This is a genomic window from Bacteroides sp. MSSM.1001136sp1_RTP21357st2_D2_RTP21359_211015 (assembly GCF_040913205.1).
GTDB classification, from domain to species: domain Bacteria; phylum Bacteroidota; class Bacteroidia; order Bacteroidales; family Bacteroidaceae; genus Bacteroides; species Bacteroides ovatus.
Window position 1 is genome coordinate 1 of record NZ_JBDFVF010000030.1, and the last position, 57671, is coordinate 57671.

Here is a 57671-nt window from a genome sequence, read left to right on the forward strand (position 1 = left end):
TTGCTTTCCTTTCAATATCAATTCAAAGATAAATATTTTGATGCTGCAAATCTAAGGTTGCCGCTAGGGCGATCCCCGAGCAAAGAGTTTTTGTTGTTTAATGAAAGTTTACAGCCCGAAGTCTTGCACTTATAAGAGAAGATACATAATTTTGCAACATATCTAAAATGACAACTTATACAGGAATTACAAAGGGACAAGTAAACTTATTTAGGTTTAAAAAAATATTGAGTAAACTAACTTAGGTATAACAAGCGAAGTTGTCAACTAAATCCAGTACAGTACAAGTCCAATAGTACGAATTTTAGTTTCATATAGTGAAACTAAAAGTTTCTCGGTGTGAAACCAATAGTTTCATATATTGAAACAAAGTGTTTTTTCAAGATGCGCAAATATAGTGCAAACCTATTAAAATTCAAATAGTTATAAAACTAATGTTTTAATCGGATGTGGTGAATAAAGCTAAATAGAGCATATTTGGGAGTGAGTTATGTTACTTATCTGTTACCTCTTCCAATTTGCCTACTAATCGGATATAAGGCATTAGTTTTCAATATATTGCATTATTCTTCATAACTTCAAATACCTCAACAGTAATTAAATTTGTAACTAAAAAAGTTGAGTTATGAGAAGTACATTCAGAGTGTTGTTTTACACTAAAAATCAATCGATTAAGAATGGTAAAGTACCTGTAATGGGACGTATTACCATCAACAAGACCACAGCTTGCTTTAGCTGTAAGAAGGAGGTGTCTATTTCTTTATGGGACGCCAAAGCTAATAGGGCTAAAGGGAAATCCGAAGAAGCTAGAATGTTAAACCAGGAACTTGATAATGCCAAAGCCCAAATTGCCAAGCATTACCAATACATATGCGATCATGACAGTTTTGTCACAGCCAAGAAAGTCTATAGCCGCTATGTCGGTTTTAAAGAAGATTCCCACACCCTTATGGAGCTTTTCAGGGAACAGCTTGAGTCATACAAGGAGAAAGTAGGCAAGGAAAAGGCAAAAAGCACCTATCTTGGTTTAGTAGCCGATTATAAGAGCGCATTGCTTTTTTTGAAAGACAAAAAGAATGTTGAGGACATTGCACTTGATGAACTTGACAAAGATTTTATTGAAGACTATTATAATTGGATGTTGGGCACATGCGGCTCGGCCAGTTCTACAGCATTCGGACGTGTTAATACCATGAAATGGCTAATGCATATCGCTCAAGAGAAAGGTTTAATAAAAGTTCATCCCTTCACGGGTTTTGGATGTAAGCCGGGATATAAAAGACGTTCATTTCTCTCTGAAGAAGAACTGCAGAGGCTTATACATGTAGAATTGAGGTATAAACGTCAGCAGGCTATGCGTGACATGCTACTTTTCATGTGCTTCACAGGCCTCGCCTTCGCAGATCTGAAAGCAATTACTTATAAGAATATCCATACAGATTCTGATGGTGGCACATGGCTCATGGGAAACCGTATAAAAACAGGCGTAGCATACGTCGTGAAATTATTACCTATAGCAATTGAACTTGTAGAAAAGTATAAGGGTGATAACAAAAAGAAAGATTCTCCTGATTGCGTTTTCCCCGTCGGTGATTATGAAACCATGAAAAGTAGTTTTAAGGTTTTAGGGAAAAAGTGTGATTGTAATGTAAATATCACCCCTCATATCGGGAGACATACCTTTGCAGTTTTGGCTATATTGAAAGGCATGCCGTTAGAAACTTTGCAAAAAGTATTAGGACACAAATCGATTCTTTCCACACAAGTCTATGCTGAACTGATCAATCCGAAGGTTGGGGAAGATACGGATAGGATGTGCGACAAGATTGGTTCCGTGTATCGCTTGGCCAATTAGAATAAGTATGAAAAAGGCACTATAAAATATTTTGTGTAAATGTAAAATACGGGATTCAGTATGGGTTCCGTATTTTTTATTTAATAGCTTTGCAAAATGAAGAAAATTATGAAAGAGAAGAATCATGTAGTGCCTGATGAGGTATTAAGTAAGGAGTTCCTTAGCCAGTTCAAGACAGAAGCTGATGTCAGCAAGTTTCTGAAGCAGTTACACGCGCAGGTATTGGAGAAAATGCTTGAAGGTGAGATGGATGCGCATCTGGGTTATGAGAAGAATTCGGTTTCCGGTCATAACAGCGGTAATTCCCGTAACGGCAGCTACCCCAAGAAAATCCAAACTGAACACGGTGAAGCGGTCATACCTATTCCCCGTGACCGTAACGGTGAATTCAATCCCATAGTTGTTCCCAAACACGAGAGTCGTGGGCTTTCCATAGAAAAACTTGTTATCTCCCTATATTCCAAAGGAATGAGCGTGTCCGACATTGAAGAGGAGATGCGTGAAATCTATGAAATAGAACTGTCCACATCAGCCATTTCCATCATTACGAACAAAGTCAACCAGGCTGCTCAGGAATGGCAGAACCGCCCTTTGGATCCTGTCTATCTCATCGTTTGGATGGACGGTATTGTATTCAAGGTTCGTGACAACGGAAAAATCATCAACAAGACTGTCTATCTCTGTGTCGGTCTGAAACAGAACGGCTTGAAAGAAGTCCTTGGCATGTGGGTGGGAAAATCAGAAAGTTCTTCATTCTGGATGGGTGTCCTGACAGATTTGAAGGCCCGCGGAGTACAGGACATACTGATTACCTGCACTGACAACCTGAACGGGTTTACCGACACCATACGTGCCGTATTTCCTCAGTCTTCCACGCAAATATGTGTTGTACATCAAATCAGGAACTCCTGTAAATATGTCGTTTACAAGGACAAGAAAGAGTTTACAGCCGATATGAAGAACATCTATAACGCGCCCAACAAGGAGGCTGCTGCCGTGGAACTGGATAATCTGGAAAAGAAATGGGGAGGGAAGTACCCTTATGCCATCCTCTCATGGAGGAATAACTGGGATGACCTGACTGTTTTCTTCCAGTTTCCATTGGAAATCAGGAAAATAATCTACACAACAAATTTCATTGAAAATCTGAATGGAAAAATCAGAAAGTACACTAAATCAAAGCTTTCATTCCCGTCGGATGATGCTGTGAAGAAAATGGTATACCTCGCTTTGATGGAGATTGAGAAGAAATGGACAATGCCGATTACTAACTGGGGATTGATTATGAACCAATTTATGCTTATTTTTGAAAACAGAATCCAGATATAAGAGAACTTATAACTGAATCCCGTTTCTATTTACACAAAATTATGGATACTGCCATGAAAAAACACCCTTCAGCAAATGTTGAAGGGTGTTTTTCGTATTCAGGCAGGTTGCTTATTTCAAGTAACGCCTGAAATCTTTATAGTTCTTTTTTAGTACCTCGTATAGCCCGCTTTCCGGATAGAGCAGTTTACCCCCGACAGAGGTAATTGAGGTATAAGGTATTGCCTTTTCATCCCGTAGTGTTTGTAATGTACGCTTGGAAACATGAAGCATCCGGCATACCTCATCTCCACTCAGATAATGTTCGTCTGCAATCGTCGGACGTATCCGTGCCGCAGCAGCCTCCAGATTTTTTCCTGTCCGTTTGATCCATCCGGTAAGTTCCTTGAACTCTTCCGAATCTTTAGTGATAATGTCTGCCATACTCTTTATTTTCTTTTTTTGATTAGTCCTTCCTCCAGAATTTGCTGGATGTCCACTTCTTTATAAAAGAATTTTCCACCGATATTAGAATAAGGAATCAGCCCGTTATCCCGGTAAGTCTGCAGTGCCCTTTTGGAAATATTGAGAGCCAGGCACACATCCTGCGCATCCAGTCACTTGTCCGGTGTTACGGGGGCTATTTTCTTTTGAAAGTCCATCATTTGCACGGACAGCATACTTAGTTGTTTCTTCAAGTCCTGATAAGCACTTGTTTCGATAATTGTCAGTTCCATGATTTATAAATTAAATTGTGAATAATGAAATTGGGTGCAAGATAAAGGGAATATTACTATAAATCAATCGTTTAGTTTCCAGTGTCGTTAATAGTCATTAATAGTCATTTTTTGTCAGCGTAGCTTTTCTTATACTTTTTATTTAACGGGGGAGTCGTGAAATCCGACATCCCTTATACAAATGGTAACTCTTTCATCTTTTTTCCTTTTTTGCCCTGCCACATTTCTTTATGATATGGATTTCTTCGGAGAAATCAGAAATATGAGTATCTTTGGAACGAAATATAGATTTAAATGGCAGGCAATAGCCTTCCAATTAGATATAGACATAACATTCGCAGAATGTCTCAAGACGGAAATCTGGTAAATTTCAATGAATAGAGGCTTTTTGTGTATTGCTTATGCTATGCTTTGTCATAGCGTGGCTTACACAGCTACTATTCATAGGTTTACCAGAACCTCCGTCTTGGAGTTGGGTAAGGCCACGCTTTCTCAAATACTTCTGCCGAATAATATTTATAGGTTAAATATTATACTTATGGCAAAACTCCAATTACTTGCAATCACTACTCTTGACGGATACCTCTTCGACAGGACTGTTTCTTCCCCTTTGTGGGATAATCCGAACAAATATGGCCTCACCAAAATACGGGAACGTGCTACACAGACTCTCGGGCCGGATGTATCTTTCATCTCATTGACACAATGGAAAAAGAAAAATGAAGGTATTTATTTCATAGAAGCGGCTCCGGATACAATTTCCGTTATAAGCAGCATGTTCAGATACTGGTTGGTGGATGAAATCATCCTTTTTGTCGCACCGTATATCCAAGGGGACGGCATACGTCTGTTTACAGAAATTCCCGGTCCTTCCTCATGGGAAATGACCGGGAACAAATGTTTCAGATCCGGTATTTGCAGGCTGGCCTACAAACGGATTGAATAACCTGCAATTATCTTCTTATCCTGACTGACTTGGTTTAGACAGGCATCTTATATTTCTCCCAATATTTTCTTGCCTTGTCCGGTCCTATCCAGTTCCGTTGGTCATCGATTCCCCTGTCCGAGAGTTGTTTCCTGACCAGCTTCTGGATATCAATCTCCCCTTTGGCTATCTTGATCAGCAGTTCGGAAGCAATCGTATTCAGCATTAAGTCCGGATTCAGTTCATCCGGTATCTCTTCCATTTCTTTTTTCATAAGTCGCTTCTTTATTTTTTAGGTTTATTATCCTTGAAAGTCATCTCAATCCTGTAATTGTCATCCAGCTCGAGTGATGCCTCATACTTCTTTCCTTTCTTGCTGGTAAACTTCAGATATCCGGTACGTTTCCCCGATAGCAGCAGGAGCATCTGATTATCCGTCAGTTCCCTGCCGTTGAACGTTCTAAATAACAGGAACCCACAATTGGGATCGCTGCATTTGGCGACCTTGTTAAAGACGATAATCGTTTCTGCTCCGCATTTGGGGCAGTTACAATGTGGCAAGTCCGGATGGTTAAGTTTCAGGGCAAGCAGTTCCGAGGTGATTTGTTGGGTATAGGAATTGATGCTCTGAGTAAATGTTTCCGTGGAAACTTTGCCGGTTTCGATTTCATGCAAGGCGCATTCCCACCCTCCGGTCATGCTCACGTTGGCGATCATCTTCTCTTTTACAATATCATATACTTCCAGTCCTTTGGGAGTGGGAATCAGTGACCGTCCGTTTCTTTCCACGTAGTGTCTGGCAATGAGCAGTTCGATGATTCCGGCACGTGTAGCCGGTGTACCCAAGCCGGAATCCTCCATTGCCTCTTTTTCCTTTTCATCGTCCAATGTTCTGCCACAACCTTCCATCGCAGCAAGCAGGCTTGCCTCAGTGAATATGGGCTGCGGTTTGGTTTTCTTGACCAATGTATCAATACCGAGCACGGGCAATATTTCGTCTTCCTGAAATTCGGGCAGAAGACTTCCTTCTTCTTTCTCACTGGGTTCGTTATAGATGCCTCTCCACCCCGGAACTTTGATTTGGCTTCCTTTTATCCCGAAAAGAACGCCGTTACAGTCCGCTTGTACGGATACCGTTTCTTTCAGGCATTTGCCGGAGAAAGCCTCCAACATGCGTCCCGCGATCATGGAATAGATATTCTGCTCGTCAAGGGAAAGCCTCTGGGGATAGTTCTCCGTAATGATTAACGCATGATGGTCCGTCATCTTGCTATCGTCCACACAGTGCCGGTTTAAAGGCTGGTTACAGAGGTTTTCCGCATGCCATGTGAAACGGGGATGTTGCTTAAGCAGGCCGATGAGGGAAGGGACTTGTTCGAAGATGTCTTCTGTGATATAGCTACATCCGGTACGGGGATACGAAATGTAGCCTCCTTCATATAATTTTTGAGCAATGTTCAGCGTCTGTTCTGCGGTCAGTCCGAGTTTGGTATTGGCACTTCGTTGCAGGGCGGTCAGGTCATAAAGTAGCGGAGCTTCTTCTGGAACCTCTTTCTTCTCCACTTGCACCACTTTGGCTGTCGTCTCTTCATACACTTTTTTACGGTCCACATCGAGTTTTTCCGGTGTATCATATTTCCCGGTACAGGTTAAGACGAGTTCTTTCCCTGCTTTCGTTGTCCGTAGCTGTAGCAGATAATAGGGTTTGGCTATAAAATCCCTGTTGTCCAGATATCGACGGCAAATCATGCCAAGTGCCGGTGTCTGTACTCTTCCCAGAGAATAGTTACTCTTGCCTGCAGCCATGCTCAAAGACAGGCTGGCATTCATACCGACGACCCAATCTGATTCTCTCCTGGCTTTAGCGGCACGGTACAGGTTGTCAAACTCCTTACTTGATTTGAGGCTATCAAATCCTTCCCGTATCGATTTTTCTGTCATGGAAGATATCCACAAGCGTTTGGTTTCCTTATGATATCCCAGATATTCAAGCACATATCTCATAATTAACTCTCCTTCCCGCCCTGCATCAGTACAGGATATCACTTGATCAGCCTGACCCAACAGTTTACGGATTACTTCCAATTGTTTCAGAGCCGTCGGATCAGCCTTGTATCCATCTTCGGTTTTAATCTGACGGACAACCAGTTTGAACGGGTCGGGAATAATAGGCAGCATCTCCTTTTCCACATGGACAATGCCGTAGTCTTGAGGCAGGGCCAATGCCAACAGATGGCCGTAAGTTCATGTGACGGCATATCCGTTCCCACTCAAGTATCCTTCCTGTTTCTCCGTTACGCCCAGGACCCGGGCAATGCTGCGTGCCACCGAGGGCTTCTCACAAATACAAATTGTTTTCATGTTACTTTCTTTTTTAATATGAATGACTATTTAATTTTTACACTCTTGACCTTTGATTTTTCTTTCCGTACCCTTTTCTTCGGTTCTTTGGGAATGGAGAGCTTCTCTTTCTTTTCCGATACTTGTATGCTTTCCGTCAGATTCGGCAGGGGTATTTCCTTTGCCGGAAAACGGCTGATTAAATCCATTGAGATTCCTGACATTCCCGCATTCAGTTTCACCTGATCTGCCGGTTGGAGGTATTTCTCCCCGTTCTTTCCGGTTGCCAGTTCGTACATGACTGTTTCACGGCCCTGGAGGATTCCTTCGTAATTTTGGTAAGGAAGGTTTGATTCAGACAGTCCGTTCTGCTGAAGCATCCCACAAATCTCATCGGGTGGCAATCCTCCGAACTTCCGGTCAAAAGGAGAAGAAAGAATGTACTTGTATGTTGCCAGAAGCTGCTTTTCATGGCTCATATCGGGACATCCTTCATATTCCTGCAGTTGTTTGATTTTCTTTTCAATGCTGTTCAGAGCTTTGAAAGTATGTCTGTCCTTATTCTGAATAGGCATACTACCCATTCGGACCAGTTCCATCTGGATACGGTTCAGGCTGGACGTTTCCCATTTATTCAACAGATTACTGCGATTGCTCCGGTAATCATCCCGGAGGATAGCGATTGGATTTTTGGTACGAAAGAATAATCCGATCCGTTTTCCCCATGAGGGTTCGTGGAGGTTGGACGCGCTCCAGCGGATCGTGTTGAAACGGTAAGTATCCATGAATCTCCTGAAATGATTCCGGCTGGTAAACAGGTTTCTGAAAGTTTGCAGGAATGCTTTCCTTCCGGCAGCCCTGCGGCTACGTGGTATCTCTTTTTCGGGAATGAATGTATTATTTATCAGTTCCATATGCATTATAATTTGGGCTTCGCCTGCTTTTTAACGGAAGCGGTTTTTGTCTTGACCTTTTTCTTTTCATTGCCACAGGACAGTCCGGGCTTGTCTTGCGGTTTTTCGGCTGTTTGAGCTTCTCCTTTCTTAGAAACAACAACAGGCGGGCTTACCCGATGATAGTTCTTCCGGACTCCATCCCTGTTTAACAGTGTTTGCGCCAATGACCTGGCAGCATTTTGTAATTCATCCATCTTCTGCCGGAAAGGATAATCCCGGTACAATTCCTTTTGCCGGGTAATCTCACGGATACCTTTCTCCACAAACAAGAAATCCTTTTTATAGGCAAACGATTCGTCTGCCGGTAAATGGGCGTATCCTCTGGCTGCTATGTCCTGAAGTGTCATAATGTTCCGGTTACGGATAGAGAGTTCCAATGCGCCGGCTGTGACAAACCGGTTGAGATTTTCTCCCGTAGGATGCATGTCGAAAGTGACGGACGGCTTGTAATTCGCCAGAATTTCCATCCCGGCCTGCGGCATGGTGGTCTGATTCCCGTTGGAGAGTTCCAGCATCCGGCGGGAGACGGTTTCTATCCGGTAAATATTCAATGACTCCACATCCTGCAAAGAGCTTGAGTAGAAATTGTCCGCTGTCGATTGCAGGTAATCCCGAAACTTTATAGTCCCGGAAAGTCCGTCATTGAATACGCGGACACCTTGTTCCGTTTCAGCTATGGTGTAGAACTGTTTGGCTTGCTTTCCTGCCGCAATCTTCTCCATCGCATCTTCGTGTGCAATAAAGCACTTATAAGCTGGTGAGTAGTCCAGATCCCGGATATTCTCTGCCGTCAGTTCCCTTTGGCATGCTCTCAAATAAGCCGCTTTCCGTAAAGGTACGGAGTTGTTTTCAGTGATGCCTCCGTAAGAGGCGATGAAACTGAGGGCTTTCTCACTGTCTTTCGCCGGTAGTTCGCTGGTGAAAGGAATATCTTTAGCAGGTATTCCCTCAAAATGCAGCAATAAGTTATCCGGTATGGTTTTCTGATCCATAGCAATCCGGGCGGTCAGATCCATAAATACCTGAAAAGAGTCCTTATCCGTCGGAACATACGACACGACCATGACAGTCGAGACTTGATTATCCGGCTGTAACACAATAAACAGGCTCTTTAAATCCGCTTTAGCGGTGAATGTATCTTTTATTTTTTCCATCCATGCAGGCATGATAATCAGTTTTAGATGCGGGGATTATGTGACTTGTTCTGACGGGAAGCCGTCTTTCTCTTTTCCGAAGCCGCCGGTCCGGTCAGTTGCAACGGAGGACAGGTCAGTCTGTATCTCAGGCCAAGTATCTTGTCCGCGAGTTGCTGCTGCCTGTTTTGAATATTGTAGAATGCCTTTTCACTATATCCCTTTTTGGATTGCAGTTCGGACATTTCTTGATCCAGCGGTTTAAAATTTCCTTTGTGGGTGAACTCCTTATAGCTTTCATTAGTATTGAAATCAGCCGGTAATCCGTATTCCCGTATAAAGAGCAGGGTGAATATCTCGGCATTCTCCGGCGTTACCGAAAGCCGGTAATCTTCCGTAAACTGTTTGAATGCATGGTATGTCGGCTCTATGGGATAGCCGCCTTTCTTCAACAGCTCGGATTGCTCTATCGGATACAATGGCATTTTCGCCAGCTGCCCGTAGAAAGGATTGGACCGGAAAAGGTCCAGATGCTTCTGCATGTAATGCTCCGTGCTATGGTTCGGGCAGGAAATATAGAATTCTCTGATTCGTCCCAGAGCCTGTACTTCCGGAGTGAAGAAACGGTCAGCCAGATATTGCAGGTAACACTGTTTATAGATGGCTCCTTCATCCGTGGCGGGCAGGTAGACGGCTCCTTTGGGAGTCTGGAGGGAAATGATGGGGTCTATCTCTTTGTTTTGCAGGCTGTCCGGGATAAGCCCGTAATCACGTTTCAGGATATAGGCCGCCTGATCCCGGATCTGTGATTTGACCTTCTCCTGTCCGCCTTTATTTTCAGCCGGAATATTCTGCAGCGCATTGAACTGGGAGTTGAAAGAATTCTTGTGTATGAACGGAATCCTTCTGGTTGTATAGTCTATCCCATAGATTCCTGCGGTTTCCTGTAAGGATAGTAACCGGAGTATCTGGGCATTGGCAATACTGGGGAGCACGTTATAGGAGGAAGCAAACTTGTCATAGGCATCGAATGTCGGTTCTATGCGGTGGCTCCTGTCCAGCCGGGCATTCCGCAGGATAGTCGCATCCAGATATTGTGCTTTCTCCGGCAGAAAAGAGTTTGTATATAAGGAGAAGGCATTGGGAGATGCTTGGAATGCCTTTACCACTTCTGCGTCCGGACGGGTCAGCTTGTACAGGTTGACAAACTCCGGTTTCTCTTCGTCCGTAATGAAGAAACGGTCGGCCAGATGTTGCATATAGGCATGGCAGCATGTCTTTCCAAAGCCGGAATATTCGAACAGAAGCACTCCTTTGGCGGTTTCCACGGCGGTCAGGGTTTCCGACGGATCGTCGTGGAGAGTATCCTGTGCCAGCGCGAACCGTTTGGCTTCCGGCTGTACAAGCAGGTGGTCGGCAAGTCCGCTGGCTACCAGCATGGGCAGGCTTTTTTCTTCATCGTGAGAATGCAGGTATTCCAGTCCGCGCAATGAGACATTGCCCTGCATGCTTCCTCCGTTCCGGGTGATGAATTTTTGTACCAAGCTGTTATCCTTGTCAAAGAGCCGGATATCCGGGTAGCTTACTCCTGCCGGAAACTGGTAGCGGCACAGATAAAGATCCGGCAAGTGGCTTTGGACAAGGGACGGCTTGTACATTTCCCTTTGCCGCTGGAGGTATTCGGTGAATCGTTGATTCATCATCGATACTTCTTTCTCCGGCATCAGGTGCATCTCCAGTTGTCGGGGTTGCCCTTCCAAGTCCTGGGTAACAAAGAAAATCATAATGTTTGAAATCTCTTGCTTTTGCATACGATTGAAATTTAAAATAGTTACATGGTGATACTTCTACTCTTTTTCTTTTCCTGTTTGGGCGGTTCATAGCCCCGTACCGCATAGTCCGTCTGTAGGATTCTCTTTGCCGTATCCTTGATGGTCCGTTCAAGTGCATTTTTCAGCAGTGTGCCATCCTGCTTCCCCACATAAGACAGCCTGATCCGTTCATCCAGGGAGACAAAGCTGTTTTGATGGTTGAACCGGCTGTCTTTTTCCAAATTCCCGATTTGCCCGGTCTTGCAGATCCGGTCGAGTACGCCTATGTTATAATTCTTCTGGCTCTTGCCCAGATTCAACTTTTCGGCCAGTTGGTTATAACATTCCAAAGAGGGAGCCATGCTGCATTCTACCGCCGGGGTATAGTTGGCTATCATATTTGAATCCAGGAAATGAGCCTTTTGGGGAAGGTATATCTTTTTTAAGCCATGTTCAAACATGTTCGAACACTTTGACGCCTCTTTGATCAGATTGATATTGGAAGTGCTGAAATAATATATTTGCAGTTTATCCGCATCCCTGTAAACCGGCGAGAAGAAATTATCGCCAATATGCTGCAGGTATTTCTGCGCACACTGTATCCCCCTGCCGGTATCATTGAACATCAGGACTCCCTGGTTCGTATTTATTGCAGTAATCACCCTGTTGTAGATATCTTTTTCCTTTTCTTGATGGAATGCGCGGTAAGCGTTCAGTTGTTTTTTCAGCAGGGGATTGTCTTTGGCCTTTTGAAGCATTCTCTGGATGCTATCCACATTATGGATGCCATAAGGAGATGTATTCTCGTAAACGAAGGCGATATCCCGCAATGGGAAATGAGTTGCACAAGACAGTCCTCCGTTATGGGTCATGTCCTTGATGAACCTTTCAATGTTCCCCGGTTGTACAGCACCCTGATATGGTATTAAATAGACTTCTTCCTTAGGAATGTAGGAGCCTTTCAAGGCCAGTTCTGCCTGCCCGAAAAGAAATTTGCCGCCATCTGAATTGATGCCATAACGATTCTCTATGGTCTGGAAATGTTCAATCTGCCTGTTGCTGTTCAAATTGAAACCAATGTATGTACTCATATTATTTTATGGTTTAGATGAATGGTTGATTAAGATAGTCTATGCCGTTTCGACGGGTCGGGAACTTTTTTATTCTTCATTTTCTGCTCCATTTTCTGTTTTTCTTCCAGGTCTATAGTCCATGGAAAACAGGTCATGATCTTGTCCGGGCAGCAAAGGGAGATTCTTTTTTGTTTCATGGACTCATCATCCAGCCGGATATAGACAAAGTAATCCAGTTCCCCTTTTCCGGTTTCTTCAATGGCTGTTACTGTTCCTTTATAGGGAACAACGGGAGTTTCCTCTTCCGGATCGTTCTCTACAATCCGCGCTCCGAGGTACATCTGACTTTTAGGTATCATATCGCTTTATTTTAAACGGTTATTGTTATGTCTGTTCTTATTCTCAGTCTTTTTAACGGTATTCTTCTCTTCCGGCAGCGGACAGAGCAGTCCGTCCTTTATCACGTATGTCCTGACGCCGAAGGGCTTGGAGGAACCCTCAATTCTGCCCTGCTCAAAGTCGGCCTTGCAAAAAAGGAGATGCCTTGTCGCCTCCTTGTTGTTTTCCGGGAGATACAGTGCGTATCCCGAAGCCAGTGCCGTCTTTTGAACTTCATTCAGTTTTCGGCTTCCGACGGTGAAGGTAACGGTGGAGTCATTCAACATATTCTCAAGGGAACGGTGCCCTCTCACATCGAAATCCCTTTTCAAAATTCCATCGGCAGCCTTCCGGATTTCCGTAGACAACCGCTTGAACTTTCCCGTATCGAATTCGCCGGCAGATTTAACCTGCGTGACTTTTTCAAATTCCTTGGCATACGGCAGCAGTTCATTGAAATAGGTAAACGGTTGTTCATGAATATTCATATAACCGTTACGCATGACGGTCAGCAGCCGGTAAATGTCATGGTTCTCCCGGCTGATGGAAACCTGCGTATCCTTATTGAAATGCCAGTCGGTGGCGAATTTTATAAAATCCCCGGCTGTCGCTTCCATCGAATGGTAGCATACCGGTTTTAAACTGTCGATGAATTCTTTGGGCAGTTCGTCAAGACCGATATAGGATGCCGGATAAAAATCGAAGGAATAATCCAGTTCCATCGGTTTGCACGGCTTGTAAGCGGCATCTATGAGAGGAACCAGGTTCTTGTCCATGAACGTACTGTCGTAGACGGCCAGATGGCCGGTATCGTAGTGCGGGTCGAAGTAATGGTCCGTGATGTACCGGATGCACTCCCTGAATCCGTTCCTGCCGATCTCGTTACCGGAAAAGATAAGGTATCCGAAGTCATTCTCCACCACTTTTAAGGGGAATGTGTACCGCGGCTGGCACCGGTACAATGTCCTTTTTTCCTGTTGCTGTAATCGAAACTCCAAGTATGCGGGTTCCTGCATGAGATACTTCTTCAATATGCCGCCGTCCGGTTCATTCTTGTATTTATAGGTATAGACCGCATCACGCAGGGAAATGCGTTTGGCAGGGGGAATGCAGTGTTCTTGAAAATACGGCAGCAGTTCCTTGCTGATATATTCCTCGAAAGGGGTATGGGTATCTACCGGTGGAACCTGCCTCATGTTCGCCAGGTCAAACCGGAGCAGTTCCGTATCCGGAATATAGGGGCAGCACTCCGCTTCCTTGATATTGTCAATCAGGAATTTGCGGAACAGGCTGTCCGCATCTCCTTTCTGAATGAATGTGAGGGCATTTCGGGGCTGGTGGGGAGAGTACTGATGGTAACGGTCCATACCGACAAAAATACTTCCCGGCTTGTCGGGATCGAAAAAAGGATTTTCCATTTGGTTTCTCTTGTCCATATTTCTACAATTTAGGGTGGGTATTTCTTTTCTTTTTCACGTCCTGCTTTTTATTCAAAGCCTTTTCGATGACTGTTTTCACTTTGAACACCTGTTTGTTCGCAGGAGGATCCTTAGAAAATACGATCCGGGTGAAATCCCCGTTTATCCATGCATAGGCATGGGACGGGTTGCTTTTTGCCTCTCCCGGCAGGAAGAGTCCGTGCCCTGCCGCCAATACTTGCCGGTGAGGGGTAAAGAGCCGGACACCGTCTACGGTGACACATTCCATCGGGTCGCGGAGGATGTTCCCAACAGTCCGGTGTCCACGCACATCGTAATACTGCTTGAGGAGTTTGTCCAGCAAGGCTTTATCCTGGCCGGTTTCTTCTATCTGCTGCCGGATATCCGATGCTGTACCTTGTTTGGAAAGCTCCAGTAATTTACGGTCCTTGCTTTCTATTTCCTCCAAAATATCAGCGATATTACGGTTGCGATGGCTGCTGGTACAATGCATATTGTGGCAGAAACTACCGAAATCCTCCCAGGTCGGCTTCATCTCATTCCGGTAGACCAGCTCCATTTCCGGTGTCTTATCCATCTGCAGGTAAGCATATTCCGGGTACAGGCCTTCACCCGGATTGACATAGGATCCATCCTTTAGGACTCCTTCTGCCCGGTAAACATTTACCGGACCAAGATTGAAATGGGGATCGAAGTAATGGTCTGCCATAAATTGCAGAAAGTCCTGCCTGTTTTTCTGTCCTTCCGTCGTATCAGTAAAGAACACAAAGCCATGGGCTGTCTCTATGGCTGTATAGGATTGTTCAGGTTGCTTCATATCATTACATTTTGAGGGAATTGTTCCTTTTCGTTTTCGATACCTTTTTCAAAGCCGGTACATATGGAATGATTTTGCCGTTTTTCTCCTGATACACGGTCTTGTTTACGGGAGATTTGGTATATGCCATTACCCGGTTGCATGTCTTTTCGGCATGGAGGAAATGTAAATCTGGCATTGACTTGGATATTTGGGGACAGTAGATCCACTTTCCTTCCAGCAAGGCTTGCCTCATGGCTTCGCCGGCATCGGTTCCATTGATGAGAAACGGGACGCTCCTGTCATTCAGTGTCCTTTCCAATGTACGGTGTCCACGGACATCGAAATCCGTCAGAAGGATATTCTTCGCTTTCCAACGCATGTCATCCAGCACATCTGACAAATCTGGCCCCGAGGACTGTCCGTTGATACAGTCGTCTATCCGGGTGACATACTCCTGAAAGACATTCCGGTATCCGAAATCGGGATCATTTATTATATCCCGCTTGAATCCGTTCTCCATCAGATACAACAGTTTGCTGATATCCGCATTGTTACGGCTCGCAGGACATCCGGCAAATTCATTCAGGCGGAGAAATTCAGAAGCGCTCGGCTCCATGTCCGTTTCAAACGCCAGTTTCCACTGTTTCCTGTCACGGAAAGCCTCTTTTGAGAATACAGCATTATCAAAATCATATTCCCCTTTTCCGCTTTGGGGATTCTTCCGGTAGCAGGCATCCACCAAAGGACAGATATCGTCGGACAGGCAGTTGACGTTGTATTGCCTGACAGGACCGGGTTCGCCATGAACCCAGAAATAATTGCCGGATAACTGTTGGTAAAAGCTCTTCAATCCCTCCCGTCCCATTTTGGTATCACTGAAAAACAAGATTCCTTTGGACGTTTCCACAGCATGCAGCGGTAATTTGTAAACCGGATTATAATCATACCTGGCAGCCAGCTCATCCTGCTTCTGATGAAAATGGACCAGCTCGTCCAACTGCTGTGTGGTCAGTTTCGGAAGTTCTCCCGATATCATGAGGATATCGCTGCGTGACTGCGCAAACAGGACATTTCTCAGATTGGTACTTATTAGAGGAGCCAGTCCCTTTTCCCGGATATAGGGTAGTAATACCTGATTGATATATTCCTTTTTGGAAATATCTCCGGAGATAGCCGGTACATCCGTCATCTTCGGGAATGAATAGATTTCCAGACGGGTATTCGGTACGAAGGCGGAGTATTTGGCTTTTATCGATTGTTGGCTGAACAAGGCCATAAACGTATAGACAGGGTCTTGCCTGTCGGGATTGGCAGGATAAAGCATATAGGAGGATTCTGCATGGGGTTTCTCCTTGCCGGTTTCATAACCGACAAGGAGCTGGCCTTCACCGTCTTTCCTGAAAAGCTCGTCCAATAGTTTGGGATCATCAGAAATATAGGTTGCCATTTTTCTTACATTTTAGGTGTGATGGACGGTTTACGGGTACGCGGTTTCTTTTCCGCTTGCTGTGAGGCTTCCTCTTTTTTCCGGGGTTTTCCGGCTACTTGTACCGGTGCATGGGGCTGCTGCTGGCTTCCGTCTTGTTCCTGACCTTGTTTCTGTGCCTCTTCCAACTTCTTGGTGCTTCTTTCCCAGAGGAATTCCACCCCTCGCTCGGCGGCACTCATCTGGATGGAGGTGGCATAAAATTTTCCATTATCAGACTTGAAACGGATCGGTACTTCCTCACCGCGCACGGCAGCATCGTATTCTTTCGGAGAAAGCGTATAATCTTTCACCTTACGCGGAATGCGTGCCTGCTCTACGGGCATATGGAACAATTCATTGGTCACCGGGTCTTTGGAAAGGTAGCAGGATTTGGTTTCTTTGGTACGGTAGTCAATGACTACATCCACCGCCTTGCCGAGATTGCCGGTCTGGTTCAGGGCCTTGAGGTCTTCTTCCGTCAGGACATGTCCCCTGTAGTCTTCCCCGATCTTGGGAGCCTGACGGATGTAGTGGATGTCGAACTTGACAGCTCCGTTCTCGTCGCGGAACAGGGAGAGTTTGGCATCCCCGTTTTCACGCCCCAGCTCGGAATTTTTTGCCACACGGAAAGCGATAGCGGAAGTCTTTCCCTGCAACATTCTTTCGAGGCTGTCCTTTGCGTTCTTCAGTCCGTCCGGGGTAATGCCGTATTTGGCGGCCTGTTCCCAATTCACTTCCCGCTCGTTGAAGCGATGGTTATTATACACCCTGGTCGAAGCCAGTTCCCTTCTGACTGCTTCGTTCTGTGGTTCCTGCGCCGCTTCGATCTTTTCTTTGGCCTGCTCTACGAGCGTTTCCTTCGGCATGTTGTAGAGGGAGTAACGACCGGGATTATTGTACTGGTAGAGAAAATTCTTCCCGAAGTTGGTGAAGAAGTTTCCACGTTGGTCCACTTTGATAAACTGGTCCCTATTCGCCTCGTTAGCTTCGAGCGTTTCCAGCTCTCCGTTCGCTGCGATTCCTTTTACACCTTTGGCTTTCTGCTCTTTCTTGTCATACGCCATCAAATACCCGTGTTCCGGGGTTGCTTCCTTGTTTTCAGGAGCTAAATTCACATCGTTCATATACGTTAATTTTAAAGATTAATGAATCATTTACGAGGGTAAAATTACTATCTTTGTCATTAAATAGTTTGATTATGAGGAAGTTGTCATTAATTGTCATGTTCTGTCACTTATTGTCATGTCCGGCTTTTGCACAGTCCCCGTCAAAGGGATATAAAGCCGGACTCAGTGCTGTCATCTACCGTATCCACTCTGCCCGACAGTGAAAGTCTTTCATATGAGACAGCCGGTTGCCGGTTACCGTACTGGCCGATTATCCTATTCTGTATCCATTGAATGAAAGTCGGAGGAGGTATGCCGTTTCTTCCGGTTTCGGTATAAGGATGCATCCGGTGAAAAAGAAAAGGATACTCCATGCCGGAGTGGATCTTGCCGCACCCTATGGCACGCCGGTCTATGCTTCAGGAAGCGGGAAAGTCGTTGAAGCCAGGTATAGCAGCAGTTACGGCTGGTACATCGAAATCCGGCACGCGGGCGGCTTTTCCACGTTGTATGCACACTTGAGCAAATTGCATGTGAGGAAAGGGAGCGATGTACGCATAGGTCGGCATATCGGCAATGTCGGTCATACCGGCATAGCGACCGGCAACCATCTGCATTTTGAACTGAGAAAAAACGGGAAGCCGCAGAATCCGTTGCAGTGGGTGATACTAAAGGATTCCCGTTCTAAAAAGAGTCATTAATTTAATCCGTTACACAATGAACATTGAAGAAGCCAAGAGCATTCAGTTGGAGGATTATCTCCGGCGTATGGGGTTCAACCCGGTAAAACAACAAGGGGACAGTATCTGGTATTGTTCCCCTTTCCGTGAGGAGAAGACACCTTCTTTCAAGGTGAGCGCATCCCGCAACCTATGATACGATTTCGGCATCGGACAGGGAGGGGACATCATCACCCTGGCGATGGAGCTTCAAAAGACGAAGGATATCTCTTATGCGCTTAAAACGATAGAGGGACATTTTCCGGCTGCTTTCCGTCCGGTAGCAGCCTCTCCCCGGCAGGCGGAACCGCAGGCTACCGGCTACCGGCAGGTACGCATTGATCCGCTGACGAACCCGGTCTTGCTGGGATATCTCAAAGAAAGAGGCATCTTGCCTGAAATCGCAAGGGAAGCATGCAAGGAAGTGCATTTTCAGAACAAGGGAAAATGGTATTTTGCCGTAGGCTTTGCCAACCGGAGCGGCGGGTACGAGATCCGTAACAAATACCTAAAAGGCAGCATATCGCCCAAAGAGATTACCCATATCAAAAATGGCAGCGACCGTTGCATAGTGGTTGAAGGCTTTATGGATTATCTCTCATACCTCACGCTCAAGGCTACGCATCCCGGTAACGGACAGCCTAAAGGAAACGGTCCGGACTATATCGTTTTAAATTCGGTCAGCAATGTAGGCAAGGCTATCCCTGTCTTGAAAGAGTATAAGAGTGCCCTCTGCCTACTGGATAACGATTCCGCCGGAAGGCAGGCTTTTCAGCAGATGGCGCAAGCCGGATGCCCGGTCAGGGACAAGTCCGACTGCTACCGGGAGTATAACGATTTGAACGATTACCTGTTGGGCAGGAAGATGGCGCAGGAGAACAAGACGGATCATCAGCACGAAACAGCCCCGAAGCTGATTGAAAAGCCTGCAAAGAAACAGTCCGGTTGAAAATTATAAAATACTGGTCCTTGTCTGATGCATGAAAGGCAGGCAATAAAAAAGAGAGTCAAATCCCTGCTGGAGGGAATTTGGCTCTCTTTTTATTGCTACCCGGCTACCACCGGATATTTATTCTTAATAATTTCTGATCAGCAATTCATTGACCGCTTCTCTTTTCTCGGCTATGGAACAGATGGAACGGAAGATGCTGATTCGCTGGATATGGAAACCGGCATAGAGGTCGTCGAAGAAGGTGTTCTCAGGGTTCTTTTGCCGGGGATCGGAGTTGGAAAGCATTCATTTGGCACCGGTTTCACCTATTCCCTTGCAGAAATTTGCCAGGTTGATCTGCTCTTCATCTCCGAAGTCCTGTGGCATGTAGGAGGTGCAGGAGTTACCCTCATTGACCGGCTTATAAGGCGGGTCAAAATAAAATAGGGAGTTGGCTCCGGTGTATTCTGCGGTCTGCCGGTAGTCACCGTCCAGAATCACAACATCTTGCAGCAGCTTGTGGTTAAAGCGGATCAGTTCCTCTTCCAACAGTTTTACCCGTCCCCCGGCACCAAAAGTGACGGACAGCTTTCCGCTATGGTTCACGGAGTAGATGCCGTTATAACAGGTACGCATGAAGAAGATAAACAGGGCGGCACGGGTGATGTTATTCGGGTTTCCTTCATTGTAGTAGGTACGTTTCTCCATGAAGTAGACCCTTCTTCGGGTATGTTCCTCCAGCGCGATGTATTCGTCCTGTATCCGGGCAAGCACTTTAATAAGCTGCTCCGGGGATTCCTTGATGACGCGGTAGACATTGATCAGAGCCTCGTTGGAGTCGTTGATGACGCAACGGATTTCCGGATAGGCTTGTCTTATTCAGAAGAAGAGGGCGCCGCCACCGACAAACGGTTCTACATAGGTATCCATCTGTCCGAAGTCTTTCGGAAGGGATTCGATAAGTACGGGAAGCAGTCTTCTTTTACCTCCCACCCAGGGGAAGCAGGGTTTTCCCGGCAGGTTGGCCGGAGAACTTTTCTTTTTTTCCATGTTTACAACATTTAAATGATTAATAAATTAAATAGGGATTATTCATCGTCTGCCGTTTCCAGCAGGTGTTTCAAGTTGGGATCATTTTGGATGCGAAGCAGCTCTTTTTCGATGATTTGCGTCACGTCTTCCTTGATTTGATAGTAGTTCCTTTCGATTTCCTCTTGCATGTGGTCCTTACCATCCGCACCGGTAAAGTCGGTTATGACGGGGATAGGCTTGTAGGCTTTTGTTTCGGCGGCTACCCGTTCATTGTCCACCACGATCTCGCAATGGAATATCTTCTGTTCTATCTTCTCCCCGAAGTTGTCGCAGACACTGCCGACAAACTCTCCTTGCGAGAGGTTGGAGATTTTGGAGGCAGGTATCAGCGAGTCGAGCTGGGTACTGATATTGGTTGAGGTGTCTTCACGGGTCATATTAATGGATTTGCGCTGTTGGAGCACTTTCCCAAACCTTTCAGAAAGGTTTTTCGCTGTTTCTCCGACCACTTGCCCGGAAAAGATATTTCCAATTGTGTTCTGGATCACCCGCGCCTCCTTATCACCGTAGTCACGTATTAACTGGCTGAAATCCTGTGCTCCCAGACATACTGCCACTTTGTTGCTACGGGCGGTAGCGATCAGGGTGTCAAGTCCTTTAAAGTAAAGTGTGGGAACCTCATCCACTAGAATAGAGCATTTGAGCCTGCCTTTTCGGTTGACCATTTTAACGATACGGGCATTATACAATCCTAACGCACATGAGTAAATATTCTGTCTGTCAGGGTTATTGCCGACGCACAAAACTTTGGGTTCCTCCGGATTATTGATATCCAGCGTGAAGTCATCTCCGGTCATAATCCAATATAAGGCAGGTGAGATCAGCCTTGATAGCGGAATTTTGGCGGAAGCTATCTGCCCTTGGAGCTGCTCCATCGCACCACCTTTCCATGCATCCATAAAAGGTGACAGGTAATTCTCCAGCTCCCGGTAAGAGGTCAGTATGGTGAACAGGTCGGAATACGGTTTATTCAATAGCTCTATGGCATGTGGGAAGGTGCAGAATTTCCCGTTTTCATAGATTTTAAGATACCAGATCACCACCGCAAATAGCACAATCGGGCTTTCTACAAAGAAATCTCCCTGCTTTTGAATCCAACTCTTGTTCAAATTTAACATGATTACATACGCTGATTCGTATGCATCCGCGATATCGGATAGAAACGAAGGATTGAGGGGATTGCACCGGTGGCTGTATCTGGGATCATCGAAATTAATCACATAAAATCCGACCGGCTTGGCATACTTATCCTTGTTTTTAAGCAGCTGGTTATAAGCAATTATGCTTAAATCCGGATACTTAAAATCATAGATATAGGCGGCGAATCCTTTCTCTATCTGCTGGCGGATATAGTTATTGATGATGGCATAACTCTTTCCTGATCCCGGCGTGCCTAATATCAATGAGGCGCGGAAGGGATTAATCACGTTTATCCAGCCTGAATAGGTCTTTCGTTGGTAACGGAAACGGGTGGGCAGGTTTACCGAGTATTCATTGGCAATCAACCTGCGCTCCTGCATGAAGCTCTCGTTCTCGTCGTTAAAGACGTCATCCATGAGTTGGTTCTTCAACAGGCGGCTGATCCAGGTTCCGGCGGTAAGCAGGCTGATATATCCGGCAGCTACGGTAGCTACATATAATAAGGTTAGAAGCGCGACGGGGAAGCGTGCCGTCAGTAAGAGCTCGCTACCAAAAAAGAGCAGCATCCCGGCTATAAGGTAACAGCCGATACTCCTTCATGACATCTCCACGTCCTTCCGTCCTTTCGCTCCCATGCATGAGAAGAAAAGGAAGAGCAGACTGAAGGACTTGCTCACCAGCGAATGGGAAAACAGCCCGGTATCCCGCTGGAAATTGAGCAGTATCTTGTCCACGACACCGATGTTCAGGTTCATGGAAAGAAAATAGGGATAGCAGAAATAATAGACATTCATCACTAAAAATAGGATGCTGATGGCCCTCATGAAGTCAAGGTTCTTATTGAGCCCTCTGGTTTCGTCTTGTGACATAAGCGGTATGATAATTAATGGTGATACATTTTATTAGCCCAGATGCGGACCTCTGCGTTTTCTCTTTTTCTTTTTCCCGTAAGGGCTTTGCGTCAGGTCGTCTGCCGGATACGGATAGGATTCCAAAGAGAATATATCAAGCAGTCCTTCCACCAGCTCCGTCTCTTTCATTTCCGGTTCGGACGGATGGATAACAGGGGCTTCTTCAGTCTTTTCCGGTGGGATCGTGCCGTACTTCCGGTTTATAACCGATGCCGAATATTCTTTGCCCAGAAGCGAGCCCTTGAATACGGTCTTTGAGTTATGGTCGATGTAGGTCACGCCATAGATCACACCGGAATCGTTCTGCCAGAGTATGGCGGCAATGCCTTTTCCAGAAAGTTCCTGCAGGAATCCCTGACGGGTGGGCTGTCCTTGCAGGGCGGTAGCGATAGCTTCCTTCGTCTGTACGGGTACGGGATGTCGGGCAATTCATTGTTTGCTTTTCACAAATTTCTTTTGGAGTGCCTCGTAGCCTACGCTTTTACCGATCTTGCTGGATTTGATGGCTACGCCGGTCCGTTCTCCTTTTTCATCGGTAGCCGCATAGACCAGTCCATGATAGGTCTTTCCCTTTATCGTCTTGTGGGCCTCTTCCACCGTTACATGGAAAAGGCCAAGCAGGGCTTTAAACTCCTTGACGGATTGGAACTTGTATCCCTGCATGACGGGCTTGACCACATTGGCTATCTGATGCTTGATATCCCCCTTCCGGTAATCGACGGCAGTCAGCGGCAGGGATTCCCGTCGCTCCATCTTCTCGGCGGGTAACAGATGGTATTTCCTCTCCAGCTCCCGGCAAACAGCGGTCGAGCGTTGCCATTCTTTGTAATCTTTAATTTTCTTTCCCTGCTCGTCAATACGCAGGGAGACGATATGGATGTGGGGCCTGCCGATATCCTCATGCCGGTAGATGATATAGGGTTGGTTGCCATATCCCATTTTTTCCATGTATTCCTGGCCGATAGCGGTCAACTGTTCATCGGTCAGCACATCGTCCGGGTGTGGATTTAATGAAATGTGGATAACGGGCTTCTCAGTCCGGCGGTTAGCCGCCAGATACGGTTCGAAGGAACGGATGCAGTGCTGGATGGTCGGATGGCCGTCTGCCGGTTCCATGATCCGGTTTCATGCCAGTGGCCGTGCCTGCTGCTTGTCCACTTTTTCTTGATTGTAGTATAATGCCCCGTAAACGGAGGCTCCTGATGTTATTTTTGCAACCATTGTTCAAATTCTTGGGTGAGACGGATAATCTCCCGGTTGAGAGATATTAGTTCAATAGTCAGTTGCTCCAATTTATAGAGCATGGCAAGAGCCTTCTTTTCGGATAGTCCGGTATGCAGAGCTTTGACTGCCTGGTTATAGTTTACTCCGATCCGGCGGTATTCGCTCTGCAGGTTGGTCAGCTTGATGTAGTAGTCCGTTGCCGCCTTATCTATTTTCACGACTTTCATCGGTTTGTCGAAAAGGGCGGCAAGGATGAACTGGGATTTATTATTAGCTCCCGAATTCTCAAAGAGCCTCTCAAACTCGATGTTCTGGAGTTCGTCCAGACGGAATCCGTAATAATAAGAATGAAGTTCTGATTCCTCTTTGGGATTCCGTCCGCCTCTTCATTTGCTCGAAGTGTCAGCCCGTCCGGGTTTGCGTGTACTATTGATTTTAGCCATATCTTTTCAGGTTTTATTTATCCGGCAGCAAAATAAGTGATAATTTTGATACGAACCTAAAATCGGAAAGTGACTACAAATGACAAGAGATGACTATTTGTGACAGGGGGTAAAAATACCCCTGTTCACTTCCCGTTTCCGCAAGCCGCGATGTTCTTTTCAAAGGTTTCCTTTAGTTTGGGCAGCAGGACGGAATAGTTCTTTTTGCGCCGGGCAAGGTCGGCACGCAGGTCATATGGTTTGGGAATGGCAACATTGAAGAGTTTCTCAAAAGCGGAAACGATACCGGCGAAAGAGAGGCGTTTGCCGCTTTCGTCCGTAATCAGCCCGCTGTAATCCAGCGAGGAGATCAGTTCCATCAGGTTGACCAGCGAACCTTTCCAATGGAGCGATGAAAGAAACGAGGAAGGTGTCGTGATGGTTCCGGGGTACTGTACACCAAAATTGACCAGCTCTATTTCCGCCTCCACCAGCAGGAGGCATTTGTCCAGATAGAATTCGGCTACTGCCGTGTGGAAATGTCCTGTTCGGGTGAATAACTTCTTTAGGGAAATCAGTTCTACCTTGCTGTGAAGCAGATGGCGCAGCCTTTCCGATACGGAAACCGATTCGATGGCGAGGTCGTAAAGGTATTGTTCATATTCGGTATAGGAGGAAGAGAATTCTTCATCGGAAACTGTCTGTTTTGGGCTTGAAGCCAGAGATAAATAATTGAATATACGGCATTCTGTAAATGGTTTCATACGGCATACATTTGATTTGTTTATACCGGAGTAAGCCAAATGAAATGCCTCTGCTATCGTTTAAAGCTCTATACCTTTTTAAAATACTGACAATCAACAATAAACAAATTTCATATAGAAACGGGTGTAAATAAAAAGTGTAAGCCGTCCTTGACAAGAATGTTAGGACGGCTTACACTTTTGTAAACCTCATTTGCTTCGGGTTATCCTCCGGTCAGTCGATGATATGGTATTTCCTTAGTTTCTCATACAGGGTAGTCCGGCTGACATTGAGCAACCGGGCCGCCTTGGAACGGTTGTCACCCGTCTTTTCAAGGGTCTGGAGAAGCAACGCCTTTTCTTTTTCTTCTTCCGTCCACTGCGTTTCTTCTTCTTTAGGAAGGGAGATTTCAAGGTTCAGGTCTGAAACGGAAATCCATTGCTCTTGGCAGATGAGTACGGCTCGACCTATTACATTCTTCAGTTCACGGATATTCCCCGGCCAGGGATATTCCAGCAGTGCCGCCTCTGCCAGCCGGTCAAAGCCACGAAACGATTTATGGGCCTTGGCGCAAGTGAGTTTCAAGAAAAAATAAGCCAGAGGAAGGATGTCTTCCCGGCATTCTGCCAGTGTAGGAATCCGCAGAGTGAACTCATTGAGCCGGTGGAACAGGTCTTCCCGGAAGCGTCCTTCTCCGATGGCTTTTTCCAGATTCTCATTGGTGGCGGCAACCAGCCGGATATCAAAAGAGTATTCTTTCGTGGAACCTACCGGCTTGCAGCGTTTCTCTTGCAAGGCCCTGAGCAGGAGCATCTGTGTCTTATAGGAAAGGTTGCCTATCTCGTCCAGAAACAATGTCCCTCCGTTAACGGCACGGAACAATCCGACCTTGTCGCTTTCCGCACCGGTAAAGGCTCCCTTCTGATGACCGAAAAACTCGGAGGCGGCAAGCTCATCGGAAATGGCCCCGCAGTCGATAGCCAGATACGGCTTGTTCTTCCGATGGCTCCGGGCATGTATCTCGGCTGCAATGTGCTCCTTCCCGGTGCCGGAAGCCCCACGGAGCAGAACGGAGATGTCGGCACAGGCAATCATCTCTATCAGACGGTACATCTCATGGGCTTTAGGGCTTTCACCTCGGTAGAACTCCTGTTCGTTATCGTTTTTATCCAGTATCTCCGTTATCAGAGCCAGGAGATTGTCTGGCTGCACAGGCTTACACAGGTAGTTGATGGCTCCCAGTTGCATGGTTGTCACCGCATTCTCCACCTGTCCGTAGTTGGTCATGATCAGAAAAGGGATAGAGTAGTACTTCTCATTCATCCATTTCAGGAGCGAGGTGCTATTTCCGTCCGGCAGGCGCAGGTCTGCCAGTATTAGGTCGAACTCCTTTTGCCCGATGGCTTTACGGGCATTCGCAAGGGTTGCCACGCATTCGGTTTTCATCCCTTTTTTCACCAGCCAGTTGCTGATGCTACGGCTGAACACAATATCATCTTCAATAATCAGGATTGTTTTCATAGGCTTTCCTCCCGTATTTTTCAGCGTATACTATCAGTTTTTCCACTGCCCGGATGATGTCCCGCATTTCCATGGATTGTCTATTGGTCCACTCTGTCGCAGGTTCTGTCACCAGTTCCCGTAAATGAGACAAGGGGAAATCCAGACGGACGGTTTCCCATAGGGGCAGGTTCTTATGCAGGATGGAGGCGGCGGCCTCCTTGTCTTGTCGGTCTAAGGCAGCGGTTAATGCGGCAAGGTCTTTCCGGCTCTCTTCGATAAACAGGGCGAGCATTTCCTCCCTGTTGTCCTCTCCTGAAAGGATGAGTGAGAAATCGGGAGCATACTCCTTTCTGTCTTTTTCTCCTATCACTTGTGCCACTGTATTTATCAGTTCTTCCATAGAGAATGGTTTATGGATGCAGCCCGAAAAGCCGCCCGACAGATACTCGTTGTCATCATCCACCCGTGCCGTTACCGCTATGACGGGGATTGTCTTTGCGTTCTCCATATTGGATGCCCGGAGCAGTTCAAGTATTCCGTAGCCGTCCGTTTCAGGCATCTGTATATCCGTCAGCAGCAGGTCATATCTTTGTGACCGTAGCCGGGTAACCAGTTCACGGCTGGTCTGGCAGCAGTCGCACCGCACTCCGTTACGGTTAAACATCTCTTTGGTAATGTTCAGTTGCATCCGGTCGTCATCAATGACCAGTACGTTGATTCCATCCAGATGATAATCAGTAGCGATGCGTGTCTCATCCATCTGGGTGGATTCATCCGCCTCAAGGAGTGGCAGGAATGCGGTAAACGTGCTGCCTTCACCCGGTTTGCTTTTTACGGTAAGGCTTCCCTGCATCCCGGAGACCAGCCTGCTTGCAATGGCCAGCCCCAATCCGAAACCGGGAACATTACGGGCATTGTCCAACCGTTCAAAAGCTGTGAATATCCGGGTTGTTTCTTCCTCCGTCATCCCGGTACCGGTGTCCTGTACCGAGAAATGCAATTCTTTATTCCGGTATTCCGCTTGCAGGCGGATTTCACCTTGCCGGGTGAATTTAATGGCGTTGGAAAGCAGATTGTTCAGGATTTGCTGGAGCTGGGAACGGTCACCGCTTACTACCACATCCAGACCGGAAAAGGCGGTTGTCAGCCGCAGCTTTTTCTTTTTGGCCAGCGAACCGTAGTTCCGGGCTGTTTCGCTGAAAAGGGTCTCCAGCCGGAAAATCGAAAGGATGGGTTTGTTCCTGCCGGTATCCAGCAGGTAGAATCCGATCAGCGTATTGACCAGCCCGATCATGTAATCGGAAGAATGGAGTATATTTTCCGCATACTCGTCCTTGCGGCTCTTCTTTTCTTCCCCGGGGAGCAGTTCGGCGCATCCTTTGATAGTAGCCAGTGGCGCACGAAGGTCATGAGCGATGGTGAGCATCATGCGTTTTCTGGATTGTAGGAGCTCCGTGTTCTCACGATTGGAGGCTTCCAGCTGACGCTGATACTGGTTTATCCTGTTCAGATCCCGGTGGATGATAAGATACAGGAGGACGGTCAGCAACGAGATGAGGACAGCCAGCAGAGAGACCGTATGGAACGAGCGGTCGCGTGTGGAAATGAATTGCCTGTAACGCTCATCAAGCCGTATTCCAGCATCCGCCTCAAAGTCCCTGACAATCCGGTGTAGCCTGTGGTTCAGGTCCGTGTTGTTACTGTACAGGAGGTCCATCTGTTCCAGCAGCCTTTCCCGTTCGGCTTTCTGCATGTCGGTCACCTCCCTGTCAAGGGAGTGCAGCATGCTCGTGACAGATGTGGTACCCTGATGTTTACCAATGGACTGTCGCTGGCGTTCCAGCTGTTCCTTCTGCTGCAGATAGGCCGATTTTTTCCTCCCGGGCCTGATGAATGACCAGAAACCCTTCTTCGGAGTTTCCTCCTCCTTCTTTTTCTCGGCAGGAAGGACATCCGCCTGCTGGATATGAGACACGATTGCCGGAATCTTGCTGTTCACGATCTCGCCGGTCTTGCGCAGACGCCCGAACGTGTCCATGACCGTGTCTAACAACAGTTCCTTTCTTTCCAGCAGCAGGCATAACGAATCTATGCGCGACTGTTGTTCGGGAGACTTCACATACCTTTTCAGTGTCTGCAACATGTTACAGACACTGTCTTTTTTTGTGTGGTAGAGTCCAAGGTCGCTTTCATCCCAGACGCTGGCTGTTTCACCGTAAGTGGCCAGTCCCAGCAAGCCCGCGTATGTTTCTCCGGCCAGATGCCGGATACAGGCCAGTTCATGCTCATCCTGTCGCAGGCTGTTCCGCCTCGTCTGTTCCTTGCGGAAGATATGAATGGTCAGGACGAGCAGGAGAAGCAGTATGACATATCCTAAAAGGATTTTAAGTTTCAACCACATGGAAGTCTTCATTCTTATATTGGAATCCTACAAAAAGGCGTGTTCGCTCATATAAAAGGGAATAATAGAAACTTATGATAAAAGTTTATTACTGTTTCAAACCATTTGAGGATACCTCGCAAGTTTGCTATCACACAGTTGATCTTTTAATCTTTTTTTATACTCACAGAAAGGATAGGAACCTGCTTTTTATGACTGAAACATATCACATCCCCTTTATTGGACATTACATTCTCATTCGATCATATTGTTTTCATTTCGGCTCATCCGTTTCTTCACCCGTTCTACTGCTTCCGATACAATTTCTTTGTTTTCAAAGCGTTGTGTATAATTGGTATAGTCTGGATGAATCCGTTTGTAGGTCGGGTCAAGAAACAAAGGACTGGAAATAATATGGTCCGCTGTCGAACGGTTACAACAGAAAACTATATTTTCAACTCCCGCCAGCCGGGTCAGTGCCTTTACATCCGTGTCATGTGGCTGCAATGTCATCGGATCCGTGAAAAAGAACAAATAATCAATCTCTCCTTCCACAATACGTGAGCCCATTTGCTGGTCACCACCTAAAGGACCGGATTTCAGAATCGTGATATCCCATTCTGTTTCAGGATGTTTCTCTTCGAGCGCTTTTTTAATGAGTGTACCGGTGGTTCCCGTACAATAGAACTTATGCCCTATCAGACGTTCCGAGTTCCAAAGAACCCATTCTATCATGTCCTTTTTCATTGCATCGTGTGCAACCAGACCGATTTTACGAACAATTGTTTTCATCATAATAATAAAATATGGTTTATGTGATAATATAATTAACAATATCCAACAGCTTTATAAAAAACAGGAGAATGACTGTATGAGTTTGAGCAGCTCCTTGTTCGCCCGGCTGTCCACGGTGGCTTCCCGCCTCTCCTCAAACAAAGTAAGCGTTGCGGAGCATTCCCCGCAGATATCAATGCCGACTACACGTTCCTTTCGAAGGACAATTGCCAGTAATTCCTCCAGTTCCTGCAGGCTGAAAGACCCTTGATCCCAGTCTGTTACTGCGGATGCCGGGTTCAGGACATCCTTGTCTATGGACAAGTAAACCGGTCCTTCAATATACGCAGAGGAGAAATTGTGCCAGCCCTTCTCGTGAGCTAACGTCGCTTCGCTATAAAAACTGACTCGTTGTCCGTATTCTTCCGGTACGGTGCGTATCAGTTTGTCCGATGCACCGACTATCACCACTTTCTTGCAAAGCATATTCCAGTCTAACATGTCTTTTACCCAGCTCCCACAAGAAAGCATGCCCTTGAACAAGGGAGGCTGCATGTCGGGGTGATGGTCGAATACAATCAGAGAGAACGGAACTCGAAGTTTGTCTGTCCATAATTTGGTCAGGTAATGATAATTGCCCGAATCAATGAAATGGATACCTTCCGCTGGATAACCGGCAATCACCCGCTTCAATTTTCGTATCCCCTCCTTGTCACAGTAACCTCTCGTTCCAGAAAGGTGACGGCAGTCTAGCCAAATGAACTGATTGTTCCGTGCAAATACCTCATGGGCATACACACCGGTGAAGTTCATGATGACAACCGGCCAGACGGTTTCTCGGTCCGCCTTCTTCTTACACCGTCCATTTGTCAGTAACTCTTGCTTATTCATGTCCGTTCAGAACCATCGTACATAACAAAAATCTTGCCGGTGAGGTAACAGGGGATGGTTGGGATACATTCTGAATGCCTGTTTGAAGCTTCCAGCGCTGAACATTCTGGTTATTGCCTTGAAAGTGTATAGGTTTCCGTCTTTGGATGTCAAAGAAAAAGGAATGACCTCATGGATGCGATCCTCATTCTCCTCATGCCGTATAATGACCGATTCCAATCCGATCGCGTTGTCCAGCCCTTTCTCGTCAATGACGACCGTCATCTCGTATTCCTTACCAGCCTCCACCGTGGCGTCCAATCCTTTTCCCGCATTCACGGAAACGATTTCCACGGCATTCCATCTGCTGTCGACAGCTGCCTTCCAGCCGGCAAGCGTTTTCGCCTTTGCATAATTGTCCGCCGCCAAAACATGAAAGTGTTCCGACAACTTGTTGTAAAATCCGTCATAGTAGTCATCCAGCTGTCTTTTCATCGTGAAGCGGGGAGCTATTTGCGCAACCGAGTTCTTGATGTACTTGACCCAGGTTTCCGGATAGTCTTTTTCTTTCCGTTCATAATATAACGGCAGGATATTATGTTCCAGCAGGAAATAAATTGTTTCCGCATCCAGTTGGTTCTGGTACTGTTCATCCTGATAGGTGGCCTTGTCGGTGATGGCCCATCCCGCCTCCTTGCGGTAGCCTTCGTACCACCAACCGTCCAGCACGGAGAAGTTGAGTACGCCGTTCATCAGAGCCTTCTCACCGGAAGTTCCGGAAGCCTCCGCAAGACGGGTGGGAGTATTCATCCAGATGTCAACCCCAGAAATAAGATGCCGTGCCAGGTCCATGTCATAATTCTCAAGGAAGATGATTTTACCCAAGAATTCAGGACGGCGGGATATCTCCACAATCTGCTTGATGAGCCCTTGCCCGGCAGTGTCGTTTGGATGGGCTTTTCCTGCAAAGACAAACTGTATGGGATGTTCCTGATTGTTCACAATCCGCGCCAGACGATCCAAATCGGTAAACAAAAGATGAGCTCTTTTGTAAGTTGCAAAGCGCCTTCCGAAGCCGACAAGAAGAGCATTCGGATTAAACTTCTCGAAAATGGAGACACCCAATGCCGGGTCAACCTGGCTTTTGAGCCAGTCCCGGCCGCATTTCCACTTGATGTAGGATATCAGTTTGGTTTTCAACCTTTTCCGCATGTTCCATATCTCTTCATCGGGTATATTATAAACGCCTTTCCATATTTCCTGATTGGACTGGTCGTTCATGAAATTCTCATCGAAATTGTCCTTAAACAGCTTTTTCCACTCCGCCGTACACCAAGTGGGAAAGTGTACGCCATTCGTCACATAGCCCACATGGTTCTCTTCCGGGAAATAGCCTTTCCAGAGAGGCGCGAACATCTGCTGTGAAACGGACTTGTGCAGCTTGCTGACACCGTTTACCGCCTGGCTGGTTTTGCAGGCGAATACCGACATGCAGAAACGTTCTCCCTTGTTGCCCGGAGTTTGCCGTCCGAGGTTCATCAACTCGTCCCACGTAATGCCCAGCTTATCAGGATATCCTTTCATATATTTATTGAAAAGCCCCTCATCGAAATAGTCATGGCCGGCAGGCACAGGTGTATGCACAGTGTAAAGCGAGGAAGCCCTAACCAGTTCCATGGCTTGTCCGAAGTCCAGGCCTTCGGATATATAGTCGCATAACCGCTGGATATTGATCAGTGCGGCATGCCCCTCGTTGCAGTGATATACATCTTTCTCGATGCCCAATACTTTTAATGTCATCATTCCTCCGATGCCGAGCAGTATTTCCTGCTTGAGCCGGTTTTCCCAGTCACCGCCATACAGGTGATGGGTAATCGGACGGTCGAACTCGCTGTTCAGTTCATTGTCCGTATCCAGCAGGTAGAGGGAAACACGTCCCACATTGGCCTTCCATACATTGGCATGGACCGTGAAACTGTCGGCATAGGGAACATGGATTACCAGTTGTCGCCCGTCAGGCTGCATCACTTTCTCTATCGGAAGCTGCCCGAAATTCTGTGGGTCATAATGAACCTGTTGCTGCCCGTCCATCGCCAGAGCCTGGTCAAAATAGCCATAACGATATAAAAGCCCTACAGCACAGAGGTCTACGTTACTGTCCGAAGCTTCCTTCAGATAGTCACCTGCCAATATGCCCAGACCGCCGGAATAGATTTTAAGAACCCTGTCCAGACCATATTCCATGCTGAAATAGGCAACTGACGGACGGCTGTGGTCCGGCTCCACATCAAGATACGCCTTAAAAGTGGAATATACGTTTTCCATCTTACGCATGAAGTTTCCGTCATGTGTCAGTGCCTCCAGCTCTTCATAATCCATCCGTTCCAGAAACAGTACCGGATTCTGTTCCGCCTCTTCCCATAGTTCCGGGTTCAAACCACTATATAAACTCTTCGCATCCTCGTTCCAGGTCCACCAAAGATTATGTGCCATCTCCGCAAATCTCCGCAATTCTGCCGGAAGGTGTGAACCGACTGTAATCTCCCTCCATTGTGGGACGTTTACATGATAACTTGAATATTCCATAACATTTTACTTATTTGATAGTTCATGATTTTTTTCTGTGGAGGTTTCTCCTGTTTCCGGTTCTTCCTGTGGAAATGTCCCGGCTGTACCCTGGAAATTCTCGAGGAACTGTTTTTCCATACTTAGCGATCGTTTCCGTATCCGCTTGGAAAAATAGATAACGACAATGATCAGGAAAGATAATATCAGTCCTGACCCCAAAGCGACATTGAAAAGACGGATGATGATACCCATTACGATAATGATACAGATCAACACCTTGATCACTATCATTGATACCAGCAGCCCCCTGTTGAACCTGTTGTCCGCCCAAAGTTTGCGGAATTCGACGGAATTGTTTTTCTTCATGATGATGGCGCACAAAAACGGGGATATGATAAGGAGGACAAGAACGAAGCTCAGCAGGCTTCCTTTCATCCCCGGAATACGTCCCATTACCAGAGGATACGCATAGGAGAAGAACAGCGCTATGAAAAACAGGCATACCACCAGATAAAGGGTGACGGATACCAACATGGACCTGATGAGCTTGTGCCAGGAGCCTTGATGTCTTGTGGTCATTGTTCCAGAAGAATAATGCGTCAGGTAATCTTTCAGGAATTGTGGCAAGTGCCTGTCTGCAAAACAGTAGACGGGATCCGACAGTCTTATCATATAAGGAGTAAGGAAAGTGGTGATGACCGATACTGCCACTATGACCGGATAAAGGTATTTGTCCATTACATTCAGACTGATTCCTAACGAAGCGATGATGAACGCAAACTCACCCACTTGTGCCAGGGAAAAGCCGGCTTGTATCGCAATCTTTAGCGGTTGTCCGGAAAGCAACACGCCGAAACTCCCGAACAGGACCTGCCCGCATAGGACCAGTGCCGTCAGGATAAAAACAGGAACGGCATATTCCCATATCATGGCAGGGTCGATCATCATTCCCACTGATACGAAGAAAACGGAGGCGAACAGGTCCTTTACCGGTTGCACGATATGTGCGATTTCTTCCGCTTTATCTGTTTCTGCCAGCAGGGATCCCATGACGAACGCACCCAGCGCGGCGGAGAATCCCGCCTTTGTCGCTATCATCACCATTCCCAGGCATAGTCCCAGGGAGGTTGTCAACAGTATTTCATTGCTAATAAAGCGGTTCAATCTTTTCAGAAGGGTAGGAATCAGATAGATTCCCAATGCTGACCAGAAAATAAGAAAGGCCGCAAGTTTCAATATGCTCTCCAGCATTTCGAAGCCTTCAAAATGCTTGCCTACAGCCAATGTGGAGAGGACCACCATCATGATTACCGCCACCACGTCCTCAATGATTAGTATCCCCAGGACAATACCGGTAAATTTCTGATCGAGAAGCCCCATGTCACTGAATGCTTTGAATACGATGGCGGTGGAGGACATGGACAGCATTCCGCCCAGAAAGATACAGCTCGTGTGTGAGAAGCCCATCGCATTGCCTGCCGTATATCCCAGGAACATCATGCCGCAGACGATGATAACAGTGGAGAATATGGCCGAGGCTCCCACACTTATCAGCTTTCTGAACGAGAAATCCAGTCCTATGGCGAACAGGAGGAAAATAACACCGATATCCGCCCATATCTTGATATTGGCCTGGTCGGAAACAGTCGGGAATAGGGAAATGGAAGGACCTGCCATAATACCGGCCACAATATATCCCACTATGACCGGCTGTCCCAGCCATTTGAAAATGACGGTTATGATACCGGCTATAATCAAGATAGTGGCAAGGTCTGATATTAAAGGGGCAACTTCCGACATAGGAGTAACATTTTATATGGACAACTCGTTAAGGACACGGATCAGGTTTTTGTCAATGGGCTTGTCGTTCTTGATAGCCTGGTCAAAAGGAACATAGACAATCTCATTGTTATGTATGCCTACCATGATATTGTGCTGGTCCTCCATCAGGGCCTGTATGGCGGCCTCACCCAGCCGGCTGGCCAATATGCGGTCGTTGGCACTTGGCGCTCCTCCCCGTTGTAGATGTCCCAGGATAGAGACCCTGACATCATATCCGGGGTATTCCCTTTTTACCCGGTCGGCATAGTGCATGGCTCCGCCATTCTTATTGCCCGGGCTTTCCGTCACGATGACGATGCTGCTGTTCTTGGTCTTCCGGAATCCGCGTCCGATAAAAGTCTCCAGCTGATCCGCATCCGTCCGGTCTTCCGGAATAATGGCGGCCTCGGCTCCCGAGGCTATTGCGCTGTTCTGGGCGAGGAAACCGGCGTCGCGTCCCATCACCTCGACAAAGAAAATTCGGTCGTGCGAGGTGGCTGTATCCCGGATTTTGTCCACACACTCCACAATGGTGTTCAGGGCCGTATCATATCCGATTGTAAAATCGGTACCGTACAGGTCATTGTCGATGGTACCGGGCAGTCCTATGCACGTGACAGGGTATTCCTCGGCAAATATGCGGGCTCCAGTCAGTGAGCCGTCGCCCCCGATGACTACCAGCGCCCCGATTTTTTCTTTCCTCATGGTATCGTATGCCTCTCTGCGTCCTTCCGGGGTGGTGAACGCTTCGGAACGTGCCGTTTTCAGGATGGTTCCCCCACGCTGGATGATGCTGCTCACATCCTCGGTCGTAAGTTCCCTGGACTCGCCCGCTATCAGGCCTTCGTACCCTCTGTAAATTCCTTTGACTTTGAAGCCGTTGAAAATGGCGGTACGGGTCACGGCACGGATTGCCGCATTCATTCCGGAAGCGTCCCCTCCGGAAGTAAGGATTCCTATATATTCATCTTTTTTCATCTATCTCAGTTCTTGTTTTGTTTCATTCTGCCAATATAGCTTTCAGTTTTTTCCGGCAGTGAAAAATACGGCTCTTTATGGTTCCCAAACTCACACCGGTTCTTTCCGCTATCTCACGGTATTTGAACCCTGACAGGTACATCTCAAAAGGTATGAAATGCGACTCCGGTATACTTTTGATGGCATTACGTATCTTTTCCAGGTCATAGTTCCTGTCCACCTCCTCTGTACGGGACTCGTCCATGATCCGCGAATAATATGCAGGATCGGAGGATATGTACAGACGGGTATGACCGACCTCCGCCCGGTAACCGTTGATAAACGTGTTACGCATGATGATAAACAGCCACCCTTTGAAATTTGTGTTCTTGTTGTAACTTTCTTTGTGAAGCATTGCCTTGAGCAGGGTATCCTGCAGCAGATCTTCCGCCTTCTCCCTGTCCGCTGTCAGTTTGTACGCGAAACGGAACAGTTCGTCCTGTACGCTAAGCAGCTCTTTTTCAAAATTGAATTCCTTCATCGGTTGTGCCGGTTCCCTGTTCCGGAAGTGCCTGTTAAAGGCCGGACGGCTCTCCGGACAGGAAAAGCCTGTCCGGCCTTACACCATTCCAGATATGGAATTATTTAACCTCGATAGCCTTGGAAGTTTTTTGTTTTTCTTCCTCCTTCACTTTCGGGATTTCAATGGACAGGATCCCGTGTTCGACTTTTGCGGAAATCTTATCCTTCTCCACGTTTTCAGGTAGCAGGATGGTCTGCTGGAACTTGGAATAAGAGAATTCGCGGCGGAGATACTTCTTGTCTTTCTTCTCCTCCTTCTTCTCTTCTTTCTTTTCCATGCAGATTGTCAGGTTGTTGTTTTCGTCAACATTCACCTTGAAATCATCCTTCGTCATTCCGGGAGCCGCCATTTCAACCTTGTAGTCCTTGTCATTCTCAATGACATTGATGGCAGGAGCCGTAACTCCCGTTTTTGCCAGCCACTCATTCTCGAAGAAATCGTTAAAAATACTCGGCAACCAGTTTGAATTTGTTTTTACAGGTACCATTTTTACCTCCTTTTTTAAATTGTTAGTAAATAAAATATTCAAAAAGACAATACAAATCAGTCTGATTGACTGACTCTTATCGTCTGATCATACCTTGTTCGGCTACAGCCTCCGTCCGTCTCCGTATCTCCTCCTGGTCTCCGAGGAAATAGTCCCTGACAAGCACCGGCCGTTCATCAAATTCGAATACATAAGGTACTGCCGTGGGCAGGTTCAAGAGGGATATGTCCGTATCGGAAATATTCTTGAGATGCTTGACTATCCCGCGCAGACTGTTTCCATGGGCAACGACAAGCAGGTTGTCCCTATGCATCAATGTGGGTAGGATGACACATTCCCAATAGGGCATGACACGCATGACGGCATCCTTCAGGGATTCAGTCCGTGGCAGTTCCATTTCGGGAACACCGGCGTAACGGGTGTCGTTCCCCGGATAGCGGGGATCGTCTTCCTTCACCGGCTCGGGCGACACGCCGTAACTTCTCCGCCAGATATGGACTTGTTCCTCGCCATATTTGTCTGCTGTCTCCCTTTTGTTAAGTCCCTGAAGTATGCCGTAGTGTTTCTCGTTCAACCTCCAGCTTTTCTCCACCGGGATCCAGTCTTCATTGAGACGGTCCAGAACACAATTCAACGTTTTCACAGCCCGTTTCAGATAGGATGTGTAAGCCGCCTCAAAAGAGAATCCCGCTTCTTTCAGCATATCACCGGCTTTACAGGCTTCTGCGATCCCCTTATCACTCAGGTCTACATCGGTCCAACCGGTAAAGCGGTTTTCCTTGTTCCATAGGCTCTCGCCATGTCTCAACAATACGATCCTTTTCATGCCATATAGTTTTTATGCAACGGTTATCGAAGGATCCAGATAGACATCCTGAATGGTGTTCAGAAGCGAGACCCCGTCTTTCATCGTCTTCTGGAAGGCTTTTCTCCCACAGATAAGTCCCATACCTCCGGCACGTTTGTTCACCACTGCGGTTACGACGGCATCATGCAGGTCAGATGTCCCATGGGACTCGCCCCCCGAATTGATCAGGCCAACCCTTCCCATATACCCGTTGGCCACCTGGTAGCGGCAGAGGTCTATCGGATGGTCGGAGACCAGTTCCGTATACATACGCCCGTCGGTCTTACCGAATCCGATGGCTTTAAAACCTCCATTGTTGGACGGCAGCTTCTGCTTCACGATATCAGCCTTGATGGTGACCCCGATATGGTTGGCCTGCCCTGTCAGATCTGCTGCCGCATGATAGTCAATCCCGTCTTTCTTAAAACTGCTGTTTCTCAGATAACACCACAATACCGTGGCCATCCCCAACTCATGGGCATATTCAAACGCCTGTGAGACCTCCACAATCTGGCGGCGGCTTTGTTCCGAACCGAAATAGATAGTTGCCCCCACGGCAACGGCACCCATGTTCCATGCCTCCTTCACTGTACCGAACATGACCTGGTCATAACTGTTCGGATAAGTCAGCAGCTCGTTATGGTTCAACTTCACGATGAAAGGAATCTTATGGGCGTACTTACGTGCCACAGCTCCCAGAACTCCGAATGTGGATGCCACGGCGTTGCATCCTCCCTCGATAGCGAGTTTCACAATGTTCCCGGGATCGAAGTAAAGAGGATTGGGTGCAAAGGATGCTCCGGCAGAATGTTCTATCCCCTGATCCACCGGCAGGATGGAGACATACCCGGTATTGGCCAGACGCCCGTGCCCGTACAGGGCTTGCAGGCTCTCCAAGGTGCGTATATTCCTGTCGGAATCCACCCATGCCTTGTCTATCATATTCGGCTCGGGGATATGGATGAGTTTCTTGTCTATTGTCTTGCATACATGGTCCAGGTAGTATCCTGCCTGCGTTCCCAACAAATCAATAATCGTGCTCATGTCAGTCGTTTTTTTATTCCAAATCAGGACTGGCGTTCCCCCAGTTTTGCATCCATGAAAAGGATGCCGCTCTCTCCGGCTTTCTTCATCAGGTTTACGATGTTCAGGAAATTCGCCTCTTCCTCCACCTGCTCCCTGACAAATCCCCAAAGAAAATCACGGGTGGCATTGTCTTTCTCCTCGGAAGCCAGATGTACCAGTTCGTCAATCAATCTGGAAACATGTCTCTCGTGTTCCAAGGCATGTTCAAAGACTTCGGTGGGACTGCCCCAACCCTGTGGAACCACATCGACCTTGTCCACTTTTGCCTCCGCCTCACGTTTGGCCATATATTCGGCGATGGCACATGCGTGTCCTGTCTCTTCCGCCGATTGCTTGCGCATCCAGCGGGCCATGCCGGAAAAACCTTCCTTTTCCAGATAGAAGGACATTGAAAGATACAGGTTGGCGGACCATAATTCCGCAGTAATCTGCCCGTTCAGGGCCTTTTGTAAATTCTCGGTCATAATGAATCTAATTTTTAATGTTGGTACTATTTTTTATTTTTCATATTCAGGGGCAAGCGTGTGCTTGTCTCAAAATATCTGTCAGGACAGGTTGCATCCCGTTTATGAAACATTCCACGGCGATGACCATCAGAATAAGCCCCATCAGTCTCATCATCACATTATTTCCGGTTTCTCCAAGAATTTTCAAAAGCCGCGTTGACACGCAAAGGATAATGAAAGAGAGGAGACAGACTAGGGCGATCACGCAAACCAGTGCAATTTTGAAAATATGCTCAGGGGCATCTTCCATCAGTGTTATGCCGCTTGAAATTACACCCGGACCGCACAGCATCGGAACGGCAAGAGGCGTGACGGTGATGTTCCTGGAATATTCTTTTTTCTCGTTCTCGTTCAGTTTCACATGGGTGAAGTGTGCCTGCAGCATGTCATATCCGATTTTAAAGATGATGATACCTCCCGCAATCCGGAAACCATTGGTCGAGATCCCGAAAAAATGGAACAGGAACCTGCCGCACAAGGTGAAAAGTACCAGTATGACGAACGTGAGGGCGCAGGATTTTAAGGCGATGCTCCGGCGTTCTCCGGCACTCATGCCCTCGGTCATCTGCAGGAAAACCGGCATCACTCCGAGGGGGTCCATCAATGTGAACAACGAAGTGAAACACAACATTGAGTATGCGAATATATCCATAGGATGATACTTGTTTTATTTTTAGACCATTATTTTCTCTGTGAACAATAAACTCCGGTCAGGTTACACGATTTGACACATCATATGAAGCAGGGCAGCCTGCGTTCATATTCCATGGCCAGGATACGCAACAATTCCATAAACGCCGTACTTACATATATCCGTTTTGTGTACAGCCCCTTGATGAAAGAATGGATGGATGAATCCGTATTCTGGCATAGTACGTGAAGTTCGGATATCTGACGGGATATATATTGTTCATGTTCAAGCAGGGTGTTCAAGGCAGCCAGCGGTGTCGGCCATTGCCGGATGTCGCGCCTGATTTCATGGATGGTTACAGCACCTCCTTCATGATAGATGCGGTTCATCATCTGATAGACCTTGCCCATATTGTCCTGTGCCTGTGCACTTAGCCATGAGGCCAATATCGGAAGTTGCTGCCCCTCAAAATAGACCTGCAATGACAGGTACAGGTTAGTTGACCAGATTTCTGTATTGATCAATGTGTTCATCGCATATTCAATTCGTTTATCCATGGCTGTTCTGATATTTGAAATTAGACAAAATAAATCGTAATTCATATCCTGCAATAATCATGAATTTATGTGATAGCATCTGTAAATCGGACTCTTATGGAGTTGTAAAATGAATTTTAATGCTTGCGAGACAAATAGTCATAAAAATGTATAATTATCATGCCTTTTTGTCACAAGATCCCTACAACATTCTCAACAAGATATCCAGTTCTTTCTCTATCATGTTGATCTTGTCGTATATGTAATCCAGCGTATTATGATAGTGCAGGCAGGCCCTGCATTCCTGCAATTCCCTTGACAGGGAGAGTATTTGTTGCCAAAGTTCCTCTTCTGTATGTCCAGGGGGATTATTGAATGCCATAAATGGATTCAGAGAAACTGTTTGGCATGTAATTTGTGTAATAATAGCCGCAAGTCCCGAAAAGGGGCAGGAATGGAAACAAAAAGGCAGAGAATTCCACTAAAGACAGTAACAGACAGAGGAATGAAAACGGAAGGCAGGACCTGTCCGGTTTTGAAACAAATTGCTTTCATAATGCGATTATATGACAACTCTGTTCCCTGAAGTTGTGTTTATATAAAGTTAAGCGTGGGAACTTTGGTATTACCGTTCAGAAGTATCCCCATACTCAACAACATATAATACACAAAGCCCCACGCCTATATATGCTAACAAGATATAATAGTGCATAGGGACACCTGATGTATTATTCAATTGTTGTCTTGAAATTGGGGATTTCCTGAACATGGATAATGCCTAACGCTTACTGTTATTAATCTTTTTTGGTAAAAGACAAGGCAAAAATACTAAAAGAATTGATTCGCGTCAATAAAAATCCAACTTTTTTATTATTTTACTCTCTGCGCCACTGAATTTCATCGCTCTCCGCTCTCCAAATCCCGTGCCCTTCAGCGATAAGTAATCCTGAGTTCATCAATTGCCTCATAAAAGAGCTTTTGTACATCCTAAAATCCGCAACCTGTAATATTTTTGATATCTGGGGTTGCAGATACCTCTCTAAAACGACTCGTTTTCGTAAAGAACCCTAATGGTGCAGTCGCAAGAGACAAAATCCCCTTACCCCATGATGCGACTTGAGGCAATACGCAAAAGGCCACGAAGATTTGAGGCTACCCAAAATCAAATTTGAAGGCCATCATGTATGCATCATTGCTTGTGTATATGTTCAGTATGTGCTGTCTTGCAGTCTTAATCCATTTTGCAGGGACAGAAACATACTTGAATACAAAAGTTTTGATTCTGCTTGTGCGTTTAAGTCCAAAGCTCTTCATGTTTGCGTCAGATATGAGGTGTCTGTAAAAGTTTCGTATTAAAGCGGTCAGAAGCAGGAACACCGTGTTTTCCGCCATGAACGATTTTGGCAGCCGTTTCCAGCCAAAGCCGTTGTTCATGTCGTCCAATACACGCTCAGCACCGCCACGCTTGTTGTAATACTCCACGATGTCACGGTCTGTCGAAGTATAGTCATTTGTCAGTATGCATCTGTATGTATATTCCCCTTCCCACAGGTCGAGTTCCTTGTTGATGCTTCTTTGCCGCTGTATGACAAGGCGGTACGCTTTGCCGACCCATTTCTCTGCAATGATGGAGCATATCTCAAACTCGTGACCGTTTATGTATTCGGTCTTCCATCCGCGCAAGGCAAAGATATCGTCATACAACGATACACACCTGTTTGCGCGGATATAAAAATGCCGACTGTGCTTCTCCACCATTTCCACCATAGCCTCAGAGCATGAGCCACAATCCATCCTCGCACGGTTTATATGTATTCTGGCATTCTCCAAACGCTCAAAAATACGTTTTAGAGTGTCTTCCTGATGGAAACGGACATTGGTATTGCCGTCGCGGTTCTCTATCCCGACGATGACATCGCCGACCGTTGCTATTCCTGGACTGTAACCGGTAAACTTCTTGTAGGTTATTTTTGCGTCAAATTTCTCCGTCTCAATGAACTGGTGGTCAAAATCAAAGTCATATTCATTGTCTGGCAGCAACTGTCCAGTTGCCAGCAATGCATTGACAAGCAGATTGTTAAGGTCGGAAGCCACGTTGAAGTCGTAGCTTTTGCCCGAATCAGACCTGTAGGTCAGATTCGGTGTGGTCAATTCACGAATGGCCCTAAGTATTGTGTCTGCGCTGCATGTACGGAGGGGTGGATGCAAGCAAAGTGCTTCCATAAGGTGTGAGGTCACGTCTTCGACACATGACCCTCCACAGAAATATACGCACATCAGAGAACGTATTATCTCGCTATATTGATAGCCATACACTTTGCTACGCAAACCTAAAGTAGAGTCTATTGTACAAGACAACATCCTGTCGAATTTCTCCATAATTGGAAATATACCACCAAAAGATGTGAGTTTCTCGGATTTTATTTGTACTTTTACCATGCTTGATGAGGTTTTGTTTGACTATTTTTGCAACACTAAGTTAAGTGAATCCTTTGACATGACAAAATCCTGAGCCGCTCGGCTTTGCCGCTTGGCTTGTCCAAGAACTTTTTGTTGTTCAGGATATTATAAAAGTTAAAATTTATAGTGTTGCGGAATTAAGGTAATAACAATACTATGAAATCGTTATTCATATTACAACTTGTATGTTGCGTCATTACAGCCATGCTAGCATTGCAATTAGCCATGGCAAGTTTGCAGGTGAGATGGAAGGTGTGGCGCTACGAAATATCAAGATGGATTCTCGTTGCATCCATGCTATTCTTCTCCGTCCACTACCTCTTACAGATGATTCATGGACTCCGTGCACAAGGTGCCGATGTGGGCGCAGCATTCAACATATTGTTCTATACTCCAGTGGCATTTGCCATCACTCTCTCCATAATCAACATAGAGAGCACAGGCAACAAAGTGCGACGGTATTGTTTACGTGGTATGATGGCATACATACTCATCGCCATAGTTTTCGTCATTGGCATGTTCAAAAGTCAAAGTTTACACATTGGCAATATGCTCTATGTGATGCTCGGTCTTTTTGTGGCTAGCATGGCATATTTTATTCTTATCATTCGCAAAGAAACAAAAGCCCGAAAGCAGAAGCTCATGGAGAATTTCGGAATCGACTTGATTCCATACGTGCGCTATTCGCAAGCCAGCATCATTTTGCTATACTTTGCTGCTGGACTCCTTCCTGTAGCAATCCTCTTCAATACCTTATTATATATAATAGGTCCCTTGATATTACTCTCTGTCATCTTTTTCGTCCACACTTTCATTGCTATGGGCTATTACACCACACCCAAAGAAGTCATTCCTAAGGAAAATGACGCAGAAGCAAAAGTCACGGAAGCAGAAGACATGAAAGACGGCAAGAACACTCATGGCACAAATATCTTGACAGCTAATAGAAAGATGGAAATAGAATTAGCCCTCAAGAAATGGTGTGAAGAGGGATTTTATAAGGACTATGAAGTTAACATCTATTCGCTAGCTACCAAGTTGGGATACAAGAAAAACGAACTGACAGAATACTTCAATCAGTCAGAATACACCAATTTTAGAACCTGGCTTAGCGACATTCGTTTTAATGAGGCTGTTCGCATGATGAAAGCCAACCCCGAATATAGCATTGACGCTATTTCCACAGAGTGCGGTTTCTCATCCCACACATGGATTTATCGTATATTCAAACAAAAAACGGGCATGTCACCTAGCCAATGGCGCAAACAGTTTGCCTCCATCTAAATGCGTATTTTTGTAATTTCGCATTAAATAGCATTTAAAAGAGGTGTGTCAGCGTTTTGACACAACCTCTACTTAAAAGATTTAATTTACAATAGTATTGCGGAATTAAGGTACATGAAACCGATAACCTGTCATAGTGGCATTGGGAAAAGCCGTTCAGACGATCCGCATCATGGTCGGCAAAAGATCTAAAGTGACCTCTTTGGCTGTCTTGCGCTTGGAGACATGAATCATTTCAAGCACCTTTATGACGTCTTCAGACTTCGTGCCACGTATCATGGTCACAAGTGTACCTCTGCCACCACGTCCCGCACGATTAGTGACAACAGTATATAATTCTCCGCAGCTTAAAGAAGTCTCGTCAATACAAAGGCTAGGGACCTGAGGTTGTGCCCGCATTCTGACACATTTACATTTGTAGTATTAAATATCCCAATAAAAATATAAGTGTATATTGTAATGGGATCTTAATAGAGGATTAAAAAATAAATACTTAATGGGCTGTTTCTTATGAATTCTACTGAAATCTTATAATAATTGCTCAAAAAATCACATTCTTTGTATACGTAATATCCTAATTTTGGAACGCAAATTAAAAGAATATTAATAAACTAAATTATCTGATTTATATGACAAAATTAAGATGTATGCTTTGTTGCCTGATGATCTGTACTATTACTATTGATGCTAGGACTGTTAATGATATATATAAAAGAATATCTGCACAAGTCTCCTTGAAGGTTCCCGGTAATCAATCACGAAACTATTCCCTTGCTTTTCAAGGAGCCGTTGATGATAAGGGAATCTATCTGTTAGAGTCTGAAGAAAAAATACCATTAATCATTACAGAGAGAATAGAACGTGACAATGTTAAATGTGTAATGGTAGTAAGTATTACGGCATTGGAAGACGTGTACTTTAATTATCAACAACAGTTGAAAACAGGCTTCCGACATAATGACTGTATGTTTTATCTACCAGGATTCTGGTATAGTCGCAATTTACGTTCTCCTAAAGGTGCTCCTTCATTTCATATATCAGAGAGTTGGCTGGTACGTGAGGATCGTCTGAGCTCACCCCTTACCGGTATCTTCAATCAGAAAGATGGACGTTATATGACTGTGGCACGCAAGGACGATTTTCAATGGGATGCCCTTGCTACCCACCAAACAGGCGAAATCATCCTCTCGGGCAAAACGTCCCTAGGGTTCACCGGCTTTGAGAGCCATGACGGAACATCAACACTATCTTTTGGATTTCCTTACCGAGAAGCTCCTAAAACCTATATTCGTAAGTTGACGCTGGCTCCGGAGGTTACATCTTTCCAATATCTAAAAAAAGGAGAAACAGTACTCCTGACCTGGGAATTTATCGAGGGGCAGGCTACAGACTACTCAGATTTTATTTGCCATACTTGGGAATATTGTTATGATACATACCGTCCCCAACCTGTGAAAATACCTTTTTCTCCAGAAGAGATAAAAGGAGTGCTGAGCAATTATTTTGTGGAAAGTTTTGTTGGGGACAAAGCTCTTGCCTATTACTCCAGCCCTGAAATGAAAGTGGCAGCCTGTGCCAACATGAATGTAGCAGAGATAGGTTTTGTCGGTCGCGTACTTCTAAACGCTTTCAATGCATGGGAGTTTGGCAATGAGAATGGACGTGATGACCTTGCAGCTAGCAGTAAAAAGATATTTGATAGTTACTTAGAAAATGGCTTTACGGAAACCGGTTATTTGCGTGAATGGGTAAATCTGGAAAATGATAGTGATGTGAAAGAAGAACGCCCAGTGCATAGCATACGTCGTCAGTCGGAAGGAATTTATGCCATGTTTCATTATCTGAATTATGAACAGAAGTATAAACGTCACCATCCTGATTGGGAACAACGCTTAAAGAAAATGCTCGATATGTTCTTGCAACTGCAAAATCCAGATGGAAGTTTTCCACGTAAATTCCATGATGACTTTACAGTTGTTGACGGAAGTGGAGGAAGTACTCCATCCGCTACATTACCTCTGGTTATGGGATATAAATATTTTAAGGACAAACGCTATCTGTCCGCTGCCCGGCGTACTGCGGAATATCTGGAAAAAGAGCTTATATCAAAGGCTGACTATTTCTCCTCTACGCTGGATGCAAACTGTGAGGATAAGGAAGCTTCCCTCTATACCGCTACGGCAACTTACTATTTATCATTGATAACAAATGGTACGGAACATAACCACTATGCCTCTCTGACACGAAAAGCGGCTTATTTTGCCTTGTCCTGGTATTACGTCTGGGACGTTCCGTTTGCTCCCGGGCAGATGTTGGGTGATATCGGTCTGAAAACTCGCGGCTGGGGAAATGTCTCGGTGGAGAATAATCATATTGATGTATTTATTTTTGAATTTGCCGATGTGCTCCGTTGGCTTTCCAAAGAGTATAATGAACCTCGTTTCTCTGATTTTGCTGAAGTCATTTCTACTTCCATGTGCCAGTTACTTCCTTATAAAGGACATATGTGTGGAGTGATAAAAGTTGGTTATTATCCGGAAGTGATCCAGCACACCAACTGGGATTATGGAAGGAATGGAAAAGGATATTATAATGACATGTTTGCTCCCGGTTGGACGGTAGCATCCCTTTGGGAATTGCTGACACCGGGACGTACTGAGAATATACTGTTGAAATAGCTCTGATATCCACTTTTCAGGATATTCTTATATCCTGTTGTATGTTAATTAATGAAACTAACAATTAAGACAATGCAGAGACTACGTATTTTAGTTATATTAATACTTCTTTCTTTGATGCCTCTTTATTCCCTTGCCGTTCTGAATGAAGGACAATATGCATTCCGTTCACTTGATATCAATAATGGATTATCCCAGAATACGGTCCATGCCATCCTTCAGGATAAACAAGGATTTATGTGGTTTGGGACGAAGGATGGTCTTGACCGGTATGATGGTATCTCTTTTCGGACTTTCATGAAAGAATCCGGAACCTTGGGCAATAATTTCATCACTTCTTTGTATGAAGACAATCTTGGGCAAATATGGATTGGGACAGACGTAGGCCTATATGTCTATTGCCCACAAATGGAAAAGGTCAGGCATTTTACTCTGATAAGTAATTCAAACATAGATATAGACTGTACGGTCAATCTGATAACTGGGGACCAGAAAGGAGGTATCTGGGTTGTAACTCAGACGCGGGGAATCTTCTATTACAATCCCCAGGATAGCCAGTTGGTTAATTATCAGTCGGACGGGTCCGGTACTCTGAACCTTAAAACTTCCGGCCAACTCTATTTTGATTCGGACGATGTCTGCTGGTTGGACATACGTGATGGAAATCTGTATTATTCAAAAGACAAGCTTAAAACTTTAACTCCGATTTTTCCAGAAGATTCAAAAGTGTCTTTCAGAGATGAATACATCTATAAATTGCTCCCCGGACCCTATAATTGCATGTATGTGGGAACTGTATTCGGACTGAAAGAAGTGAACCTAACTAATAAGACTATCCGTACCCTTCTTTCCAAGGATGAATTGGGAGGTGATATTTATATCAGGGAACTTGCATTTTATTCAGATGACGAATTATGGATAGGAACCGAATCGGGACTTTATATCTATAATCTGCACACGGCAAAAATCATCCACTTGCAGAACGTCAACGGTGATCCCTATTCAATCTCTGACAATGCCATCTATTCGATTCTCAAAGACCGTGAAGGCGGAATGTGGATAGGGACTTATTTTGGGGGTGTGAATTATTACCCCCGGCAATATACCTACTTTGATAAAGTCTATCCCCAGAAAGAATCAAACAAAATGGGAAAAAGGGTGCGGGAGTTTTGTGCCGCCCATGACGGCACACTCTGGATAGGTACAGAAGATAAGGGGCTTTTCCATTATTATCCTAGTACTGGAAAAATCGAACCGTTCATTCATCCGGATATTTATCATAATGTTCACGGATTGTATTTGGACGGAGATTATCTGTGGGTTGGGAATTTTGCAAAAGGATTGAAGCGTATTGATTTGAGGACATACGCTGTAAAGCACTATGATAATATTGCAAGTGATATCTTTTCTATCTGCCGGATAACTGCGGGCGATCTGTATCTTGGAACAACAATAGGATTGTTTCGGTACAACCCAGATACGGAACGTTTTAAACGCGTCCCCGAACTTGGGTGGACGTTTGTTTATTATATAAAGGAGGATAAGCAGGGGAATTTATGGCTGGCAACTTATGCCGATGGCGTCTATAAAAAGAATGTCCGTACAGGTGGTTGGGAACATTTCGTACATGAGGAAGCAGACTCGTCCACCCTTCCATCCAATAAGGTGCTGAGTATTTTTGAAGACAGTCAAAATCAGCTATGGTTTACCACACAAGGAGGTGGCTTCTGCCGCTTTGTGCCTTCCGCCAACACCTTTGTCCGTTATGACGGTATCGGTCTGCCAAGCAACGTCATTTATCGGATTGAAGAAGATGAAAAGGGATTGTTCTGGGTTTCAACCAATAAAGGGCTGGTGCATTTTAACCCGAAGAATTCCAGTTTTAAAGTGTATACAGTTGCTAATGGGTTGCTGAGTAACCAGTTTAATTACCAGTCCAGCTATAAGGATAAGAATGGACGGATTTATTTTGGCTGTATTAACGGTTTCATCTCCTTTGCCCCCTCCTCCTTTATTGATAATGATTTTTTACCCTCTGTTTTGATTACCGATTTTATGCTCTTTAATAAAAAGGTGGTAGTCGGAGAAAAAGGCTCTCCATTGAAACAAAGTATCACTTTGTCAAACCATATCGAACTTCAGTCAAATCAGAATTCGTTCTCCTTCAGGATAGCTGCGATAAGTTATCAGTCACCGAGCATGAATACACTGCTATATAGACTGGAAGGGTATGATTCCGAATGGCATACAGCGGGTAAGGGCCCTATTACGTATTCCAATTTACCTTATGGGACATACATGTTACGCGTGAAAGGTGCGAATAGTGATGGTGTATGGAATCCAGATGTACGCACATTGGGGATCAGGATATTGCCCCCGTTTTATTTATCCGTATGGGCATACCTGATTTATATCCTATTGATACTCGGTACATTTTTCGCCCTCTTCTTTTATTTAAGGAAGCGTACTATTGAAAAGCAGCGTAAAGAGATGGAGAAGTTCGAACAGGAAAAGGAGCAGGAACTCTACACCACTAAGATAGATTTCTTTACAAATGTGGCACACGAAATCCGTACTCCTTTAACACTGATAAAGTGCCCATTGGAGAATGTACTTGCTGATAGGGAACTCTCCGAAAATGTAAGGATGGAATTGGAAATTATGGATCAGAACGTGGAGAGGTTACTGAACCTGATAAACCAATTACTTGATTTCCGTAAAGCGGAAAATAAAGGTTTTAAATTGAATCCGAAAGAATATAATATCGGTACTATCGTCCACTCTGTTTATAAGTATTTCACCACTTTGGCAAAGCAAAGGGGAATTAAACTTGAAGTAGAAGTTCCAGAGGAAGAATTGTTGGCTTCTGTTGACAAAGAGGCTTTGACCAAAATTCTCAGTAATCTGTTTGCTAATGCATTGAAATATGCCCGGACATACGTTTATCTCCATTTGTCTGTTGATGAGAAGAATGAGGTGTTCACTATCTCTATGAGTAATGATGGGAATATAGTCCCTATCGAAATGCGTGAAAATATTTTTAAAGCCTTTGTCCAATACCGGGACGGGAAAGATATTGTCTCGGGCACAGGCATCGGATTAGCTATGGCTCGTTACTTGGCAGAGTTGCATCAAGGTATGCTGGTGATGGACCGGGAGCTAGATTGTAACCGTTTCATTCTTTCCATTCCAATATTACACCAGACACTTCCGGATGATTCGGAAGAACAACATAAGAAACCTGGGTATGATGATGAAGATCGTGAAGTTTCTGATAAAGATAAAAGAGAGGTTGCTTCCATATTGGTTGTAGAAGATAATAAGGATATGCTTGCTTTTGTGTTCAGGCAATTGTCTTCATTGTATCATGTACTGATTGCGGAAAATGGGGTCGAGGCGTTGGACGTTCTTGAACAGAAATCTGTGGATCTGATAATAAGTGACATTATGATGCCTCTGATGGACGGGGTTGAATTATGCAAGCATCTGAAACAAAATCTGGACTATAGTCATATTCCTGTAATATTATTGACAGCTAAAACTAATCTGGAATCAAGAATCGAAGGACTTGAAGAAGGGGCGGATGCGTATATTGAAAAGCCGTTTTCTATGGAGTATCTTCGTGCCAATGTAGCAAATCTGTTGAGTAATCGGGAAAGATTACGCCGTCACTTTATTGAATTTCCTTTTATCAAAGCAGATGCAATGGCGCAGACAAAGGCCGATGAGATGTTTATTAGCAAGTTAAATGAGTATGTATTACGCCATCTTGATAATACGGACCTGCAAATTGATGATATAGCGGATGCAATGAATATGGGACGTTCCAACTTTTACCGGAAATTGAAAGGAATCCTAAATATGAGTCCGAACGAATATCTCCGCCTTTTCCGTTTGAAGCAGGCAGCTTCCATACTGAAAGAAGGAACCTATGGAGTGGTGGAAGTCTCTTACATGGTAGGGTTCAGTACCCCCTCCTATTTTTCAAGCTGTTTTAAAAAACAGTTCGGAGTACTGCCTAAAGATTTCATATCGCACTAGTAATATGTATTTTGCTTTAAATTTTATAATATCAGGTCATTTTCTGATATTTTATCCGAGTTGTTCCGGGTAATTTTGCAAATATATTAACAACTAAATTTGATGTATGACAAGGTATTTACTTTTTTTTGCCAGCCAGCCTTCGGGCGGAAGAGAGAGTTGTTTTCCTATCGTATATATAAACGATTCTTAGTTTGAGAATTTGTACTGTAATTTATATAAAGTCAAAGAAATAATTATAAAATAAATTGCACACACAATGAATAATAGAAAAGAAAATGAACAGAGTTGTATAGTAATGAATAAAAAAGAGGGTACATCGTGCATTACGACACACCTCCCTGTATTTCAGAGAAAAATCTACACTACTAATCAAAAAATCTATTGATATATGAACTGTAAAGTAAAACAAGGATGCCTTACCAGCGAAAGCTGTTGCATCCTGTTATGGTTAGCCTTCACATTATTTCCCGTTTCCGTTGTAACGGCGGCAGATAATAGAAAGATCGACGAGAGCCAGCAAAAAGAAGTAAAAGCAGAAATGAAAGGATATGTGGGAGACGAAAACGGAGAGCCTGTTATTGGAGCTACCGTATTGGAAAGTGGAACGCAGAACGGGGTTATAACAGATGTGGACGGTATATTCACTATACAGTTGGCAAAGAACGCATCATTGACCATTTCATATGTTGGGTACCAGAAGAAAACGGTAGTGGTAAAAGATAAGAAGTTCATTTCCGTTAATTTGACTCCGGACAGGAGTATGATGCTGGATGAAGTGGTCGTGGTCGGTTTTGGCAAACAAAAGAAAGAATCCCTCGTGGGAGCTGTGCAGGCAGTGAAGCCGGAAGACCTGAAGATGACATCCAGTAATCTTAGTACTTCATTTGCCGGGAACGTTCCAGGTATCATCGCCGTACAAACACAGGGTGAACCAGGCTCTGATGAGGCGAAATTCTATATACGTGGTATATCAACTTTTGGTTCGAATACCTCACCGCTGATCATACTTGACGGTGTGGAAATCAACGCTACGATGATGAACAATATTCCTCCAGAATCTATCGCGTCGTTTTCTGTGCTGAAAGATGCTACGGCAACGTCCCTATACGGCTCACGGGGGGCTAACGGAGTTATCATCGTTACTACCAAGCAAGGACAGCTTTCCGAGAAAATGTCTGTAGATATCCGCTTTGATAATACTTTCTCCATGCCTACCTATGTGCAGAAAATGGCAGATGGCCCGACTTACATGGATATGTATAATGAAGCCGTTTATAATCAGGCTATTGCCAATAACCAAGAGTATGAGCCTTTCTATAGCCGGGATAAGATAGATAAAACACGTGCCAATGCAAATCCCTACCTGTTCCCAAACAATGACTGGTACAGTATGTTGTTCAAAGACTTCGCCGTTAATCAGAATTTGAATATCTCCATCAAGGGCGGAAGCAAAAATGTGGATTACTTCCTGAATGCTGGAATCTTCTATGAAAATGGTATCATCCGGCAACCCAAGGAAGATAAGCTTGATGTGGGTATGCGCAACAAGAAATACCTGTTTCAGAGTAATGTGACAGCCCGTGTTACCTCTACGACGAAAGTGGGGCTAAATATGAATACGCAGTTGTTCTACCACCATGCCCCCAAAACAAGTACCCGGAATTTGTTCGCCTATTCCATGCATGGGAATCCCGTACGTTTTCCTGCTACACTTCCTGCTGAACCAGGGGATACATACATCCGCTACGGTAGCAATGATCCGTGGGATGTGGGAAAATCAGAGCCGAATCCTTACGCCAAATTGAGTGAAGGTTATACGGAACGAAATTATGTCTATATGACGACCGCTTTCAATCTCGAACAGGACTTGAAGTTTGTCACACCAGGGTTAAAACTCACCGGACTGGCATCTTTCTATAATTACAGTTTTAACTGGCTGGATCATTGGATTGTACCTTTCTACTATAAAGTATCTGATGACTATACGATGGATGATCAGGGAAACTACCTTTATAAGACTTCGACTATCGGTGAGCCGGGAGAACCTTATCTGAAGAGCAATTCCGGGCGTGATCCGACAGAGAGTGTCTGGTCTTTACAGGGAGCGCTGGACTACTCACGCCAGTTTGGTGGACATGATGTGGGAGCTACCCTTGTTTACCACATGAAAGAAACCAAGAAAGTGAAGGACGGCGGAGCTGAAAAAGATCTTCTTCCTTACCGTGAGCAAGGGATGGCCGGACGTCTGACCTACAGTTTTGGTCAGCGTTACCTGCTTGAGGCTACCTTTGGTTATAATGGCTCGGAGAATTTCAGAAGCGGGCATCGTTTCGGATTCTTCCCTGCGATTGCCCTAGGATGGACTATTTCTAATGAAAAGTTTTTCCAACCGTTAAAAAAAACAGTTTCCACTCTGAAAATCCGAGCTACTTATGGATTGACCGGAAATGATGCGCTTGCCACTCGCTTTCCCTATGTAACAGAAGTCAGTATGAATAATAATTTGGATTGGTGGACTGGTAGCGGTACCCGCGTGAATGGGCCGCTTGTAAATATTTATGGTAATGCGAACGCTACATGGGAGAAATCGAAAAAGCTGAATTTAGGTGTCGATATGACCCTTCTTGAATCTATGGATATAACCATTGATTATTTCAAGGAAGACCGTAGTGGAATTTTTATGCAACGTTCGTCCGTCCCTTCAACAATGGGAGTGACAGGTATGCTGCCTTATGCCAACATTGGCTCGGTAAAGAATAAGGGTGTGGATATGAGTGTAGCATACAGCAAAGTAATTGGCAAAGATTGGGTGCTCCGCCTGAACGGTAGTCTGACCTATGCACATAATGAGATTACGGAGATAGACGAACCGGTGAATGTAGAACCCTATTCTTCAAGAATCGGACACCCGATAAACAGTATTATGGGATATGTGTCTGACGGATTGTTTACTTCTCAGGAGGAAATAGACAGATCTCCCAAACAGTCGTTCGGAAATTATACGGTGGGAGATATTAAATATAAAGATCTGAATGGTGATAACGTGGTGAATGGTTATGACAGGACGATTATCGGCAATCCTGAAATTCCGGAGATTATCTATGGTTTTGGAGGAACGTTGAAGTATAAAAAGTGGGATTTGTCTCTGTTTTTCCAGGGAGTGGCCAAAGTCAGTTTAATGATGAGCGATATTCATCCGTTCAGCGAAGCGGGCCATAAAGGATATAACATTGCACAGTATATCGTTGATGACCACTGGTCGGAAAGCAATAATGTAGCCGGTGCCGCCTATCCCCGATTATCACCCGAATTTATCACGAACAATGCGCAAACCAGCACTTATTACCTACGTAACGCAGCTTTCCTGCGCCTGAAGAATGCCGAACTGGGCTATTCCTTCTTCCCGTGGCTGCGTGTGTATGCAGCAGGTACTAATTTGCTGACATTCTCTCCGTTCAGTACCTGGGATCCTGAAATGGGAAGTGGGAATGGTTTGAAATATCCGCTACAGCGCACGGCCAAGATCGGGATTCAGTTTCATTATTAATTAAGAACAGAATAAGTTATGAAAAATATATATACAAAGTTATGCCTGTCGGCAATCGGCTGTTTAATGATGGCATCATGTGATTTTCTTGATGTGGTTCCGCAAGGTACTGCTACCGTGGATGATATCTACCGAACACAATATCAGGCTGAAGGAATGGTACTGTCTTGCTACGCGAATATCCCTAACTATTTCCATCCCCAACAATTTCCTGATTTTACCGGAGGAAACGAAATCATAACGAGCAAAGGAGGAACAACGCGCTGGTTTCATTTCCGCAGTCTGGTTTATGGGGAAGAATCCCCAACAACGACTTATTACTCATTATGGAGCAATACAGCAAAATCTTATCCGCAGGGTGCTGTGAAGAAAGCAGTATGGGAAAGTATCCGCAATTGCTATAATGTGCTTAATAATCTGGATAGGGTATCGGACATTACCCCCGAAAACCTGAGCTGGTGGAAAGGTGAAGCGCTGTTTTTGATCGGGTATTATCATCAGATCATGCTGGAGTACTATGGACCGATAGTTATTATTGACAAGGAAATACCAATGGAAAGTTCTCCGGCCGAGATGATGACCTCCCGTTCTCCTTATGATACATGTGTCGATTTCATTGCCAATAAATATTCGGAAGCAGCTAGATTACTTCCTGGCGTATGGGATTCAAGTAAGAGAAACAGGGCTACCTCTTCTGCTGCCTTGGCTTTCAAGGCTCGGCTGTTGCTTTATGCCGCCTCGCCGTTAGTCAATGGGAATAGTGAGTTTTATTCCGACTTTAAAAACCCCGACGGCACTTTTCTGATTAACCAGACTTATGACCGGGAAAAGTGGAAGAGAGCGATGGATGCTGCCAAAGAGGCCATAGACCTTTGCGAAGAGAACGGTTACAAACTTTATGGAAATTCGACCAATGACTTGGAGCAAGGGAAGAAAAACTATCATGAAGCCTTTGTCGGTGATGGGATCAGTGGTAGCGGATTTAACTGGAATGAAGTCCTGTTTGGCTTTGCTGAACAGGGAACTATTTCCTACTGTATCAAGAATATGGCTCCTCGTGTTGAATTTACAAGTTATTCGACCAAAGGTTTTAGAGGGTCCTTATTCCCGACGTGGGATTGTGTGAGTAGGTATTATACCAAGAACGGTCTACCTTGGGCAGATGACCCCGAGACTAAGAAGCTTGATCCGTATTCCATTGCACCAGGTGATAGTACGGTACGTTTTCACAGGAATCGTGATCCGCGCTTTTATGCCTCTATTGGCTTTGATCGTGGAAATTATGACGTGCAGGGAAAGACAATAGTGCTCAAATGCAGACGTGGTGAAATGCAGCAGAATAATGGCAATGCCAAGGATGAGTATCAAACGGACAACGGTTATTATTGTCAGAAATGGGTGTCTAAATATGATACCTATAATAGGACTACCGATCAAATAACCTACAACCGTTGGTGCTTTCCTTATATGCGTCTGGCCGAACTCTATCTGAGTTATGCAGAAGCGGATTTCGAATATAGCGGCACACTGAGTACTGCCAGTCTGTCCTATTTGAATAAAGTACGTGAACGTTGCGGATTACCTACCTTTGCAGATTCATGGGCAAAAGCCGGTGGTATTCCTTCAGGAGAGAAGTTGCGCGAAATATTACATGATGAACGCTCCATTGAATTGGCTATGGAAGGCAGACGTTTCCATGATATGCGCCGTTGGAAAATTGCCCATACTGAAATGATGCGTTATCAGAAATCCTGGACATTATCCGGAAAAACCGCTGATAGTTTTTATAAACTTACGGACATGAAAGAAACCGGCGTTCGTAATTTTACCGCTCCCAAGAACTATTGGCTTGCTATTCCACAAGATCAGATAGAAGTAAATCCCAATCTAGTGCAGAATCCGGGATACTAGAGAATCAGCTCTTATATAACTAACAATTAGAGGAAAGGACAAAATGAAAAAGGTAATGTGTTTATTGGCAATTATGTTTATGATTGCCAATACTTCGGCACAAACACGGGTGATTGCCCATCGTGGTTTCTGGAAAACCCAAGGATCAGCACAGAATAGCATTACATCTTTGTTGAAAGCGGATTCTATAGGATGTTATGGTTCGGAGTTTGATGTCTGGCTGACAAAAGATAATGGTTTGGTGGTTAGCCATGATGGGATTATTCAAGGGCATAAGGTTGAAGAGTCCACTCTGAAGGAATTAACCGGGTTATGGTTAGCGAATGGAGAATGCGTACCCTCCTTAAAAGAGCTTCTGGAAACAGCTAAGCGGAAAACATCTTTGAAGCTGGTGCTGGAGTTGAAAGCTCATAGTAAACCCGAACGGGAGATAAAAGCTGTTGAAGAGATCGTTTCGATGATAAAGAAGATGGGACTCGAACCCCGGATGATATATATCACCTTTTCGTCTCACGCATTAAAGGAACTGATCCGTCAGGCTCCCACAAGCACTCCTGTATATTATCTGAAAGGGGACTTATCTCCACAACAACTGAAAGAATTGGGTAGTGCCGGACCGGATTATCACTTCTCTGAATTTTACCGTTATACCGATTGGATTGAAAGTTGCCATGCCTTGGGGCTAAAAGTGAATGTATGGACGGTTAATAAAAAAGAGGACATGCAATACTTTTGGGATAAAGTCGACTTTATCACTACAGATGAGCCGTTGGGACTGTTGAAAGATATAATGAAGGTCAAATAGATATATTTTCTGAGATAATGTATAGTCCAACTGATTACCTTTAATAATCTGTTGATTATTTATGTTTTTGGAAAATGAGTTTCAAGTTTTCAAACGACTGTTCATGTTGATACAGTTGAATGCTGATTGAAAACAAAACAATAGCGGAAACAATGAATGTCAATCTTGTATAAGAAGGCAAACGTCCAAATTTATAGTTCAGCTCCATTAATCGAACTGAATAGGGGTATTTATTAAATAATATAAAATTAGCCAACTAATTCATAGCCAAATTATTGCGAATTAGTTGGCCTTTTTGTATCTTTAGGTATTCCGTGCGACAAGAAGTCGTACAAGTAATTGTTCAGCACTGTGCCTGAACCTATTGTTCTGTCAATAGTAGTCTAAAGAGGCGTGCTTTACCAAGTCATGGTTTAGTGCGAAGCCCTCTTGACAATGCAGTCCTTTACAGAAATATCCAATGTATAGGCTGTTAGGCTGACTGATATGAGTAACATATGTGAATCGCTACACCATCGTAATAAAGAAATAGCTTACGGATATTTATAAGCTATAGCCAAAAGGTGGGTAGTCAGGATAGTCTTTTGGGAATGTAAGGCTACACGGACATCATACTGGCGGTGGAGGGGCGGGCTCTAAGTCGGGCGTCAGTTACTTGTACGGAACTTGGTAAACCCGTATTTCTCCTGTCTATGTCAGGCAGGTAAGCCAATTGCAAGAAAAGCCGAATGTGGTGCGGGTAAAGGATTGCGGAGAAAGTGAATGATTCTGTGTAATGCGGAGGATAGAGGTTTAAACATCACCCCATGCGAAATCAGGCAGACTTCCGCAGGGTAATTCTTTGTGAAACGATTGTAGAACTTTAATAAAATGAAGAAACTG

47 protein-coding genes and 2 pseudogenes are annotated in these 57671 nt (G+C 45.2%); 12 read left to right on the forward strand and 37 right to left on the reverse strand.

Features of this window, described 5'->3' with window-relative positions:
* Positions 1–625 precede the first annotated feature (625 nt).
* Both AB5217_RS17980 and AB5217_RS17985 read left to right on the forward strand, forming a co-directional pair.
* Positions 626–1855, forward strand: coding sequence for a site-specific integrase (locus AB5217_RS17980; protein WP_004311878.1), 1230 nt, complete (start codon positions 626–628; stop codon positions 1853–1855).
* Between the two features lie 96 nt (positions 1856–1951).
* Complete coding sequence (locus AB5217_RS17985; RefSeq protein WP_070782484.1) at positions 1952–3184, forward strand: IS256 family transposase; 1233 nt, start codon at positions 1952–1954, stop codon at positions 3182–3184.
* 111 nt (positions 3185–3295) lie between these two features.
* Here AB5217_RS17985 and AB5217_RS17990 read toward each other — a convergent pair whose 3' ends face one another.
* Entirely contained in the window at positions 3296–3607 is a 312-nt protein-coding gene (locus tag AB5217_RS17990) for a helix-turn-helix domain-containing protein (RefSeq protein WP_004311879.1), read from the reverse strand.
* Between the two features lie 5 nt (positions 3608–3612).
* Complete coding sequence (locus AB5217_RS17995) at positions 3613–3780, reverse strand: helix-turn-helix domain-containing protein (protein ID WP_008771129.1); 168 nt, start codon at positions 3778–3780, stop codon at positions 3613–3615.
* Between the two features lie 658 nt (positions 3781–4438).
* Here AB5217_RS17995 and AB5217_RS18000 point away from each other — a divergent pair.
* The gene (locus tag AB5217_RS18000) at positions 4439–4846 is read left to right on the forward strand and encodes a deaminase (protein WP_004311882.1); all 408 of its coding nucleotides are present in this window, start codon (positions 4439–4441) and stop codon (positions 4844–4846) included.
* Between the two features lie 34 nt (positions 4847–4880).
* Here AB5217_RS18000 and AB5217_RS18005 read toward each other — a convergent pair whose 3' ends face one another.
* The 11 genes from AB5217_RS18005 to AB5217_RS18055 all read right to left on the reverse strand — a co-directional run bounded on the left by AB5217_RS18005 (position 4881) and on the right by AB5217_RS18055 (position 17346).
* Entirely contained in the window at positions 4881–5099 is a 219-nt protein-coding gene (locus AB5217_RS18005; protein ID WP_004318621.1) for a hypothetical protein, read from the reverse strand.
* Between the two features lie 11 nt (positions 5100–5110).
* A complete protein-coding gene (locus tag AB5217_RS18010) occupies positions 5111–7003 on the reverse strand; it encodes a type IA DNA topoisomerase (protein WP_005680137.1) in 1893 nt (630 codons plus the stop codon).
* A gap of 209 nt (positions 7004–7212) precedes the next feature.
* On the reverse strand, positions 7213–8085 hold the full coding sequence (locus AB5217_RS18015) for a hypothetical protein (RefSeq protein WP_004318625.1): 873 nt from the start codon (positions 8083–8085) through the stop codon (positions 7213–7215).
* A complete protein-coding gene (locus tag AB5217_RS18020; protein ID WP_004315703.1) occupies positions 8085–9287 on the reverse strand; it encodes a DUF6047 family protein in 1203 nt (400 codons plus the stop codon). Before AB5217_RS18020 ends, AB5217_RS18015 begins: the two co-directional genes overlap by 1 nt.
* A gap of 11 nt (positions 9288–9298) precedes the next feature.
* Positions 9299–11065 carry a DUF6047 family protein gene (locus AB5217_RS18025; protein WP_004311887.1) on the reverse strand — a complete coding sequence of 589 codons (1767 nt, stop codon included), beginning with the start codon at positions 11063–11065 and terminating at the stop codon, positions 9299–9301.
* Positions 11066–11085: 20 nt separating this feature from the next.
* Entirely contained in the window at positions 11086–12156 is a 1071-nt protein-coding gene (locus AB5217_RS18030) for a DUF6047 family protein (protein ID WP_004311888.1), read from the reverse strand.
* A 29-nt stretch (positions 12157–12185) separates the two neighbouring features.
* On the reverse strand, positions 12186–12497 hold the full coding sequence (locus tag AB5217_RS18035) for a hypothetical protein (RefSeq protein ID WP_004311889.1): 312 nt from the start codon (positions 12495–12497) through the stop codon (positions 12186–12188).
* A 6-nt stretch (positions 12498–12503) separates the two neighbouring features.
* On the reverse strand, positions 12504–13952 hold the full coding sequence (locus AB5217_RS18040) for a DUF6047 family protein (RefSeq protein ID WP_004318628.1): 1449 nt from the start codon (positions 13950–13952) through the stop codon (positions 12504–12506).
* Between the two features lie 4 nt (positions 13953–13956).
* Positions 13957–14772, reverse strand: coding sequence for a DUF6047 family protein (locus AB5217_RS18045; RefSeq protein ID WP_004311891.1), 816 nt, complete (start codon positions 14770–14772; stop codon positions 13957–13959).
* A gap of 4 nt (positions 14773–14776) precedes the next feature.
* Complete coding sequence (locus AB5217_RS18050) at positions 14777–16201, reverse strand: DUF6047 family protein (protein WP_004311892.1); 1425 nt, start codon at positions 16199–16201, stop codon at positions 14777–14779.
* Between the two features lie 5 nt (positions 16202–16206).
* A complete protein-coding gene (locus tag AB5217_RS18055; protein ID WP_004318630.1) occupies positions 16207–17346 on the reverse strand; it encodes a DUF4099 domain-containing protein in 1140 nt (379 codons plus the stop codon).
* 230 nt (positions 17347–17576) lie between these two features.
* Here AB5217_RS18055 and AB5217_RS18060 point away from each other — a divergent pair, with 230 nt between their 5' ends.
* From AB5217_RS18060 to AB5217_RS18070, 3 genes are read left to right on the forward strand one after another with little or no spacing between them, the layout of a single operon-like run.
* A complete protein-coding gene (locus tag AB5217_RS18060) occupies positions 17577–18029 on the forward strand; it encodes a M23 family metallopeptidase (protein ID WP_008771124.1) in 453 nt (150 codons plus the stop codon).
* Between the two features lie 16 nt (positions 18030–18045).
* Complete coding sequence (locus AB5217_RS18065; protein WP_004311895.1) at positions 18046–18204, forward strand: hypothetical protein; 159 nt, start codon at positions 18046–18048, stop codon at positions 18202–18204.
* 45 nt (positions 18205–18249) lie between these two features.
* The gene (locus AB5217_RS18070) at positions 18250–18996 is read left to right on the forward strand and encodes a toprim domain-containing protein (protein ID WP_004318633.1); all 747 of its coding nucleotides are present in this window, start codon (positions 18250–18252) and stop codon (positions 18994–18996) included.
* Between the two features lie 126 nt (positions 18997–19122).
* Here the strand turns inward: AB5217_RS18070 and AB5217_RS18075 are convergent, their stop codons facing one another.
* The 23 genes and pseudogenes from AB5217_RS18075 to AB5217_RS18190 all read right to left on the reverse strand — a co-directional run bounded on the left by AB5217_RS18075 (position 19123) and on the right by AB5217_RS18190 (position 42499).
* Positions 19123–19284 carry a hypothetical protein gene (locus AB5217_RS18075; RefSeq protein WP_004308096.1) on the reverse strand — a complete coding sequence of 54 codons (162 nt, stop codon included), beginning with the start codon at positions 19282–19284 and terminating at the stop codon, positions 19123–19125.
* Positions 19285–20028: pseudogene (locus AB5217_RS18080) on the reverse strand (DNA adenine methylase).
* Between the two features lie 38 nt (positions 20029–20066).
* Positions 20067–22079 (reverse strand): annotated as a pseudogene (gene mobC, locus AB5217_RS18085) (conjugal transfer protein MobC).
* 33 nt (positions 22080–22112) lie between these two features.
* Positions 22113–22412: a hypothetical protein gene (locus AB5217_RS18090; RefSeq protein ID WP_004308101.1), complete on the reverse strand. Its 300-nt coding sequence runs from the start codon at positions 22410–22412 to the stop codon at positions 22113–22115.
* A complete protein-coding gene (locus AB5217_RS18095) occupies positions 22381–22554 on the reverse strand; it encodes a hypothetical protein (protein ID WP_162864683.1) in 174 nt (57 codons plus the stop codon). Before AB5217_RS18095 ends, AB5217_RS18090 begins: the two co-directional genes overlap by 32 nt.
* On the reverse strand, positions 22551–23237 hold the full coding sequence (locus AB5217_RS18100) for a relaxase/mobilization nuclease domain-containing protein (protein WP_004308102.1): 687 nt from the start codon (positions 23235–23237) through the stop codon (positions 22551–22553). The genes AB5217_RS18095 and AB5217_RS18100 overlap by 4 nt, the downstream gene beginning before the upstream one ends.
* An 89-nt stretch (positions 23238–23326) precedes the next feature.
* Positions 23327–23671, reverse strand: coding sequence for a conjugal transfer protein MobA (gene mobA / locus AB5217_RS18105; RefSeq protein WP_224202605.1), 345 nt, complete (start codon positions 23669–23671; stop codon positions 23327–23329).
* 242 nt (positions 23672–23913) lie between these two features.
* Entirely contained in the window at positions 23914–24531 is a 618-nt protein-coding gene (locus AB5217_RS18110; RefSeq protein ID WP_004308105.1) for an RteC domain-containing protein, read from the reverse strand.
* A gap of 214 nt (positions 24532–24745) precedes the next feature.
* Entirely contained in the window at positions 24746–26032 is a 1287-nt protein-coding gene (locus AB5217_RS18115) for a sigma-54-dependent transcriptional regulator (protein WP_004308106.1), read from the reverse strand.
* Complete coding sequence (locus tag AB5217_RS18120; RefSeq protein ID WP_004312905.1) at positions 26010–28415, reverse strand: ATP-binding protein; 2406 nt, start codon at positions 28413–28415, stop codon at positions 26010–26012. The genes AB5217_RS18115 and AB5217_RS18120 overlap by 23 nt, the downstream gene beginning before the upstream one ends.
* A gap of 234 nt (positions 28416–28649) precedes the next feature.
* Positions 28650–29186 carry a methylglyoxal synthase gene (locus AB5217_RS18125; RefSeq protein ID WP_008775197.1) on the reverse strand — a complete coding sequence of 179 codons (537 nt, stop codon included), beginning with the start codon at positions 29184–29186 and terminating at the stop codon, positions 28650–28652.
* 54 nt (positions 29187–29240) lie between these two features.
* A complete protein-coding gene (locus tag AB5217_RS18130; RefSeq protein WP_008643581.1) occupies positions 29241–30059 on the reverse strand; it encodes an arginase family protein in 819 nt (272 codons plus the stop codon).
* Between the two features lie 6 nt (positions 30060–30065).
* The gene (gene glgP / locus AB5217_RS18135; RefSeq protein ID WP_004313433.1) at positions 30066–32624 is read right to left on the reverse strand and encodes an alpha-glucan family phosphorylase; all 2559 of its coding nucleotides are present in this window, start codon (positions 32622–32624) and stop codon (positions 30066–30068) included.
* A 6-nt stretch (positions 32625–32630) separates the two neighbouring features.
* Entirely contained in the window at positions 32631–34406 is a 1776-nt protein-coding gene (locus tag AB5217_RS18140) for a cation:proton antiporter (RefSeq protein WP_004308112.1), read from the reverse strand.
* A gap of 12 nt (positions 34407–34418) precedes the next feature.
* Positions 34419–35405 (reverse strand): 6-phosphofructokinase, encoded by a 987-nt coding sequence (gene pfkA / locus AB5217_RS18145; protein WP_004308113.1) that lies wholly within the window; start codon positions 35403–35405, stop codon positions 34419–34421.
* 22 nt (positions 35406–35427) lie between these two features.
* Positions 35428–35925, reverse strand: coding sequence for an RNA polymerase sigma factor (locus AB5217_RS18150; protein WP_004308114.1), 498 nt, complete (start codon positions 35923–35925; stop codon positions 35428–35430).
* A gap of 100 nt (positions 35926–36025) precedes the next feature.
* Positions 36026–36454: an Hsp20/alpha crystallin family protein gene (locus AB5217_RS18155; protein WP_004308115.1), complete on the reverse strand. Its 429-nt coding sequence runs from the start codon at positions 36452–36454 to the stop codon at positions 36026–36028.
* Positions 36455–36530: 76 nt separating this feature from the next.
* On the reverse strand, positions 36531–37280 hold the full coding sequence (gpmA, locus tag AB5217_RS18160; RefSeq protein WP_004308116.1) for a 2,3-diphosphoglycerate-dependent phosphoglycerate mutase: 750 nt from the start codon (positions 37278–37280) through the stop codon (positions 36531–36533).
* Positions 37281–37292: 12 nt separating this feature from the next.
* Positions 37293–38345 (reverse strand): class I fructose-bisphosphate aldolase, encoded by a 1053-nt coding sequence (locus tag AB5217_RS18165; RefSeq protein WP_004308117.1) that lies wholly within the window; start codon positions 38343–38345, stop codon positions 37293–37295.
* A gap of 23 nt (positions 38346–38368) precedes the next feature.
* Complete coding sequence (locus AB5217_RS18170) at positions 38369–38851, reverse strand: ferritin (protein ID WP_004308118.1); 483 nt, start codon at positions 38849–38851, stop codon at positions 38369–38371.
* 46 nt (positions 38852–38897) lie between these two features.
* Positions 38898–39545 carry a MarC family protein gene (locus tag AB5217_RS18175; protein ID WP_004308119.1) on the reverse strand — a complete coding sequence of 216 codons (648 nt, stop codon included), beginning with the start codon at positions 39543–39545 and terminating at the stop codon, positions 38898–38900.
* Between the two features lie 80 nt (positions 39546–39625).
* Entirely contained in the window at positions 39626–40081 is a 456-nt protein-coding gene (locus tag AB5217_RS18180) for a ferritin-like domain-containing protein (RefSeq protein ID WP_005680129.1), read from the reverse strand.
* Between the two features lie 1131 nt (positions 40082–41212).
* A complete protein-coding gene (locus tag AB5217_RS18190) occupies positions 41213–42499 on the reverse strand; it encodes an IS1380-like element ISBfi1 family transposase (RefSeq protein ID WP_004312659.1) in 1287 nt (428 codons plus the stop codon).
* Between the two features lie 177 nt (positions 42500–42676).
* Between AB5217_RS18190 and AB5217_RS18195 the strand changes: the two genes are divergently transcribed.
* A complete protein-coding gene (locus AB5217_RS18195; RefSeq protein WP_070782486.1) occupies positions 42677–43804 on the forward strand; it encodes an AraC family transcriptional regulator in 1128 nt (375 codons plus the stop codon).
* 156 nt (positions 43805–43960) lie between these two features.
* Here AB5217_RS18195 and AB5217_RS18200 read toward each other — a convergent pair whose 3' ends face one another.
* Positions 43961–44203, reverse strand: coding sequence for a transposase (locus AB5217_RS18200; protein ID WP_004318648.1), 243 nt, complete (start codon positions 44201–44203; stop codon positions 43961–43963).
* Positions 44204–44433: 230 nt separating this feature from the next.
* On the opposite strand from AB5217_RS18200, the gene AB5217_RS18205 reads away from it, so the two are divergent.
* The 5 genes from AB5217_RS18205 to AB5217_RS18225 all read left to right on the forward strand — a co-directional run bounded on the left by AB5217_RS18205 (position 44434) and on the right by AB5217_RS18225 (position 56789).
* Positions 44434–46482, forward strand: coding sequence for a hypothetical protein (locus AB5217_RS18205; RefSeq protein WP_004318649.1), 2049 nt, complete (start codon positions 44434–44436; stop codon positions 46480–46482).
* A gap of 72 nt (positions 46483–46554) precedes the next feature.
* The gene (locus AB5217_RS18210) at positions 46555–50523 is read left to right on the forward strand and encodes a two-component regulator propeller domain-containing protein (RefSeq protein WP_004318650.1); all 3969 of its coding nucleotides are present in this window, start codon (positions 46555–46557) and stop codon (positions 50521–50523) included.
* Positions 50524–50914: 391 nt separating this feature from the next.
* The gene (locus AB5217_RS18215; protein WP_004318652.1) at positions 50915–54073 is read left to right on the forward strand and encodes a SusC/RagA family TonB-linked outer membrane protein; all 3159 of its coding nucleotides are present in this window, start codon (positions 50915–50917) and stop codon (positions 54071–54073) included.
* Positions 54074–54091: 18 nt separating this feature from the next.
* Complete coding sequence (locus AB5217_RS18220) at positions 54092–55984, forward strand: RagB/SusD family nutrient uptake outer membrane protein (protein WP_004318653.1); 1893 nt, start codon at positions 54092–54094, stop codon at positions 55982–55984.
* A 43-nt stretch (positions 55985–56027) separates the two neighbouring features.
* Positions 56028–56789, forward strand: a complete 762-nt coding sequence (locus AB5217_RS18225; RefSeq protein ID WP_004308129.1) for a glycerophosphodiester phosphodiesterase family protein — start codon at positions 56028–56030, stop codon at positions 56787–56789.
* The last annotated feature ends 882 nt before the right edge of the window (positions 56790–57671 follow it).

Bases quoted from the DNA above. Each gene is read 5' to 3' on its own strand.
- AB5217_RS17980 (WP_004311878.1), top strand. From the start codon at position 626: ATGAGAAGTACATTCAGAGTGTTGTTTTACACTAAAAATCAATCGATT.
- AB5217_RS17985 (WP_070782484.1), top strand. From the start codon at position 1,952: ATGAAGAAAATTATGAAAGAGAAGAATCATGTAGTGCCTGATGAGGTA.
- AB5217_RS17990 (WP_004311879.1), bottom strand. From the start codon at position 3,607: ATGGCAGACATTATCACTAAAGATTCGGAAGAGTTCAAGGAACTTACC.
- AB5217_RS18000 (WP_004311882.1), top strand. From the start codon at position 4,439: ATGGCAAAACTCCAATTACTTGCAATCACTACTCTTGACGGATACCTC.
- AB5217_RS18005 (WP_004318621.1), bottom strand. From the start codon at position 5,099: ATGAAAAAAGAAATGGAAGAGATACCGGATGAACTGAATCCGGACTTA.
- AB5217_RS18010 (WP_005680137.1), bottom strand. From the start codon at position 7,003: ATGCTGCCTATTATTCCCGACCCGTTCAAACTGGTTGTCCGTCAGATT.
- AB5217_RS18015 (WP_004318625.1), bottom strand. From the start codon at position 8,085: ATGCATATGGAACTGATAAATAATACATTCATTCCCGAAAAAGAGATA.
- AB5217_RS18020 (WP_004315703.1), bottom strand. From the start codon at position 9,287: ATGCCTGCATGGATGGAAAAAATAAAAGATACATTCACCGCTAAAGCG.
- AB5217_RS18025 (WP_004311887.1), bottom strand. From the start codon at position 11,065: ATGCAAAAGCAAGAGATTTCAAACATTATGATTTTCTTTGTTACCCAG.
- AB5217_RS18030 (WP_004311888.1), bottom strand. From the start codon at position 12,156: ATGAGTACATACATTGGTTTCAATTTGAACAGCAACAGGCAGATTGAA.
- AB5217_RS18035 (WP_004311889.1), bottom strand. From the start codon at position 12,497: ATGATACCTAAAAGTCAGATGTACCTCGGAGCGCGGATTGTAGAGAAC.
- AB5217_RS18040 (WP_004318628.1), bottom strand. From the start codon at position 13,952: ATGGACAAGAGAAACCAAATGGAAAATCCTTTTTTCGATCCCGACAAG.
- AB5217_RS18045 (WP_004311891.1), bottom strand. From the start codon at position 14,772: ATGAAGCAACCTGAACAATCCTATACAGCCATAGAGACAGCCCATGGC.
- AB5217_RS18050 (WP_004311892.1), bottom strand. From the start codon at position 16,201: ATGGCAACCTATATTTCTGATGATCCCAAACTATTGGACGAGCTTTTC.
- AB5217_RS18055 (WP_004318630.1), bottom strand. From the start codon at position 17,346: ATGAACGATGTGAATTTAGCTCCTGAAAACAAGGAAGCAACCCCGGAA.
- AB5217_RS18065 (WP_004311895.1), top strand. From the start codon at position 18,046: ATGAACATTGAAGAAGCCAAGAGCATTCAGTTGGAGGATTATCTCCGG.
- AB5217_RS18070 (WP_004318633.1), top strand. From the start codon at position 18,250: ATGGAGCTTCAAAAGACGAAGGATATCTCTTATGCGCTTAAAACGATA.
- AB5217_RS18075 (WP_004308096.1), bottom strand. From the start codon at position 19,284: ATGCTTTCCAACTCCGATCCCCGGCAAAAGAACCCTGAGAACACCTTC.
- AB5217_RS18095 (WP_162864683.1), bottom strand. From the start codon at position 22,554: ATGAATTGCCCGACATCCCGTACCCGTACAGACGAAGGAAGCTATCGC.
- AB5217_RS18100 (WP_004308102.1), bottom strand. From the start codon at position 23,237: ATGGAACCGGCAGACGGCCATCCGACCATCCAGCACTGCATCCGTTCC.
- AB5217_RS18110 (WP_004308105.1), bottom strand. From the start codon at position 24,531: ATGAAACCATTTACAGAATGCCGTATATTCAATTATTTATCTCTGGCT.
- AB5217_RS18115 (WP_004308106.1), bottom strand. From the start codon at position 26,032: ATGAAAACAATCCTGATTATTGAAGATGATATTGTGTTCAGCCGTAGC.
- AB5217_RS18120 (WP_004312905.1), bottom strand. From the start codon at position 28,415: ATGTGGTTGAAACTTAAAATCCTTTTAGGATATGTCATACTGCTTCTC.
- AB5217_RS18125 (WP_008775197.1), bottom strand. From the start codon at position 29,186: ATGAAAACAATTGTTCGTAAAATCGGTCTGGTTGCACACGATGCAATG.
- AB5217_RS18130 (WP_008643581.1), bottom strand. From the start codon at position 30,059: ATGAATAAGCAAGAGTTACTGACAAATGGACGGTGTAAGAAGAAGGCG.
- glgP (WP_004313433.1), bottom strand. From the start codon at position 32,624: ATGGAATATTCAAGTTATCATGTAAACGTCCCACAATGGAGGGAGATT.
- AB5217_RS18140 (WP_004308112.1), bottom strand. From the start codon at position 34,406: ATGTCGGAAGTTGCCCCTTTAATATCAGACCTTGCCACTATCTTGATT.
- pfkA (WP_004308113.1), bottom strand. From the start codon at position 35,405: ATGAAAAAAGATGAATATATAGGAATCCTTACTTCCGGAGGGGACGCT.
- AB5217_RS18150 (WP_004308114.1), bottom strand. From the start codon at position 35,925: ATGAAGGAATTCAATTTTGAAAAAGAGCTGCTTAGCGTACAGGACGAA.
- AB5217_RS18155 (WP_004308115.1), bottom strand. From the start codon at position 36,454: ATGGTACCTGTAAAAACAAATTCAAACTGGTTGCCGAGTATTTTTAAC.
- gpmA (WP_004308116.1), bottom strand. From the start codon at position 37,280: ATGAAAAGGATCGTATTGTTGAGACATGGCGAGAGCCTATGGAACAAG.
- AB5217_RS18165 (WP_004308117.1), bottom strand. From the start codon at position 38,345: ATGAGCACGATTATTGATTTGTTGGGAACGCAGGCAGGATACTACCTG.
- AB5217_RS18170 (WP_004308118.1), bottom strand. From the start codon at position 38,851: ATGACCGAGAATTTACAAAAGGCCCTGAACGGGCAGATTACTGCGGAA.
- AB5217_RS18175 (WP_004308119.1), bottom strand. From the start codon at position 39,545: ATGGATATATTCGCATACTCAATGTTGTGTTTCACTTCGTTGTTCACA.
- AB5217_RS18180 (WP_005680129.1), bottom strand. From the start codon at position 40,081: ATGGATAAACGAATTGAATATGCGATGAACACATTGATCAATACAGAA.
- AB5217_RS18190 (WP_004312659.1), bottom strand. From the start codon at position 42,499: ATGGTAAAAGTACAAATAAAATCCGAGAAACTCACATCTTTTGGTGGT.
- AB5217_RS18195 (WP_070782486.1), top strand. From the start codon at position 42,677: ATGAAATCGTTATTCATATTACAACTTGTATGTTGCGTCATTACAGCC.
- AB5217_RS18200 (WP_004318648.1), bottom strand. From the start codon at position 44,203: ATGCGGGCACAACCTCAGGTCCCTAGCCTTTGTATTGACGAGACTTCT.
- AB5217_RS18205 (WP_004318649.1), top strand. From the start codon at position 44,434: ATGACAAAATTAAGATGTATGCTTTGTTGCCTGATGATCTGTACTATT.
- AB5217_RS18210 (WP_004318650.1), top strand. From the start codon at position 46,555: ATGCAGAGACTACGTATTTTAGTTATATTAATACTTCTTTCTTTGATG.
- AB5217_RS18215 (WP_004318652.1), top strand. From the start codon at position 50,915: ATGAACTGTAAAGTAAAACAAGGATGCCTTACCAGCGAAAGCTGTTGC.
- AB5217_RS18220 (WP_004318653.1), top strand. From the start codon at position 54,092: ATGAAAAATATATATACAAAGTTATGCCTGTCGGCAATCGGCTGTTTA.
- AB5217_RS18225 (WP_004308129.1), top strand. From the start codon at position 56,028: ATGAAAAAGGTAATGTGTTTATTGGCAATTATGTTTATGATTGCCAAT.